The sequence below is a fragment of the Paracoccus sp. J55 genome (assembly GCF_000513975.1).
Lineage (GTDB): Bacteria > Pseudomonadota > Alphaproteobacteria > Rhodobacterales > Rhodobacteraceae > Paracoccus.
Map to the genome: position 1 here is coordinate 109,576 of NZ_AZVA01000009.1, position 40,990 is coordinate 150,565.

Below are 40,990 nucleotides of genomic sequence, written 5' to 3' on the forward strand. Positions count from 1 at the left end.
ACCTGATCGAGCTGCTGCCGACGCTGCAGGTCCCCGGCGGCCTGCGCACCGCAAAGCGCGTGGGCGACGACGTGATCCTGACCGGCAACAAGTAACGCGCCGCCCCGCCGGCATCCGAACAATCCGCACCGATGGAGATTGCCTTGAGCAACATCAAACTGGCCTCGCGCGTCACCAGCATCCGCGTCTCGCCCAGCACCGCCGCCGCGCAGAAGGTCCGCGACCTGCAGGCCGAGGGACGCAGGATCCTCAACCTCACCGTGGGCGAGCCCGATTTCGACACACCCGACCACATCAAGGCCGCCGCCATCCGGGCGATGGAAGGGGGCGAGACGAAATACACCTCGGTCAACGGCACGGTCGCGCTGCGCAAGGCCATCCAGCACGACTTCGCGACGCGGCTGAACATCGATTGCGAACTGAACGAGATCTGCGTCGGCGGCGGCGCCAAGCAGGTGCTGTTCGTGGCGCTGATGGCCACCGTCGAGCCCGGGGACGAGGTCATCGTCCCGGCGCCCTATTGGGTGTCCTATCCCGACATGGTCATCGCCAATGGCGGCACCCCGGTCGTCGTTCCCTGCGGCGAGGAGGTCGGCTTCAAGCTGACCCCCGACGCGCTGGAGGCCGCGATCACCGCCAACACCCGCTGGGTGATCCTGAACTCGCCCTCGAACCCCACCGGCGCCGCCTACAGCGCCGACGAGTTGCGGGCGCTGGGGCAGGTGCTGCTGCGCCATCCGCATGTGATGGTGCTCTGCGACGAGATCTACGACCGGATCTGGTTCGCCGATTTCGAACCCTGCAGCATCCTGACGGTCCTGCCCGAACTGAAGCCGCAGGCCCTGGTCGTCAACGGCGTCTCCAAGTCCTACGCCATGACCGGCTGGCGGATCGGCTACGGCGTCGGGCCGCTGGCGCTGATCGATGCGATCAACAAGCTGCAGTCGCAGATGTCGTCCTGCCCCTCCTCGATCAGCCAGGCAGCCGCCGCCGCGGCGCTGACCTCGGACCAGCATTCGGTCGACGAGGCCGTGGCGGTCTATCGCCAGCGGCGCGACCGCGCCCACGCGCTGATCAATGCCATCCCCGGCCTTTCCTGCCGCCTGCCGGACGGCGCCTTCTACCTCTATCCCAGCTGCGCGGGGCTGATCGGCAAGAAGACGCCGGACGGCAGGACGATCAGGAACGACCTGGATTTCAGCCTGTATCTTCTGGAAGCGGCAGGCGTCGCCTCGGTCCATGGCGGCGCATACGGGCTCGAACCCTATTTCCGCATCTCGACCGCGACCTCGATGGAGGTCATCGAAGAGGCCTGCGCCGCCATCGCCCGGGCCTGCGAAGCCCTGACCTGAGCGGCGGAAGGCAGCGGCCGGGCGCTTTCGGCGCCGGGAGCCATGGCCCGGCCCGCCGCCCCGCCCTGGACCCGCAAGCGCCGGAAGCCGGCCGGCCCGCGCTTTCAGCCTGCGGCCGGTGCGGGCGGGGCTTCGGCATGACACGCCATTCCGCGACCGGCCTGATTTCCTCCGATCCCTTGAAATTGTCTCATCGTCGCGGTGCCTGCACATCGCCGCGCCCACGCGGCAGGATCGGGCAAAGCAGACAGGAAGAGGAATCCGACGATGAAAGGCGATGACAAGCGCGGCGAGGCGCTCCGGGCATTCTTGATGGACTTGCTTCTGAGTTCGCCGCTGCTGCGGCCCGGACGCGAGCACGAGACGGCCCGGTCCTATCAGGACAAGGCCGCCGATTCTCATCCCGAGGTGGCGAGCGTGCTTCGCGAGGCCGCCAATCGCCTCCTTCACGGCTGATCCCCCCGGATCGCCCAATCCGAGGGGCGCATCGACGCCCGCAGCCAACCTGCCCAAGGCAGCGGATCGAGATCCGGGCTATCGGCGCGGCTCGATGACGAGCGCGCCCATTCCGGCCGCCCGGTCAAGGCTCATCCGGCTACGGGATGGCGCAAGCGGGGCCGTTCACCGGCCGCCGGACGGATGACCCGACCCGGCCGCCCTGCCCGCCCCGCCGCGCCTTCAGGGCACGGGCGCGTCCCAGCTTTCCCGCGCCACGGCAACCGCCAGCTCGCGGCGGAACCGGCCGATGGCATATTCGGCAAAGCTCGACAGCTGCCGGTCCTTTTTCGTCACCACCCAGGCGGTGATGCCGGCGCTTTCGGCCAGCGGGCGGCGCACCACCCCGGGCATATAGACCTCGGCCACCGAGAATTCGTCGATGATCGCCACCCCCAGCCGGTGGCGCACCAGGCTGACCACGGTCTGCGCGAAGCGGCCGCGCATGGAATAGCGCGGCTCGATCCCCGCGTCGCGGAACGGCTGGGCCAGGATCTCGCCATAGGGATCGGCGGGATCGACGCCGACAAAGGGCTCGCGCGCCAGATCATGCACCGAGATCACCGGCTTTTCCGCCAGCGGATGCCCCTCGGGGACGATGGCGACCAGCCGGCCATGCGCCAGCGGCGCGCTCGACAGCGCCGAATTGTCGATGGCCGAGCTCATCAGCACGAATTCGCCGCGTTCCAGCAGCAGGTAGTCCGAGGTCTCCTCGATCTTCAGGATGTTCAGGTCGATGAACAGGTCGGGAAAGCGCGTGCGGATGCCGCGGATCGCCCGCGCCGCGATGAATTGCGCGATCGAGGGCGCCGAGGCGAAGGACAGCCGCACGTCCTCGCCCTTGCGCAATGATGCGACGGCGGTGTTCAGGTTCTCCATCTGGCGATGGACCTGATGCACCATCTCGAAGATCGCCGCCGCCTCGGTCGAGGGCACGAACAGCCCCGCCTTGCGCTCGAACAGCCGGATGCCCAGCGATTCCTCGGTATGCTTGACCAGCCGGGAAATGCCGGGGGCCGAGACGTTCAACAGCTTGGCCGCGCCCTGGATGGTGCCGGCCATCATCACGGCGCGGATCACCTCGACCTGGCGGAGAGTCAGTTCCTTCATGCGCCGATCCTAGCCGGGAACGCGGCGGATTTCTTGCGGAAATTCGCTGCGCCGATGCGGTTCAGGCCCGGCCCGCCGCGCGCAGGATCGCCATGGTCGCGGCATGGGCCATGGCGGCGCGGCCAAGCGCATCGACCTTGCCGGCCAGGGCGCGATGCGGCACCTCGACGCTGACGGTGACGCCCTCCGGGATCGCCCGCGCCAAGCCGATCAGGTCGATGCCGCCCTGCCCCGGAAACAGCCGCTCGCCCCGCGCCACCCGGATCAGGCCCTCGTCGCTGGGGTCATAGGGCACGGCGCCGTCGCAGAGCTGGACATAGTTCACCCGATGGCGCGGCAGCGCCGCGATCTGCGCCGGGGTGGTGGCCGAGCGGTCGTAATGCAGCGCATCGACCAGCACGCCGCCGTTCGGCCGGCCGGCCGCCTCGACGATCCGCCACGCGGCGGTCAGGTCGGGCACGGCGGTCCAGGGCATGAATTCCAGGTCCGCCGTCAGCCCGTGCGGCGCGGCCAGCGCGCAGAAGCGCGCGAAGCTGTCGGTCAGCCGGCCAAGGTCCGCGTCATCGCCGGCGACAAGCACGTGGCGCGCCTCCAGCGCCTCGCAGCGGGCGCAGAACCGGGCGAAAAGATCCCAGTCGTTTTCCGGCTTCAGGCGCACGATCTCGACATCGCCGACCCGGATGCCGGTATCGGCCAGCGCCGCGCGCACCTCGGCCAGCAGCCGGTCGTCGGTCAGCAGCGGATAGTCCGGCTCGGCCCCCGGCGCGGCGGGCAGGATGCGCAACCCGACCATCTGGTAGCCGGTGGCGGCGGCGATGCGGACGGCCTCGGCGGGGCCGACCTCGAAAGTGGTCAGAAAGGCCAGCGAAAGCGGATGCGTCATCACAGCCTCACTTGAGCGGGGAGAAGCCGAGCGGCAGCGCGATCTGGCTGGTCATGTCGGGCGACAGCCAGTCCGGCCCGCCCTTGGGCGGCCATTTGCCGTCCGCGACCGATTTCGCCCGCGCCTCGCTGCGCGCAGCCAGGCTTTCATAGGGCCAGATCTGGGTCAGGCGCGGTTCGCCGTCCAGCCCGTACATGGCGACGGTCAGCTTCGAATAGACCTCGCGCTCCGGCACCGCCGCGCGCCATTTCTCCATGGTGGGCAGGATGCCGTTCACCCTGGTCCTGTAGGTCCGGAACTCGTAGACCGGGCCGAAGCTGCCGGGCTGGACCGGCGGCAGGAAGTCGAGCGCCCGATAGCTCTCCATCGACAGCCGCACCAGCTGCTCGGCGCAGCCGAAGGGGTTGTCCGAACGCAGGGCGCGCTCGCGCTCCTCATGAAGCTGCGCGAGGCTGTCGAAGGCACGCAGCACAAAGACCCGGTTTAGCGTGCCGATATCGGTGCCCCAGGCGCCGCACAGCCGGCCCTGCCCTTGCGCCGCCCAGGCCTCGATGCCCGGCGCGGCCTTGCCGGCGCCGAAGATCACCGTGTCGAGGGTGGCGAGTTCGTAATAGCTCATGACGTTTCCTCCTGTGAAAGCCCGGTCACGGGCAGGCCGGCCAGAACGCGGCCGGCGATATAGCCGAATGTCATGCCGGGCCCCAGCGTGATGCCGCCCGACGGGTAATGCCCGCCCATGACCGAGGCCATGTCGTTGCCCACGGCGTAAAGGCCGGGGATCGGCTGGCCGTCCCGGTCCAGCACCCGCGCCGCCGCATCGGTACTGACCCCGGCAAAGGTGCCGAGCGAGCCGGGCACGATCCTGACGGCGTAGAACGGCCCCCGCAGCAGCGGCCCCAGCGAGGGGTTCGGCCCCTGTTCCGCATCGCCCTGCACGCGGTTGTAGAGGCTTTCGCCGCGCTGGAAGTCGGGATCCTCGCCGCGTTGGGCATGGGCATTGAAGCGGGCCACGGTCTCGGCCAGCGCCACGCCGGGGATGGCGCAGGCGCGGGCCAGTTCCTCCAGCGTGCGGCCGCGCTTCAGATAGCCGCTGCGCAGCGCCGGCCCCAGCGGGAAGGGGAAGGGCTTGGACCAGCCCAGCCCCCAGCGGCGCTGCGCCTTGTGATCGGCGATCAGCCAGCAATGCGGCGGCTCGCCCGGCGGCGTGGCGGCGATCAGCGCCCGCATGAAATCGTGATAGCTGTCGGCCTCGCTGACGAAGCGCCGGCCCTGCGGCGTCACGGCGATGATGCCGGGCTTGGCGCGCTCGACCAGATGCGGGAAATGCGCGGGCGGGCCGTCCCGGCGCGGCACCAGCGACACCGGCGCCAGCGCGACGTTCGAGGCCAGCTCGCCATCGACGGCAGCCCCCACCCCCTCGGCCAGCCGCAGCCCGTCGCCGGTATTGGCGCGCGGCGCGGCCGAGAAATGCCCCGCCCCGCCGCCTGCCCGCGGGGCCAACGCCTCCAGCCGCGCCGGATCATGCGGGAAGCCGCCGGTCGCCAGCACCACGCCGCGCGCCGCCTCGACCAGCAATTCGCCCTGCGGCGTCGAAAGCCGCGCACCCGCGACGCGGCCGCCCTGCCGCTGCAGCGCCAAGACCGGCGCGCTGTCGAGCAGCACCACGCCCTTGTCCCGCGCCGAACGCAGCAGCCGCGCCACCAGCGCATTGCCGTTGACCAGCTGCATGCCGCGCCGGTGCAGCGCCAGGTCGCGCAGATGCCGCGCGATCCGCCCCGCCGCATATAGCGCCGAGCGCGGGCTGCGGCTGGCGCGGAAGAAATGCCGCATGTCGGCGCCGCTGGCGATGCCCATGCCCCAAAGGCTCGCCACGTCCAGCGGCGGGCGCAGCTTGCCGATCCAGCCGCCCAGCTCGCGCCCGTCATAGGGCATGGCCGTGACCGAACGCCCGCCTTTCGCGGCGCCCGGAGTCTCGTGGAAATCCGGGACCGCATTGCCGTCCACCCAGCGCATTGCCGTATGGTCCTGGAAGAAGGCCACCATCTCGGGGCCGTTCTCCAGAAACGCCTCCAGCCGCGGGTCGCTGGCGCGGTTGCCGAGTTCGCTGCGCAGGTATTCGCGGGGCGCTTCCGGCGGCTCGTCGATGCCGGCGGCCCGGGCCAAGGGATTGCGCGGGATCCACAGCCAGCCCCCCGACCAAGCCGAGGTGCCGCCAAAGACCGGCGCCTTCTCGGCCAGCACCACGCGCAGGCCGAAATGCGCCGCCGTGACCGCCGCCGCCAGCCCCGAGGCCCCCGAGCCAATGACCAGCACATCGCAGGCCAGCCTGCGTTCGGATGAAACGTCCATTCACTCCTGCCCGTCAGGGGCGCGAGCCGGGAAAAAGCCTATGCGCTTTTCCGCCCGTCCTCGGCATCGGCGTCGATTGCCCTGACATTTGCCTGAAAATACTTGGTTCCCGCGGCGGCGGCGCCCAGTTCCCCGGCCGCGGCCTGAAGGCGCGGCGCCAGTTCCGCCATCCGCTCGGGCGTCATGCGCACCGCCGGACCGGCGATGGACAGGCAGCCCAGCACCGGCCCGTCGCCGTGATAGCGCACCGGCACCGCCATGGCCGCCATGCCGGCGATATAGCTGTCCACCGCCGTGGCATAGCCGCGCGCCCGCGCCTCGGCCAGCTGCTGCAGCAGCAGGGAGATGCTGGTCGGCGCGTTCGGCCCCATGCCCTCGGCCTGGCGCAGCAGGCCCTGCGCGCCGACGCGCGCCAGCGCCTCGTCGTCGCTCATGCTGGCCAGCCAGGCCTTGCCGCCGGCCGAGCTGGCAAGGTGCACGACCACGCCCTGCTCCTGCCCCGGGTCATAGCGCAAGCCGCGCGTCGCGCCCTGCGCCACCGCCACCCAGATCAGCCGCTCGCCGTCGATCACCGACAGCCGGATCAGCTCGCCGCTGTCGGCGGCCAGCTGGTCCAGCACCGGCTGGGCGACATCGGTGATGCCGGCGCGGCCCATGAAGCCCAGGCCCAGGGCCGGCAGCTTGATGGTCAGCCCGTAGTCGCCGCCCGCCTGCAACTGCCGGACATAGCCCAGCCGCGCCAGTTCCTGCAGGGTGCGATGCACGCCGCTGGCCGGCTGTTCGGTCACCGCCGCGATGGTGGTGACCGGCAGGCCCATCGGGTGATCGACCAGAAGTTCGACGATGGCGAGGGCTTTTTCCAGAACGCTGCTCATGATCCGCTTCCGCTGTTGAAGGCGGTTTCAGGTTCGTGGTTCAGCGCCGAAAGGTCAACCGCGACGCGTTGCCCCGTCTCGGCCGCTGCGCGGATGGCGTCGAGCACGATCAGGTTGGCGGTGGCGTCGCGGGCCGAGACGCGCGGCGTCCCGCCATGACGCACCAGATCGGCGAAATGCGCCAGCTGCGCCTCATAGGGATCGCCGTGGCAGACGGGCAGCAGACGGGGTTGCAGCTCTTGCGTCCAGTCCGGCGCGCCGGGCGGCTGCCACAGCAGCAGGTCGGGCAGCGACAACCCCGCCCGGCTGCCGGCATAATGATGCGCCGGGACGCGATGCGCCGGAAACCGCGCCATGTTCTCTCCTGCCGTCAGGTCCCAGGCCCAGGGCCCGACCGCCGCGTCCGAGATGCACAGCGTCGCCAGCCCGCCCCCCGCAAAGCGCAGGCAGACCGCCGCCGTGTCCTCGACCGGGAAGCCGCGGCGGGCATGGCTGGCGATGGCCTGCACCTCGGCGATCTCGCCGAAGAAATGCCGCAGCAGGTCGATCTCGTGCACCAGGTTGATCAGCAGCGGCCCGCCCGCACCCTTGCTGCGCCGCCAGGGCGCCTGGAAATAATCGTCGGGCTTGGCCAGCGAACAGGTCACGGTCGCCATGACCAGATCGCCCAGCAGGCCGCCGCGGATAGCCTCATGCGCGGCGCGGATGATCGGATTGTGCCGGCGGTGATGGCCGACCAGCAGCGGCACGCCGGTCTCATCAGCCACCGCGATCAGCTGCCGCGCCGAATCGAGGCTTTCGGCCACCGGCTTTTCCAGCAGCACCGGGATGCCGGCGCGCAGCAACGCGGCCGAGACCGGCAGATGCGTTTCGTTCGGCGTCGCCACGATGGCGGCCTGCGCCAGACCCGAATCGATCAGCGCCGCCACGTCCGGCAGGCAGGGCACGCCCAGCGATTCGGCCAGCGCCCGGCCCGAGGGGGCGGGATCGACCAGCGCCGACAGCCGCAGCCCCGACAGGCGCGCCAGCGTGTCGATATGCGTGCGCCCGATGACTCCCGCACCAATGACGGCGACCGCGATCCGATCCATGGACATCCCTCCTTCCGACCTTCCCGGGCATCAAGCCAGAAGGAGTATCGGAAGTCAATTTTAATATTGAATGATATTCCACTTTCTGCGATCTTCCGCTTCGAACCGGAAGAGGCGCCGGAATCGCCCCCCGCGGCGCAGAGGCGCGAAAATCCAATGTTCCGCCCCTATCGTCCATTTCCTGACGGCGGGGCGCGTGATTGTTTCAAGGCGCGGCCAGGCCGGGGGCGCTGTCCGCAAGAGGGAAAGAGGAACCAGCATGGCCCAACCGCTGCGCATCGACGGAGAGACGGCATTCTTCCCGATCATCGGCCATCCGATCGGGCAGGTGAAATCGCCGGCATCGCTCAGCCAGATCATGGCGGATCGCGGCCATAACGGCATGGTGGTGCCGCTCCACGTCCTGCCCGAGGACGTGCCCGGCTGGCTGGCGCAGGCCGCGGCGGTCCAGAACTGTCCGGGCATCGTGGTGACGGTGCCGCACAAGGCGCCCTGCCTGGCCTTCTGCAGCCGCGTCACCGCGCGGGCGCGGGCCGCGGGCGCGGTGAACATCATGCTGCGCCGGGACGAGGGCTGGATCGGCGACGCGACCGACGGGCAGGGCTACATGGACGGCATCGCCGCGCAGGGCTTCGACGTCGCCGGCAAGCCGGCGCTGCTGGTCGGGACCGGCGGCGCCGGCTCGGCCATCGCCTACGAGATCCTGGCGCGCGGCGCCTCGGAACTGGCGCTGCACGACATCGACGCGGCGCGGCGCGACGCGCTGATCGCGCGGCTGGATGCTGCCTTTCCCGGCCGGATCCGCATCGGCGGCACCGATCCGCGCGGCTTTGCGCTGGTGGCGAATGCGACGCCGCTGGGCATGCGCGAAGGCGACCCGCTGCCGGTCGAGGCCGGGCTGCTGACCGCCGCGCAATTCGTCGCCGACGTGGTCACCCGCCCGGCCATCCCGCCGCTGATCGCCGCCGCGCGCGCCAGAGGCTGCGGCACGATGCCGGGCTCGGGCATGTTCGAGGCACAGGCGGTGCTGCTGGCCGAACTGCTGATGGGGGTCAGGCAGATCGCGCTGGACTGAACGGCACAGGGGCGCTGCATAACCGCCCGATTATGTATCTTTGCGCGTTTTGCAATGTTCGCGTGGAACGCGACATGGCAGATTATGGAGAGGAAGAGGAGATCCCATGCAAAACAGGATCCGAACCAGGGAGGAAGGAAACGCAATGATCAGGACACTGACCGCCGCCGCCGCGCTGGCGCTGGCCGCCGTGCCGGCGCTGGCCGAGCTGAAGATCGGCTCGATCGTCGAGCTCTCGGGCCCCGGCGCCGCCGCCGGCACCAATTTCCGCGACGGCGTGCGGATGGGCTTCGAGGAGATCAACGCGGCCGGGGGCGTGCTGGGCGAACCGGTCGCCATCACCGAATATGACAGCCAGACCGACCCGCAGGTCAGCCGTGCCATGGTGCAGAAGGCCATCGACGACGGGGTGGTGGCGATCACCGGCACGGTGTTCTCGTCCTCGACGGTGGTGAACATGCTGGTGGCGAAACAGGCCGGCATCCCGCAATTCACCGGCTCCGAGGCGCCCTCGATCACCGGGATGGGCAACCCCTACATCTTCCGCACCGCCTTCGGCTCGCAGAAGGGCGTGCCCAAGATGGCCAAATACATGGCCGAGGAAATGGGGGTGAAGAAGGTCGCCGTGGTCTGGGCCAACACCGAATTCGGCAAGGGCGGGCACGAATCCTTCCTCAAGGAGGCCGAGGCCCATGGCTTCGAGATCGTCGCCGACCTGCCCACCGAACAGGCGCAGACCGATTTCTCGGCCGATGTGGTCAAGCTGAAGGGCATCCAGGCCGACGCCGCCTTCGTCTACCTGACCGAGGAGGAAAGCGCCCGCTTCCTGCGCGAGGCCCGCAAACAGGGCGTGACCCTGCCGCTGGTGGGCGAGACGACGCTGATCGGCCACAAGGTCATCGAGCTGGCCGGCGACGCCGCCAACGGCGCCATGGGCCATGTCGGCCTGACCCCCGACGCCAATATCCCGGCGATGACCGAGATGGTCGAGAAGTTCAAGGCCAAGTTCAACTACACGCCCGACCACAACGCCATCAAGGGCTACACGGCCGCCTATACCCTCAAATGCGTGGCCGAGATGGTGGGCGAGGCGGACAGCCAGGCCATCGCCGACAAGATGCACGGCCTGACGCTGACTGTGGCCGAATGCCCCGGCGTGCTGATGGACGTCAGCTGGGACGAGACCGGCGAAATGTCGCGCGAAAGCTTCTTCGTCGAGGTCCAGGACGGCAAGCAGGTGGTCAAGGCCATCCTGCCGCCGAACTGATCGGCCCGCACAGCGCGCGAGGCAGGCTGGCACCGGCATTCCGCCGGCCTGCCCCCGTATCCGTCAACCTGACGTGAGGCTCTCATGGCCGAGTTAATCCAGATCCTGATCTCCGGCCTTGCCGCCGGTTCCATCTACGCCCTTGTCGCGGTGGGTTTCACCCTGCTGTGGCAGGCATCGCAGACCATCAACTTCGCGCAGGGCGAATTCGTCATGCTGCCGGCCTTCTTCGTGCTGGTCGGCATGGGGCTGGGCCTGCCGATGTGGCCCGCCATCGGCTTTTCGCTGCTGCTGTCGCTTCTCATCCTGGGCGTCGCCTTCAAGAAGCTGGTGGTCGAACCGATGCTGCCGCATGGCACCCTGCCGCTGGTCATCGCCACCATCGCGCTTGGCCTGCTGATGAAGGAAAGCGTCAAGGAATTCTATGGCGCCACCGCCCAGCCCTTCCCGGCGATCTTTCCGCAGAAGGTCTATCACTTCGCCGGCGCCAGCGTCTCGGCGCAGGATATCGGCAACCTGATCGTCTCGATGCTGGCCATCGGCGGGTTGCAGCTGTTCTTGAACCGCACCCGCACCGGGCGCTGCATGCAGGCCAGCGCCCAGAACCCCGCCGTGGCCGAGATCCTCGGCGTCGATGTGAAGCGGATGGTGATGTATACCTTCCTGATCAACGCGGCGCTGGCCACCATCGCCTCGGTGCTGATCTCGCCGATCTACCTGGCCAAGTTCTCGAATGGCGAGACGCTGGGCCTGGTGGCCTTCATCGCCGCCATCGTCGGCGGCTTCAACCAGATCCGCGGCGCGCTGGTCGGCGGGCTGCTGATCGGCGTCATCGACAACCTCTCGGCGGTCTATGTCTCGGCCGAATACCGCTCGGCCATGCCGCTGATCCTGCTCATCGCCATCATCCTGCTGCGCCCGCAGGGGCTGCTTGGCACCAAGGAGGGACGCGCCGTATGACCCGCACCCGCATCATCCTGATCGCCTTGGGCATCGCGGCGCTGGTCGCCGCGCCCATCGGCCAGGGCAATTACATCATCTATACGCTGACCTCCTGGCTGCTGTTCTCGATCTCGGCCATGGGGCTGAACCTGACGCTGGGCTATGCCGGGCAGGTCAGCCTGGCGCAGGCGGGCTTCATGGGCATCGGCGCCTATGTCACCGCGCTCTTGACCCTGGCCGGCGTGCCCTGGATCGCGGCGGCGCTGATCTCGATCACCTCCTGCTTCGCGGTCGGACTGCTGCTTGGCTGGCCGGCGCTGCGCGTGCAGCACCATTTCCTGGCCTTCGTGACGCTGGCCTTCAACACGCTGCTGTTCCTGGTGCTGCGCAACGAGGAAGAGATCACCGGCGGTTCCTTCGGGCTGGTCGGCATGCCGCGGCCCTCGGTCCTTGGCATCGCGACCGACAGCAACCTGAATTTCTACTATTTCGCGCTGGCCTGCTTCCTGGTCTCGGCCTTCGTGATGTGGTGGATCCTGCGCTCGCCCTGGGGCCGGGCCTTCAAGGCGCTGCGCGAGAACCCGATCCGCGCTGAGAGCCTGGGGCTGAAGATCCGCCGCCAGAAGCTTCTGGCCTTCGCCATCGGCTCGGCCTTCGGGGGGCTGGCCGGGGCGCTGCAATCGCCGCTGGTGCAGTTCATCGAGCCGGGCAGCTTCGCGCTGATCCATTCGCTGAAGCTGCTTCTGATGGTGGTGGTGGGCGGCGCCGGCTTCTTCTTCGGCCCGATGCTGGGCGCGGCGGTGGTGATCCTGCTGCCGGAACTCCTGCGCTTCACCGAGGGCTATTACCTCATCATCTATTCGGCGCTGGTGATCGTGCTGATGGTGTTCTCGCCCCAGGGGCTGATCGGGCTGGGCCAGAAGATCTGGAACCAGTTCCGCCCCCGGCACGAGACGCGCCGCGATATGAAGAAGGGATTCCAGCTATGACCGCCCCCGTCCTTTCCGTCCGCAACATCTCGAAGCAGTTCGGCGGCATCCGCGCCGTGAACGATGTCAGCTTCGACGTGCAAAAGGGCGAGATCCTGGGCCTGATCGGCCCGAACGGCTCGGGCAAGTCGACGCTGTTCAACTGCATCCTGGGCCAGTTGCGCCCCAGCGCCGGCCATTGCGAGATCAACGGCCGCTCGACCGACGGCGTGCGGCCGGCCGACCTGTCGCTGATGGGCGTCGGACGCACCTTCCAGCAGCTGTCGGTCTTTCCGCGCATGACGGTGCTCGACAATGTCATCCTGGCCGGACAGGAGCACGAGGGCTCGATGCTGAGCCGGCTTTTCGGCAAGTCCGACGCCGGCCTGACCGACAAGGCCGAGCAGCTGATCGAGTTCTTCAACCTGACTCCCTATCGCGACACCGAGGCGGGCTCGCTCTCCTACGGCCAGCAGAAGCTGGTCGATGCCGCGATGGCCTTCATGGCCGGGCCCGGCATCGTGCTGCTGGACGAGCCGGCGGGCGGGGTGAACCTGACCATGCTGGCGCATCTGAAAGAGCGGCTGATGACCTATAACCGCGAGCACGGCACCACCTTCGTGGTGATCGAGCACAACATGGAATTCGTCATGTCGCTTTGCACCCGCATCATCGTGCTGGCGCAGGGCGAGATCATCGCCGAAGGCTCGCCCGAGGAGATCCGGGCGAACCAGATGGTCATCGACGCCTATCTGGGGGGCTGACATGCTGGAACTCAAGGACGTCACCGGCGGCTATGGCCGCATCACCATCCTGAACGGCACCTCGTTCAGTATTCCCAAGGCCTCGATCACCACGGTGATCGGGCCGAACGGCGCCGGGAAATCCACCGTGTTCAAGGCGATCTTCGGGCTGCTGAACATCCATTCCGGCCAGATCCTGCTGGAGGGCGAGGACGTGACCCGCAAGCGCCCGGCCGAGATGATCGCCCGCGGCGTGACCTATGTGCCGCAGGGCCGCAACGTGGTGCCGCAGCTGTCGGTGTTCCACAATCTGGAGCTGGGCGGCATCACCGCCCGCGACCAGTCCCGGGTCCGGCAGCGGATGGAGCAGGTCATGGACCAGTTTCCCATGCTGCGCGAGCGACGCGACCAGAAGGCCATCGAGCTGTCGGGCGGCCAGCAGAAGCAGCTGGAGATCGCCCGCGCCCTGCTTCTGGACCCCAAGCTGATCCTGATCGACGAGCCCTCGATCGGGCTGTCGCCCAACCTGGTGCAGGAGGTGTTCCAGACCCTGATCCGGCTGCGCGACCAGGGGGTGACGGTGCTGATGGTGGAACAGAACGCCAAGGCGGCGCTAGCCATGTCGGATTACGGGCTGGTGCTGGAACTGGGCCAGACCCGGATGTTCGACAGGGCCGACGCGCTGCTTCGGGATCCGCGCGTCGGCCAGCTGTTCCTGGGCGGCCATATCGAGGACGCGGCCTAGGCGCCGCCCCGTCAGATGCTGCGCTCGCGGCGCAGCGTCTGGCAGGACCAGCGGGCGATGCGCCAGTCGGGATGCGTCTCGACCCATTGCGCCAGCGCAGGCTGCGCGCCATGCATGCAGACCAGGGGCGTGACCTCGGTATAGATCAGGCTGTGTTCCCGGCAATCGGCCGGGGCGCCGCCCATGCAGGCGATGAAGACCAGTTCGATCATGGCAAGCCCCGTCGAATCGGAGATGGCTCATGCCCGATTGTCGCGCCTTTCCGGGCCCAGGGCCACCGGAGGGGGCCGGAAACCCGGCTTGGGGCAAGGCGCCTGCCCGTTCCTTGTGCAGCCGGCGCGCAAACCGGCGGGGCCGCGCTCAATCGGGGCGGCTCGCCTCGCCGAAATCGCCGAAGGCGGTCCAGCCGCCATCGACCGGCAGCACCGCCCCGGTGATGCCCGAGGCCGCGTCCGAGGCCAGGAAGGCCACGGCCGCCGCCACCTCGCGCGCCTCGATCAGCCGGCCCAGCGGCGTGCGGCGGCGGATGGCCGACAGGTCGATCCGGCCCGCCCTGGCCAGCGTCCGGACCAGCGCGGTCTCGACGAAGGCCGGGGCGACGGCGTTCACGCGCAGCCCCTGCCCCGCCCATTCGCAGGCCATGGCCCGGGTCATCGCCACGATGCCGGCCTTGGCCGCGCCATAGGCATTGCGCCGCGGCAGGCCGGTCAGCCCGGCGATCGAGGACAGGTTCACCACCGCCCCGCGCCCGCGCGCCAGCATGCCGCGCGCCACCTGCCGCGTCATCAGGAAGGTCCCCGACAGATGCACGTCCAGCACCCGGCGAAAGGCGGTCAGATCCTGTTCCAGTGTCGGCAGGTGGCTGTCGCCGATGCCGGCATTGTTCACCAGGATGCCGAAAGGCGCGACGGCGGCCGCCGCCCGCGCCTGAACCTCGTCGGTGACGTCGCAGCGGATGCCGCGATGCCCCGCGCCCAGTTCCGCCGCCCGCAGCGCCGCCTTGTCGCCGTCGAGATCGGCGATCGTGACCCGGCAGCCCTGTGCCGCAAGCGCCTGCGCGATGGCCCAGCCGATGCCCTCGGCCCCGCCGGTGACCAGCGCCTCGCTAAGCATAGCCCGGCCTCGGCACCAGCCCCATCAGGCTTTGCGACAAGCCGCCATCGACCACGATGTCCTGCCCGGTGACATAGGCCGCCCGGTCCGAGGCGAGATACAGCGCCGCATCCGCGATGTCCTGCGGCGAGGCGATGCGGCGCAAGGGCACCATGGCCTCGCGCCGGGCCCTGACCTCGGGATCAGCATAGAAGGCGGCGGACATCGGCGTCAGCACCAGCCCGGGGCTGACGCAGTTCGAGCGCAGGCCGCGCGGACCCCATTCGGCGGCCAGCTGCCGCGACAGCATCGCCACCGCCGCCTTCGAGGCGGAATAGGCGCCGCTGGCCGGCTGCGGCTGGCTGGCGGCGATGCTGGCGACATGGACCAGCGCACCGCGCCCGCGTCGCAACATGCCGCGCCCGAAAGCCTGCGCCGCGGTCAGGTAGCCGGTCAGGTTCACCGCCAGCATGGCCGACCAATCCTCGGCGCTGACGCTGTCCAGCGCGCCGGGGCGCAGGATGGCGGCGCTGTTGACCAGCACCTCGGCGCCGCCCTCGGCCTCGACCCGCCCGGCGGCGGCAGCGACGCTGCCCGGATCGGCCAGATCGCAGGCCAGCGCCAAGGCGCCGCCGCCCAGCTGTTCGGCCAGCGGCCCGGAGCGGTCAAGGTCGCGGTCCAGCAGGATTGCCCGCGCCCCCTCGGCGGCAAAGTTCCGCGCCAGCGCCTGACCGATGCCGCCGCCGGCGCCGGTGATGACGACGGTCCTGCCTTCCAGTCCAAGCCAGCTCATGCTGCATCCTCCTTTGCGGCCGCGCGCCCGGCCAGATGGCGGCCGGTGATCCAGCCGAAGGTCATGGCCGGGCCCAGCGTGATGCCCGCGCCCGGATAGTTCCCGCCCATGATGCTGGCGCGGTCGTTGCCCACGGCATAGAGCCCCGCGATCGCCGCGCCCTGCCGGTCCAGCACCGCGCCCTCGACCGTGGTCCTGAGCCCGTCGAAGGTGCCCAGATCCCCCATTTCCATGCGCACGGCGTAGAACGGGCCGCGCTCGACCGGCGCCACGCAGGGGTTCGGCTGGTGGTCCGGATCGGCGAGATAGCGGTTGAAGCTGGTCTCGCCGCGGCGGAACTGCTCGTCCCGCCCCTCGCGCGCGCCGCGGTTATAGGCCGCGACCGTCGCCTCCAGCCCTGCCGGGTCGATGCCGCAAGCCCGGGCCAGATCGGCCAGCGTCCGGCCGCGCTTCAGATAGCCGCTGCGGGTCCAGAGCCATAGCGGCATCGGCGCCGGCTTGGCATGGCCAAGGCCGTATTTGCGGATCGCGCGATGGTCGCAGATCAGCCAGGCCGTCCCGTCGCCTGCGGCCATGGCCGCGCCGACATCGTGATAGCTGTCGCTTTCGTTGACAAAGCGCCGCCCGTCGGACCGCACCGCGATCATGCCGGGCTTGTAGCGGTCCAGCAGATGCGGAAACACGCCCTTGCCCGGCACCAGGCTGACCGGCATCCAGGCGGCGGGCTGCGGATATTCGGCGTCGAAAGCGCCGCCGACCGCCTCGCCCAGCCGGATGCCGTCGCCGGTATTGCCCGGGGGCACCGGCGAGTGATGCGCGCCCCCCGCCTTCAGATGGGCATAGATCCCGGCACGGCGGGCCAGATCCTGCGCATAGCCGCCGCAGGCCAGCACCACGCCGCGCGCGGCCATGATGCTGCGCGGCTGCGCGCCGCCGACCTGCGCGCCGGTGACGCGGCCGCCCTGCTTCAGCAGATGCAGCGCCGGGGTCTCGGTCAGGATGGCGATGCCGAGGTCGAAGCAGGTCTTGGCCAGCCGCGCCGCCAGGGCGTTGCCGCTGGTCACCTGCACGCCGCGGCCGTGGCGGGCGACCTCGGCCGCATGGGCGGCCAGCCGCTTCGCGACATAGGCAAACGAGGTCGGCGAGCGGGTGGCGTTGAAGAAATGCCGGATGTCCGCGTTCGAGGAATTGAACATCATCCCCATGAAGGTGATGGTCGCCAAGGGCGGCCGCAGGCGGCGCAGGTTTTCCCCCAGCGCGCTGCTGTCATAGGGCGCCGCCAGCACCGAGCGGCCGACATCCACCCCGCCCGGCACGGTCGGGTGATAATCGGGGTAAAGCGTGGGGATGAATTTCACCTCGGTCTCGGCCTCGAACCAGTCCAGCATCTTCGGTCCGGCCTCCAGGAAGGCCTCGACCGCCTCGGGCTGGTGGAAATTGCCGGTCTCGGCCCGCAGATAGGCCCGCGCCGCCGCGCGCGTGTCATCCGGGTTCAGCGCCCGGCCGTGGCGGTTGCCGGGGATCCACAGCACGCCGCCGGAAAAGGCGGTGGTGCCGCCGAAGACCGGCTCCTTCTCGATCACGATCACCGACAGCCCGTGCTTTCTGGCGGTGATCGCCGTGGCCAGCCCACCGGCGCCCGAGCCGATCACCAGCACGTCGCAATGCTCCTGCGCGCCCATTGGCTCCCTCCCTTTCTCGCTGCCTTCCTGCTACTGCGGGGGGCATGGCGAACCAATGGACGCTGGCGCGCAATTCTTGCACTATTCGCAACCGACCGGGGGACGGAGGAACGCATGGGCGACAAGGCGGCAGGCAGCATCCCGCATTACTATCTCTATGGAGATCAGGAGGCGGATGTCGAACTGGACCTGCTTCATATCGAGCCGATCCGCGAACGCAGCGGCCCGAACGATTGGAGGATTCGTCCCCATGCCCATCCCGATCACATGCAGGTGCTGCTGGTGAAATCGGGCGGCGGCGGCATCCGCATGGAGGACCGCCAGCTGCCGATCCCCGCCCCCGGCATCCTGGTGGTGCCGGCGGGCGTCGTGCACCAGATCGACTTCGATCCCGGCACCGACGGGTTCGCGGTGACGGCGGCGCTTGGCTGCCTGCGCACGGCATCGGCCGGCGATCCGCGGCTGGCGACGGCGGCGGGCCGGCCGGCCGTCTATCCGCTGGCCGGGACCGGCCTCGACATTCCGGCGGTGATCGACACCTTTCACTGGCTGCACCGCGAATTCATCTGGTCGGCCCCGGGCCGGCGCACGGCGATCCTGGCGCAATACATGCGCATCCTGGTGGTGGTGCTGCGGCTGTCGATCGCGCATCAGGACGCCGGCACCGCCACGCCGGACCGCGACTACGACCTGCTGGTGCGCTATCGCGCGCTGCTCGAAGAACATTTCCGCAGCCAGCGTTCGCTGGGCTTCTTTGCCGGCGAATTGGCCGTCACCCCGGCGCGGCTGAACGCGGCCTGCAAGGCGCGCAGCGGCAAGACCGCATCCGAGCTGCTTTACGAGCGCATCGTGATCGAGGCCAAGCGTTATCTGGTCTATACCGAAAGCACGGTGGCGCAGGTGGCGCATCTGACCGGCTTCGACGATCCGGCCTATTTCAACCGCTTCTTCACCCAGCGCGTCGGCATCTCGCCCGGCGCCTTCCGCAAGCAGGCCGCGCGATCCGAGGGCTGAGTCCAATCTTTCCGACGCGCGGTCCATTTCCGCGCGCCGCCGCCCGCGCCAATCTGCGCGGCAGGAGGGACCGGCATGATCCATGAATGGCGCAGCTATCGGCTGAAACCCGGCGCGGCGGGCGATTACCTGGCCCTGCTGGCCGAACGCGGCCTGCCGCTGGTGACCCGGCACCTGCCCCTGATGGGCTATTGGCTGGCCGAGACCGGGCCGCTGAACACCATCCATCACCTGTGGAGCTATGCCGACTGGGCCGAACGCGAATTCCGCCGCGCCGCGCTGGCGCAGGAGGAAGGCTGGACCAGGGGTTTCATCCCCGCCGCCTTCCCGCTGGTCGATGCGCAGCAGAACCGTTTCCTGCGGCTCGACCACGCCTCGCCGCGCTTCCATGCGGCGCTGGCGGGACGCTTGCGCGCCCATGCCGCGCCAGCCCCCGGCGCGGCGCTTTTCGCCCCCGATTGCGCCGCGCTGGTGATCGGCGCGGAGCCGGCCGGGGCAGAGGCGCTGTGGCAGCCGGTCTCGGGCGATGCGCGCGGTCCCGTCGCGCTGATGCCGCGCAGCGCCGGGCCGGTGCCGGCGGCGCCGCAGCCGGGACGGCATGTGATCCTGCGTCCGCTGGCCTTCTCGCCGCTGTGAATTAACGCAAGGTTAATCACGGCGAAGAATCGGCATTTGCCGTTACGCCCATTCTTTGCGACCCTTGGCGCATCAGGGAAAGGGGTGCGGGATGAAGACCTCGATTGCCACCGTGTCGATTTCGGGCAGCTTTACCGAGAAACTCGCCGCGATCCAGCAGGCCGGATTCGACGGGATCGAGATCTTCGAGCAGGATTTCCTCGCCTCGGACTTCACCCCGGCCGAGGTGGGCCGCATGGTCCGCGACCATGGGCTGGAGATCACCCTGTTCCAGCCCTTCCGCGATTTCGAGGGCCTGCCCGAGCCCCTGCGCAGCCGCGCCTTCGCCCGGGCGCAGCGCAAGTTCGACCTGATGGCCGAGCTGGGCACCGACCTGGTGCTCGTCTGCTCCTCGACCCATCCCGAGGCGCTTGGCGGCATCGACCGCGCCGCCGCCGATTTCCGCGAACTGGGCGAGATCGCGGCGCAGCGCGGCATCCGCCTCGGCTACGAGGCGCTGTGCTGGGGCCGGCACGTCAACGACCACCGCGACGCATGGGAGATCGTGCGCCGCGCCGATCACCCGAATGTCGGCCTGATCCTCGACAGCTTCCACACGCTGGGCCGCAAACTGGATCCGGACAGCATCCGCCGCATTCCCGGCGACCGCATCTTCTTCGTGCAGCTGGCCGACGCGCCGCTCATCGAGATGGACCTGCTCTACTGGTCGCGGCATTTCCGCAACATGCCGGGCGAGGGAGACCTGGACGTCGCCGGCTTCACCCGCGCGGTCATGGCCACCGGCTATGACGGACCGCTGAGCCTGGAAATCTTCAACGACCAGTTCCGCGCCGGGCTGCCGCGCCTGGTGGCCCGCGACGGCCATCGCAGCCTGGTGGCGCTGATGGACCGCGTGCGCCGGGCCGAGCCTTCGCTCTCCGTCGATCTGCCCGCCTTTCCCGCCCCCGCCCCGGTCGAGCGGGTCGAGTTCGTCGAATTCGCCACCTCGGCCGAAGATGCCGGGCCGCTGGAGAGCCTGCTCACCACGGCCGGCTTCGAAAAGGCCGGCCGGCATCTCAGCAAGCAGGTAACGCTGTGGCGGCAGGGCGGCGTCAACCTGCTGGTCAATGCCGAGCCCGAGGGCTACGCCCACAGCGCTTGGGTCACGCATGGCACCGGCGTGTCCGAAATCGGGCTGATGGTCCCCGACGCCCGCGCCGCCTTCGACCGCGCCCTGGCACTGGGGGCCGAGCCGCATGTCGCGCCCCATGCCGCGCAGGAGCTTGATATCCCCGGCATCCGCGGCGCCGGCAGCAACGTGATCCGCCTGCTGGACCGCCGGGGCGATCTGGGCCGGATCTGGGAGGTGGATTTCGCCCTTGACGCCCCCGCGCCGCCGGGCGCCGGGCTTGCCGGCGTCGATCACCTGGGCCAGACCATGGCCTATGACGAAATGCTCAGCTGGTCGCTGTTCTACACCACCCTGTTCACGGCCGAAAAGGCGCCGATGGTCGATGTGGTCGATCCCGACGGGCTGGTGCGCAGCCAGGCCATCCGGGCCGGCGGGCTGCGCATCACCCTGAACGGCGCCGAGACGCGGCGCACCCTGGCCGGGCAGTTCCTGCACGAGACCTTCGGCTCCTCGGTCCAGCACCTCGCCTTCGCCAGCGACGACATCTTCGCCACCGCGGCCGAGATGGCGGCGCGCGGCTTCCCCTTCCTGCGCATCGGGGCGAATTACTACGACGACGTCGAGGCGCGATTCGGGCTCGATCCGGATTTCACCGCCCGGCTGCGCGCCCATCACATCATGTATGACGAGGATGCCGGCGGGCAGTTCCTGCAGTTCTACTCGACCGCCCTGCCCGGCGGCTTCTTCCTGGAGATCGTGCAGCGCCGCGGCGATTACGCCGGCTATGGCGCGCCGAACGCCCCGTTCCGCATCGCCGCGCAAAAGCGCACCCTGCGGCCCAAGGGCATGCCGAAAGCCTAGCCGCCCAGTTCCGCCAGCGTGCGGCGGATGCCCTCCTCGATCGGCGTGACCGGCTGCGCGCCCAGCCAGTCCGGCACCGGGTCCGAGGCGAGATCCGTCGGAATGCGCAGCGGCGGGCCGTCGATGGTAATGCCGTCCCAGCCGCTCTGCCGGGCCAACTCGGCGGTGAAGTCCGCCATCTCGCGCGTATCGCCGGCCATGGTCAGCACCGTCGCGCCCTGCATCGGCCGCAGCATCGCCGCGGCCAGCAGCCGCGCCACGTCATCCACATGCACGAAGCCCACCCGGCCCGAGAAGCGGATCACCGCCGGCTCGCGCCGGACCGAGGCCGCCAGCGCGATGGACGGCCCGGCCGCGATGCCGCTGCTGATCCCCGGCCCGTAGACGATATAGGGCCGCAGCCCCAGGCTGGGCAGGCCGTGATCGGCGGCATGGACCCGCGCCAGCCCCTCGACCGCCAGCTTGGTCACGCCGTAGACGGTCATCGGCCGCGGCAGCGTGGCGCTGTCCGGCCCGAACACCCCGGCGGTGCTGAGCCAGGCGACCGGAACCCGCAGCCGGCGCGCCAGTTCGAAGACATGCGCCGAGCCCAGCACATTGACCCGCACCGCCCGCGCCGGGTCGGCGGCGCAATCCACCGTCATCAGCCCGGCCAGATGCACGATGCCGTCGCAGCCCTCGCCGGCCCGCGCCAGCGAATCGGCATCGGTCACATCCCCCGCCTCCGCCTCGCAGCCCTTTGGCAGCACGGTGCGGCGGATCGCGGCTTCGAGGTCGAAAAGGCGCGGGACGATGCCCTGCGTCGCCAGCGCGGCCGCCACCCGCAGGCCGATGAAACCGGTGCCGCCGGTCAGAAGAATGCGGCGCGGCCGCCTTGTGTCCTGTGTCATGCTGTCTCCTCCTTTCCTATTATATGGAATAATATTCAATTATAAAAGTATCTTCCATTTTTATGCCGCCTGTGGCAAGTTCCGCCACGCATCGGGGCAAGGAGGAGGGATCGCGCATGACGGCCACGGCTTTCGACGAAGAGGTCGATCTTCTGGTGATCGGCGCCGGCGCGGGCGGGATGACGGCGGCGCTGAGCGGCGCCATCGCCGGCCTGTCGGTGCTGCTTTGCGAAAAGACCGGCATGGTCGGCGGCACCACCGCCACCTCGGGCGGCACGACCTGGGTGCCGGGCACCGAGCTGAGCCACCGGGCCGGGGTGCCCGACAGCGCCGAGGACGCCGCCGCCTTCCTGCGCCATGTCGTCGGCCACCGTGGCGGCGATGCGCGGCGCGAGGCGTTTCTGGCCACGGGACCCGAGGCCATCGCCGAGCTTGAACGCCATTCCGAGGTCCGCTTCGTCGCCGCCGCCGCGCATCCCGACTATCTGGACGGTCCCGGTTCGGCCTATGGCGGGCGGGCGCTCGCGCCGGTGGAATTCGACGGCCGGCTGCTTAGGGCCGATTTCGACCGGGTGCGGCCGCCGCGCGACGTGTTCATGGGTCTGGGCGGCATGATGGTCGCGCGCGGCGAGCTGGGGGCGCTGCTCGCCCCCTTTGCCAGCGCCGGCAACCTGGCGACCGCGCTGAAGATCCTGCTGCGCTATGCCCGCGACCGGCTGGGCCATCGGCGCGGCACCCGGCTGCTGATGGGCAATGCGCTGGTGGCGCGGCTGTTTTTCAGCCTGCGCCGGCGCGCGGTGCCGATCTGGTTCGACAGCCCGCTGGCCGATCTCATCCGCGACGGGCAGGCGGTGATCGGCGCGGTGATCGAGACCCCGCAGGGCCGGCGCCGCATCCGGGCGCGGCGGGGCGTGGTGCTGGCGACCGGCGGCATCGGCTGGAACCGCGCCCTGCGCGAGCGGCTGTTTCCGCCGCAGATCGCCGCCTTCTCGCAGGCGCCCGAGGGCAATAGCGGCGACGGCATCGCCCTGGCGGTCGAGCGCGCCGGCGCGGCGCTGGACGATGGCGGCGACAGCGCCGGGCTGTGGATGCCCTGCTCGCTGCTCGGCCGTCCGGACGGGTCGCAGGCAATCTGGCCGCATATCATCCTGGACCGCGCCAAGCCGGGGCTGATCGCCGTCGGCCGCGACGGCCGCCGCTTCGTGAACGAGGCCGGCAGCTATCACGATTTCTGCATGGGCATGATCCGCGCCGGCCTGTCCGAGGCCTGGCTGGTGGTCGATTCCGGTTTCATCCGCCGCTACGGGCTGGGGCTGGTCCTGCCGGGCGGGCGCGGGCTGCGGCGGCTGCTGCGGCAGGGCTATCTGCAGCGCGCAGGCAACCTTGACGCGCTGGCCGCCGCCATCGGAGTCGATGCGCAGGGGCTGGCCGAAAGCGTCCGGGCCAACAACCGTTTCGCGGAAACCGGTTCCGACGCCGATTTCGGCCGCGGCTCGACGGTGGTGAACCGCTTCAACGGCGATCCCGAGGTCAAGCCCAATCCCTGCCTGGGCCCGATCCGGCAGGCGCCCTTCTATGCGCTGCGCGTGGTTCCGGTCGATCTGGCCGGCAGCGGCGGGCTCGACTGCAATGCCGAGGGGCAGGTTCTGGACCGCGAGGGCCGGCCGATCCCCGGGCTTTACGCCTGCGGCAACGACGCCGCCTCGATTTTCCGCGGCACCTATCCGGGGCCCGGCACGACCATCGGCCCGGCCATGGTCTTCGGCTGGAAAATCGCCCGGCAGCTGGCGGAGCAGGGCTGATTATCCGCCCTTGCGGGAAAACCGCCGGTCACCGGGCCATCGGGCCGATTCCGCAAGCGGCAGGCATGGAAATCAATCCCCTGCCCGGAATCGCCGCCCCATTCCGGCCCATCCCGGCGCTAATGAATTAACATCATGTTAATGCAAAGCGTCAAACGGTCTTTGACGTTATTCAACTGTTTTGCGACCTTTTGCCACAGACCGCGCAATCAGAGGAGCTGGCGTGGTCAGCTTCAGGGAGGTTACCCATGACCGCTTCACCGGCCATCGCGCCCAAGGGCAGGCATCAATCCGGCAAGGCTGCGGCCAGCGGCTGGATCGGCTCTGCGCTGGAATATTACGACTTCTTCATCTACGCCACCGCCGCCTCGCTGGTGTTTCCGCAGATCTTCTTCCCGTCGGAAAACCCGCGCGTCGCCATCGTCGCCTCGCTGGCGACCTATGGCGTGGGCTATGTCGCCCGGCCGATCGGCGCCTTCGTGCTGGGCCATTGGGGCGACACCCATGGCCGCAAGAACGTGCTGATCCTGTGCATGTTCCTGATGGGCATCTCGACCCTGCTGGTCGGAATCCTGCCGACCTATCAGCAGGTCGGCATCCTGGCCCCGATCCTTCTGGTGATCCTGCGGCTGGTGCAGGGCTTCGCCGTGGCGGGCGAGATCTCGGGCGCCAGCTCGATGATCATGGAACACGCGCCCTTCGGCCGGCGCGGCTTTTTCGCCAGCTTCACGCTGCAGGGCGTGCAGGCCGGCCAGATCCTGGCCGCCGCCGTCTTCCTGCCGCTGGCGCATTACATGCCCGACGAGACTTTCAACAGCTGGGGCTGGCGCATCCCGTTCCTGCTGAGCTTCGTCGTCATCATCGCCGGCTGGATCATCCGCCGCGAGGTCGAGGAAACCCCCGCCTTCCGCCAGGAAGAGGCCGAGCACGCCACCCCGCGCTCGCCCGTCGTCGAGGCGATCCGCACCACCTGGCCGGACATGATCCGGGTGATCTGCATGGCGCTGATGAACACCATCCCGGTCGTCGCCACCGTCTTCGGCGCCGCCTATGCCGTGCAGGCCGCCTATGGCATCGGCTTCCACAAGGACGTCTATCTGTGGATCCCGGTCCTGGGCAATATCGTCGCCTGCCTGGTGATCCCGCTGGTCGGCAACCTGTCGGACCGCATCGGCCGCCGCCCGCCGATCATCGTCGGCGCGCTGGGATCGGGCCTCTTGGCCTTCGGCTATCTCTACGCCATCTCGATCCATTCGGTGCCGCTGGCGATCCTGATGTCGCTTCTGATGTGGGGCGTGGTCTATCAGGGCTATAATGCGGTCTTTCCCAGCTTCTACCCCGAGCTGTTCCCGACCCGGACCCGCGTGTCCTCGATGGCGATCTCGCAGAATATCGGCACCACGATCACCGCGCTGCTGCCGGCGCTCTTCGCCACCGTCGCCCCTCCGGGCGCGACCAATGTGCCGCTGATGGTGGGTTCGATCACCTTCGCCATCTGCTGCATCGCCGCCGCCGCGGCCTGGTCGGCGCGCGAGACCTACCGGGTCCGCATCGAGGACCTGGGCAAGCCGAATGCCGCGCCGGTGCCCAAGGCGGAATACGACCACCTGCGGACCGAGGCCGCCGCCAGCCGCTGAACCCCACCGCAAGGCCCCGGTCCATCCGGGGCCTTTCCCCCCGAGCAGGAAAGGCAAGGCATCATGATCCGCGGAACCACCAGACTGATCGCGCATCTGGGCTATCCGACCACGACCTTCAAATCGCCGATGATCTACAACCCGTGGTTCCAGCGGCGCGGCATCGATGCCGTGGTGGTGCCGATGGGCTGCAAGCCCGAGGATTACCCCGATTTCCTGCGCCTGCTGTTCCGGCTGTCGAACATCCACGGCGCGCTGGTCACCATGCCGCACAAGGTCAGCACCCTGGCGCTGGCCGACCGCGTCTCGGTCACCGCCCGCATCGCCGGCGCGGCGAACGGGCTGCGGCTGGCCGGGGACGGCGCGCTCGAGGCCGACATGTTCGACGGCGAGGGCTTCGTGCGCGGCGTGCTGGCCAAGGGCCAGGAACTGCAGGGCCGCTCGGCCCTGGTCGTCGGCTGCGGCGGCGTCGGCTCGGCCATCGCCGCCTCGCTGGCCCGGGCGGGCGTGGCGCGGCTGGCGCTCTACGACCCGGCGGCCGCCAATGCCGAGGCGCTGGCCGGCCGCATCGCCGCCGCCTATCCCGGCATCGCGCTTGAGACCGGCGCGAACGACCCGGCGGGCTTCGACCTGGCGGTGAACGCCTCGCCCTTGGGCATGACCGAGGGCGACCCGCTGCCCATGGATCCCGAACGCCTCGACCCCGCCACCTTCGTCGGCGAGGTGGTGCTGAAATCCGAGATCACGCCCCTGCTTGCCGCCGCCCGCGCCCGCGGCTGCCGCTATCAGGTCGGCACCGACATGCTGTTCGAGCAGATCCCGGCCTATCTGGAATTCTTCGGCTTCCCCAAGCCCAGCGTCGCGGAACTGCGCGAAAGCGCCGCGATCAGCTATTGACCGGCGGCGGTGCGAGGCCGGGCATCGATGCCCGTGCCCCGCGCCACCATGGCCGGGTGGTTTCGTCCCGGCTGGGGGGGAGCGGCCTTGCCCGCCCGGTCTTGGTCGAGGCGGACGCGCTGCGCATCCGCGCGGATCGCCGAGGCCGCCGGGCTAGGCGCCGGCGGCCTCGGCAAAGGCCCGCGCCTCGGCCGGGGCGGTGCCGAGCCCGCCGGCGGCGGAAAGGTCCAGATCCGGGAATTCGCGGACGACCAGCGCCGGCAGCGGCTGGCCGCCGGATTGCGCCTCGGCGCAGAGCGCCTTGATCCTGGCCTGCGCCTCGGGGCGCGGCATGTGGCGGGCCAGGGCGAAGGTGAAGGCCTCGGCATGGATCAGCCCGCTGCCGTCGTCGAGCCCGCGCGCCATGGCCTGCGCATCGGGCGCGATCCGCCCCGACAGGTCCAGCGCCAGCGCCAGCGCCCGGCCGGTCGAGATGCAGAGCTGCGGCAGGGTCAGCCATTCCACGAACCAGGCCGCGCCGTCGCGCTGCTGGCGGTGGATGCCGGCGCCCTGCAGCGCCGAGGCCAGCGCCGCCGCCTGTCGCGCCAGCGCCACCAGCACCGAGGGGCCGACCGGATTCTGCTTTTGCGGCATGGTGGAGGAACCGCCGGCGCCGGAGATGCGGATTTCGCCGATGCCGCTTTGCGCCATCAGGATCAGGTCCTCGCCCATCTTGCCCAGGCTGGCGCAAAGCCCCGCCATCCAGGCGGCGAAATTGCCGATGCGGTCGCGTTCGGCATGCCAGCCGTGGCCGGGATCGTGCAGGCCGAGCGCCTTGGCCAGGCCGGCGCGCACGGCGGGGCCCTCGGCCCCCATGGCCGAGAGCGTGCCCGCCGCCCCGCCCAGCGAGACGGTGGCCAGGTCCGGCGCCAGCGCCTGAAGCCGCGCGCGGTGGCGCAGCAGCGGATGGCCCCAGCCGGCGATCACGGCGCCGAAGCCGGTCGGCGTCGCCGCCTGCCCGTAGGTCCGCGCCGCCATCGGCAGATCGGCATGCTCGCGGGCCAGCCGGCCGAGCGCGGCGACCAGCCGGCCGAGCCTGTCGTCCCAGATCCCCGTCAGCCGGCGCAGCCGCAGCGCCTGACCGGTTTCCATGATGTCCTGGCTGGTCGCCCCCCAATGCAGGTATTGCGCATGATCGGGCGCCTCCATGGCCTTGCGGAAGGCCGCGACCAGCGCCGGGACCGGCACGCCGTTGGTCGCCGTCTCGGGGCCGAGCGCGGCGGGGTCGATCTGCACCTCGCGCGCGGCGCGCTCGATGAAGGCGCTGGCGGTTTCGGGGATCAGGCCCAGCCGGGCCTGCACGCGGGCCAGCGCGCCCTCGACCAGCAGCATGGCGCGGATCTCGGCGCTGTCGGCGAAGAGCGCGGCGGTCTCGTCATCCGAGAAGAGGCTGCGATAAAGGGCGCTGTCGGCGGCTGCGGCGGGCATCGGTCGGTCCTTTTGCAATGACAGGACCGGGGGGCCGTCTGCCCCCCGGACCCCCCGAGGATATTTGGACAAGAAAGAAGATGCGAGAGGCAGGCGGCAGGGGTCAGGCGGCGGGGGAGCGCAGGCCGAGGATCTGCCGGGCCTGCCGCCAGGTCGCCACCGGGCGGCGGTATTTCTCGCAAAGCGCCACGGCGCGTTTCACCAGCGCGGCGTTCGAGGGGGCGAGCCTGTCGCGGTCGAGGCGGACATTGTCCTCGAGCCCGGTGCGGGCATGGCCGCCGGCAGAGATCGCCCAGTCGTTCAGCACGATCTGGTTCGGCCCGATGCCCGCCGCGCACCAGGGCGCATCGGCGCCGAAAAGGCGCTTCACCGTATGGACGTAATAGTCGAAGACCTCGCGGTCGGCGGGCATGGCGTTTTTCACCCCCATGACGAATTGCACATAGGGCCGGTCCTTGATCTGGCCCGCCTGCCACATCTGATGCGCCTTGAGGATATGGCTGAGGTCGAAAGCCTCGATTTCCGGTTTGATATCGTATTTCGCCATCTCGGCGGCCAGCCAGTCCACCAGGTCCGGCGGGTTCTCGTAGACCCGGGTCGGGAAATTGTTCGAGCCGACCGAGAGCGAGGCCATGTCGGGGGCCAGCGGCAGCATGCCGCCGCGTGCGCGACCCGCCCCCGAGCGGCCGCCGGTCGAGAGCTGGACGATCATGCCGGGGCAATGCGTCTCGATCCCTTCCTTGAGCCGGGCGAAGCGTTCGGGGTCGGAACTCGGCCGGCCCTCGTCGTCGCGGACGTGGCAATGGGCGATGGTCGCGCCGGCCTCGAAGGCTTCCTGCGTCGATTCGATCTGCTCCTCGATGGAGATCGGCACCGCCGGGTTGTTGTCCTTGGTCGGCAGCGAGCCGGTGATGGCGACGCAGATGATGCAGGGGGTTGCGGTCATGGCCTTACCCTCAGATGTCGAAGAAGACGGTTTCGTTCTCGCCCTGCAGCTTGAAGTCGAAGCCGTATTCGCCCGGTCCGGTCCGCTTCGCCATGAGCGTCTGGATGCGGGCCTTGTGCTCGATCCGGGCGAGGACCGGGCATTCGGCATTGGCCGCCTCCTCGTCCTCGAAGCAGATCCGCGTCTGGAGCCCGAGATTGATGCCCCGCGCCACCAGCCAGACATTGATATGCGGCGCCATCAGCCGGCCGTCCGGGAAGGGCACGCGGCCGGGCTTGACGGTTTCCAGCCGCCAGATGCCGGTGTCGAAATCCGCCGCGACCCGGGCCCAGCCGGTGACGTTCGGATCGGCGGCGCCGCGCGGGTCGTTGCCGGGATAGATGCCATCCGCATCGGCCTGCCAGGTTTCGAAAAGCGCATCGCGCAGGACCATGCCGGCGCCGTCGATGACGCGGCCGGTGATGGTGATGCGCTCGCCCCGCGCGCCCTCGCGGATCGGCGAGAGGCCCAGGTCCTGCGGATAGATGCCGGGATTGCCGAGCGCGTTCGGGGTCAGGCCGATATGGACATAGGGGCCGGCGGTCTGCGAGGGGGTTTCCTTGAGATAGTCCAGTCCCTGCATCACATCCCCTCCTTGCGGTTTTCGAAGAACGACTGGCGGCGGCCGCGCAGCACGATGTCGAACTTGTAGGCCAGGCAGTCCATCGGAATCGCCCGGTTCATGTCCAGGGGCGCCACCAGCGCCTGGATGGCGCGGTCCTGGCCGATGGTGTTGACGATCGGGCATTTCGCGATCAGCGGGTCGCCCTCGAAATACATCTGGGTGATCAGGCGCTGGCCGAAGCCGGTGCCGAAGACCGAGATGTGGATATGCATCGGCCGCCAGTTGTTGACATGGTTCGGCCAGGGATAGGCGCCCGGGCGGATGGTCAGGAATTCGTAGCTTCCGTCCGGCCCGGTCAGCGTGCGCCCGCAGCCGCCGAAATTCGGGTCGAGCGGCGCCAGGTAGCCGTCCTTCTTGTGGCGGTAGCGGCCGCCGGCATTGGCCTGCCAGATCTCGACCAGCACGTTCGGCACGCCGCGGCCGGTCTCGTCCAGCACCCGGCCGTGCATGATGATGCGCTCGCCGATGGCGGGCTGGCCGGTGAAGTTCATCACCAGATTGTTGTCCAGCTCGCCCAGCATGTCATGGCCGAAGGCGGGGCCGGTTTCCTCGGACAGGGTCGAGCCGAGCGCCACCAGCGCGCGATGCGGGGCGCGGGTCATCGAGGTCTTGTAGCCCGGCGTATAGGCCGGCGGGTGCCAGTCGCGGTCGCGGAAGAACAGCGGGCCGCGGTCGGTTGCATTGCTGAGGGTCATCGCTTGGCCGCCTCCATCTCGGCAAAGGTCTCCTTGGCGATCTTGATCGCGTGGTTGGCGCGCGGGACGCCGGCATAGATGGCGACATGCAGCAGCGCCTCGATCACGTCGCCGGGCGTGGCGCCGGTGTTGGCGGTGGCGCGGATATGCAGGGCCAGTTCGTGGTCGTTGCCCAGCCCCGCCAGCAGCGCGATGGTCAGCATCGAGCGCTCGCGCGGGCTGATCGTGTCGCGCGACCAGACCGCGCCCCAGGCGGATTCGGTGATCAGCCTCTGGAAGGGCTCGTCGAAATCGGTCTTGGCGGCCTCGGCGCGGGCGACATGGGCATCGCCCAGCACCCGGCGCCGGGTGGTCATGCCCTGGTCGTAGCGGTTGGTCATCGGAGATGGTCCTGAAGGAAGGGGGCCAGCAGCGCGGCCCATGCGGCGGGGGTTTCGACGCAGGGCAGATGGCCGGCGCCGGGAATGACGTGGAAATCCGCGCCGGGGATCAGATCGGCGGTGCCGCGCACCAGATCCGGCGGCGAGGAACCGTCCTGGTCCCCGGCGATCACCAGCACCGGCAGGCGCAGGCCGGCCGTGCCCTCGGTCAGGTCGGCGGCGGCGATGGCCTCGCAGGCGGCGATATAGCCCTGCGCGTCGCAGCGGGCCAGCATGTTGCGCCAGGGATGCAGCGCCGGCGTGGCGCGGAAGCGGGCGGCGAACCAGCGCTCCAGCACCGCATCGGCGATGCTGGCGACGCCGCCGGCGCGGATGGCGGCGATGCGGGCGGCCCAGATCTCGGGCGCGCCCATGCGGGGCGCGGTGTTCGACAGCACCAGCGCGCGCAGCAATTCGGGCCGGCGCGCGGCCAGCGCCTGGCCGATCATGCCGCCGATGGACAGGCCGACGAAGACCGCCGGTCCGCCGGTCGCCTCGATCAGCGCCGCGGCGTCCTCGGCCAGATCGGCGATCGAGACGGGGCCGCCGGAATCGGACAGGCCGTGGCCGCGCTTGTCGTAGCGAATGGCGCGGATGCCCGGCAGAAGCGGCAGCACCGCGTCCCAAAGCCGCAGGTCGGTGCCCAGGGAATTGGCGAAAACCACCGGCAACCCGTCCTCGGGCCCGTCGATCCGGTAATGCATCGCCCCCCAGGGTCGCATCAGAACTTGCATGGCAACTCCTCTCTCACCCATAATCTGCCACAGCCTGTTCCGGGCGAAAAATGCTAAATGAGCGATCATGTATAATCATTCAATTATGCATCCGGCGATCAAGCTGCGCCATATCCGCGCCTTTCTGGACATCGCGGCCGAGGGCGGGCTGTCCGCCGTCGCCCGCCGGCAAGGCATCACCCAGCCGGCGCTGTCGCGCACCCTGGCCGAGTTGGAGACGCTGCTGGGGCAGCGGCTGTTCCTGCGCCAGGGGCGGCGGCTGGTGCTGACCGAACAGGGCGCGCTGTTTCGCCACCACGCCGCCCATGCCCTGCAGGCGCTGGAGGCGGGCGCGGCGGCGCTGCAGCCGGGGACCAGCGGCACGATCCGGGTGGGCGTGCTGCCCACGGTAGCGACGCGGTTCTTTCCGCAGGTGGTGCTGCGACTGCGGCAGATCCTGCCCGACGTGATGCTGGCGGTCGAGACCGGGCCGCATCACTACCTGATCCGCATGCTGCGCGCCGGCAGCATCGACCTGATGATCGGCCGCCTGCCCAGCCCCTCGGAAATGGCGGGGCTGAGCTTCGATCACCTTTACGAGGAGGATGTCGTGCTGGTGGCGCGCGCCGGCCATCCCGCAGCCGGCCGGCCGGCCGCCGAGGCGCTGCGCGAGGCGCCGCTGATCCTGCCGCCGGCGACGGCGCTGATCCGCGCCTCGGTCGATGCCTATCTGGTCTCGCTGGGGCTGGCCAGCGTCCGGCCGCTGGTCGAGACGGTGTCGCTGGCGCTGGGGCGGGGGATCTGCCTGGCCTCAGACAGCCTGTGGTTCATCTCGCGCGGGGTGGTGCTGGACGAGGTCGAGCGCGGCCTGCTGGTCGAGTTCCCGACCGGGGCAAGGTTCCTGTCCGGCGCGGTCGGCATGACCCGCCGGCAGGCCGCCGCGACGCCGGGCCTTGCCACGCTGGAACAGGTGGCGCGCCAGATCGCCGGCCGGGTCGCGGGCGGCTGACGGCCCGATTGGTGCCAGCGGTCAGGCCACGGTCATGAAGGGCCGGCGATAGGCGCTTGGCGTCGTGCCGCGCAAAAGCCGGAACCGGCGCGAGAAATGCGCCGGGTCGTGAAAGCCCAGCCGATAGCCGATCTCGGCCACCGGCAGCTGGGTAAAGGCCAGCAGGCGGCAGGCCTCGGCCATCACCAGCCCCTCGATATGGCGCGAGGCGCTGACCCCCGCCGCCTCGCGGCACAGCCGGTTCAGATGGCCGGGCGTGATCGCCAGCGCGCGGGCATAGTCGCCGGGCCGCCAGCCCTCGGCCATATGCGCCGCGACCAGCGCCGCCAGCCGCTGCAGCCGCTGCGGGCTGCCGCCGACCGTCTCGGCCGAGGCCGCGCAGTCGAGCTCGCAAAGCGCGGTCAGCAGGGCATGCGACAGCACCGCCAGCAGCGGCCCGCGATAGGCACCGTGGCCGGCGAAGGCGTCGGAGAGCTGGCCGATCAGCGTCAGCAGCCCCTCGTCCAGCGCGCCGAAGAACGGGCGCGACAGGTGCCGGCCGATCTCGGCCGAGGCGGCCTGCAAGCCGGCGGCGACGCTCAGCGGAAAGGACAGCACCATGCCCTCGCTGCCCTTGCGGAAGCGGAAACCATGCACGACCAGCGCCGGCACGAACAGGAATTGCCCGTCATGCAGACGCGCGACATCGCCGTCCAGCATCACCTGCGCCTCGCCCTGCCGCATGGCGAAGACCTGCATCATCTCGCGATGGCGATGCGGCGAGATCGCCCAGTCGTGCAGACGCGCCCGGTCCCAGATCCGCTCGCAATGGATCACGTCCGGGAAGGCGGCAGTCTCGCCGAACAGGTTGAAGACCGGGATGGGGCCGGGCACGCTCATGCACGATTCATACAAGTCTTTGCCGTCCGCGTCCATTCATCGCCGCCCGCCCGCCGCCTATGCTGCAGGTCAGGGAAACAAGCGGACATCGTCATGGACACTCAGGTCGTCATCATCGGCGGCGGGCCTTCGGGGCTGCTGCTCTCGCAGCTTCTGAACCGCGCCGGCATCGCCACGGTCATCCTGGAACGCGCCAGCCGCGAGCATGTGCTGTCGCGCATCCGCGCCGGCATCCTGGAATGGGGCAGCGTTGAACTGCTGCGCGAGGCCGGGGTCGGCGCCCGCATGGATGCCGAGGGCATCGCGCATGACGGCGCCTGGTTCACCGATGCCGACCTGATGGTGCATGTCGATTTCAAGGCGCTGACCGGCAGGCAGGTCATGGTCTATGGCCAGACCGAGGTCACGCATGACCTTTACGACGCGCAGGACGCCATGGGCACGACCATCCTGCACGGCGTCGAGGATGTACGCATCCTCGACCTCGACGGGCCGCAGGCGGCGGTGGAATACACGCAGGGCGGCCGGCGCCACCGCCTAAGCTGCGCCTATGTCGCGGGCTGCGACGGCTTTCACGGCGTCTCGCGCAGGACCATCCCCGAGGATCGGCGCCGCGAATTCGAGCGGGTCTATCCCTTCGGCTGGCTGGGCATCCTGTCGCGCACGCCGCCGGTCGCCGACGAGCTGATCTATGCCAATTCGCCGCATGGCTTCGCGCTGGCCTCGATGCGCAACCACAATCTCGTGCGCTATTACGTGCAGGTGCCGCTGAGCGACCGGGTCGAGGACTGGCCCGACGACCGCTTCTGGGCCGCGTTCCGCCGCCGCATCCCCGCCCAGGCCGCGGCGCGGCTGGTCACCGGCCTCTCGATCGAGAAATCCGTCGCGCCGCTGCGCAGCTTCGTCTCGGAGCCGCTGCGCTGGGGCCGGCTGTTCCTGGTGGGCGATGCCGCGCATATCGTGCCGCCGACCGGGGCCAAGGGGCTGAACCTGGCGGTGTCGGACGTGTTCTACCTGCATCAGGCGCTGATTGCGGCGCTGAAGCAGGGCGAACAGGCGGGGCTCGACGCCTATTCCGACCGCGCGCTGGCGCGGATCTGGAAGGCCATGCGCTTCAGCTGGCAGATGACCATGATGCTGCACCGTTTCGACGGCGAGGACGGTTTCGCCGCGCAGATGCGCCGCGCCACCCTGGCGCATCTGGCGGAATCCGACACCGCGCGCCGCGAACTGGCCGAAAACTACGTCGGCCTGCCCTATTGAGCTGGCCGCCGGGCCGGGAAGGCGCAGCGCGATGAACAGCACCGCGAAGTCGCAATCCTCGCGGAAGGCGGGATAAAGGATCGCGCCCGACATGATGGCCGCGCGGCTCGAACATCAGCGCGGTGCGCATCCAGTCGTGGTCGCGCAGGAACAGGTTGCGGCGTTCGAAGATCGGCAGATGCGGCAGCAGCGGGGCGCCGCCCGCGACCACACGGACCGGGTTGCCGCAGGCATGGCTGTCGATGCAGAAGAAGCGGTGGCGCAGGGAACGTCCTCGTGAAGGGGTTGGCGGTGGCTCGATTCCGGCCCGCCGCTCCCGGATCGCCAGCGTGGCCTTGGCGGCGGCAGACTTTTCGGGTCGGGGAAGGCGCGATAGATGCGGGTCGGTCCAAAATCCACCGCGGGCCGGGCGGAGGGCGGAAGAGCCCGAATTCCTCGGCCGGTTCCTGCTCGTCGATCAAGGCTCCGGGCGCGATCTCCATGGCCAGGATGCGGCGGCGCAACGCATCCGCACGCCCTTGCGATCGGTCGTCGCGGCCGCAGGCTTCTGTGCCGTCATGGACGGATCTTCCCGATCATCTGCAGCCAAAGCGCCGCCCTTTCTGCAAATCTTTTGTAGATACAATGGCTATTCTTTGTAGCATATCAATATGCTCCGCCATGGCTGCGCAGCAGGCCGCGCCTGTGCGCGGCCTTGCTCGATTCTCGAACCCGGACGACACATCCGCCGCGGCCCTTCCTACCTCTCGGACGAGAAATTGGTCTTGAGATAGGTCAGGATCAGCGCTCTGGTCTCCTCGTCGGGCTCGACCATGCCCTGCTCCTCGACCATCCAGGTCCACAGCTCGTCCCAGCGATGGTCGGTGACGCGCTGCTGCTTGATGATCTCGGTCGAATGGCAGGCGACGCATTGGTAATAGGTCTCCTCGGCGCCCGCGCCCTCGGGCAGGCCGCCGAATTCCTCGTTCCCCGCCCGCGCCTCGCCCGCATCCGCCTTGGCACGGATCGCCGTCATCGGGTCGAGCGGGTTCGCGCCGGCGGGCCGGCCCGCCAGCGCCTGCATCGGATCGGGCCGCACCTCGGCCGCAGCCAGCCCGACCCCCAGCACCAGCGCGGCCAGAGCGGCGGCAAATGTCTTGATGATTCTGGACATCGCGCCCTCCCCTCACGCGACCGCGACCAGCGCGATGCGGTGTTGGATGTTGTTGGCATAGCCGCGCGGGTTCCAGGCCGGGGACAGTGGCGGCTGGCCGATGCCATCCTGGTCGGTGGCCCGCGCCCAGACCTCGTAATAGCCATGCTGCGGCAGGGTCAGCTGCGCGCGCCAGCGCTGCCAGGCAAAGCGGTTCGGCGGCGGCTCCAGCGCGGCCTCCTGCCAGGTCTGGCCGAAATCCAGCGAGACATGCACCGAGGCGACGTCGCCCTTGCCGCACCAGGCATGACCGCGCACCTCGACCGTCTCGCCCGCCTTCACCTCGGTCCCGGTCTCGGGGAAGGTGACGATGGACTTCACCGGCATCTCGGTCAGCACCACCATGTCCTCCTCGGGCACCTCGGTGCCGGGCGCGACCGGATAGGCCGGGATGCGATAGGAATCGCCGGTCATCTTGGCGCCGTCATGCTCCCTGTCGCGGACCCGGATGCGGTTGAGGTATTTCTGCGAGACCGAGGCCGGATAGCCCGGCACCACCAGCCGCAGCGGAAAGCCGTGCAGCGCCGGCAGCGGCTCGCCGTTCATCGCCCAGGCAATGATCGCATCCTCCTCCAGCGCCTTTTCGATGGGCACGCCGCGCGAGATGACCTCCTGCTCCTCGTCGCCGCTCAGATGCACGTCGTTGCCGTAATGCCCGGTATAGACGGCGCTGTCCTTCACGCCTGCCGCCTTCAGCACATCGGCCAGCCGCACGCCGGTCCATTCCGGGCAACCGACCGCGCCGACGGTCCATTGGTTGCCCGAGGTGCCGGGCTGGAAGAAGGCCCGGCCATTGCCGCCGCATTCGATCACCAGCCGCCGGGTGACGGTCTCGAAGCGCGCCTTCAGCGCGTCGATGGTCAGCTCCAGCGGCGTCTCGACCTCGCCGTCGACGCTCAGCGTCCAGCCCTCGGCGTCCTGGTCCAGCGCCGTCTGCGGGACAAGGCCGTTCATGCGGATGAACAGCCGTTCATAGGGCGTGACGTCGTCGTCCAGCAGATGCGCCGGGGTCTCTGCATTCAGCGGCCGGTCGCCCAGCACCACCAGCCCCTGCTTGCCCGCCATCAGGTCGAGGCCGGTGTCCTGGGCCAGCGCGGCGGGCACGAAACCTGCGGGCAGGTTGCGTTCGAACGGGACGGCCATGCCCAGGATGGTCCCCAGCGCCGTCAGGCCGGTCCTGCCGAGAAAGCGACGCCGCGCGGGGTCCCTCGCATCCGCGGCGCGGGGGGTTTCAGGGTTTCCAGGCTGTTCGGTCATGGCTTCTCCTCCTCTTGGCACGCCCTTTCGGACGCGGCCGGCTGCTTGCGATTGCGGGGCCGATCACCGATCGGTGGCCCGGGTTGAAACGTAACGCGCCAGGATCGAAAAACGTGCAATCATGGGGCAAAATCCGGTTCCAGCTCTGCGCGGCTCATATTTGAGTTTGCATGGCGGTTATTGCTGTTGCATTGACGATATCGTTGACGGAGCATCCTCTGGAGAGGTCGTTTGCGGGTTTGGCGAGGCCCTGGAGGATGGGTCCGATGGCGATGAGGCCGCCCAGGCGCTGGGCGATCTTGTAGCCGATATTGCCCGAGGCGAGGTCGGGAAAGACGAAGACGTTCGGCCGGCCGGTCAGGCGGCTTGCCGGGGCCTTCCTCGCCCGGATCGCCTCGTCCAGCGCCGCGTCGAACTGCAGCTCGCCGTCGACCTCCAGATCCGGGGCGGCGGCGCGGATCAGCGCCAAGGCCTCGCGCAGCCGCCCCAGGCTGGGATGATCGGCCGAGCCGGCGGTCGAAAAGGACAAGAGCGCCACCCGCGGCGCCTCGGCCAGGAGCCGCCGGCAGCTCTCGGCCGCCGACAGCGCGATGGCGGCGAGCTCGGCCGCGTCGGGCTGGATCACCAGCCCGCAATCGGCAAAGATCATGCCGCCCCGGACCGGCGCCCCGGGCCCGCAGGACAGCATCAGAAAGAAGCTCGACACGATCCCGGCCCCGGGGGCCCGGCCGATGATCTGCAGGGCCGCGCGCACCGTGTCGGCGGTGGTGGCGACCGCGCCGCCCACCGTGCCGTCGGCCTGGCCCAGCCGCACCCGCATCGCCGCCTGGCGGATCGGGTCGCGCATCTCGGAAAGCGCGCGTTCCGCGGTCATGCCCTTGGCGGCGCGCAGCCGGTGCCAGTGGTCGGCCAGCTCGGCCAGGTCGGGCGCGCCCGCCGGGTCGATGCGGCCCACGCCGGGGATCTCGGGCCCGCCCAGCAGGGTGACGCGGGCCAGCCCCTCGGCCACCAGCCGGCGGGCGGCCTCGGCGACGCGCGGGTCCCCGCCCTCGGGCAGGATGATGTGGCGGTCCAGGGCCTTCGCGGCCTCGTGGATGCGCTCGAGCGGTTTCATGGCACTACCCCCAGAAATGCAGGCCGGCGACGACGAAGACGCCCAGGAACACGGTCTCGGCCACGATCAGCGCGATGGCGCCGCCCCCGACCTCGAGCATCCTGCCGAGCGAGGTCTTGATGCCGACCGCGGCGATCGAGATCAGCAGCGCCCAGCGGGACAGCTGCCCGGCAAGCGCCGAGACCGGCTGCGGGATCAGCCCGGCGCTGTTCAGCGCCGCCAGCGCCAGGAAGCCCAGCACGAAGCCCGGCAAGAGCGGCGGCGCCTTGCCGCCCCTGGCATCGGCCAGCCCGCGCGCCCGGATCGCCAGCGAGAAGCACAGCACCACCGGCGCCAGCATCGAGACGCGGATCAGCTTGACCAGCGTCGCGGTCTCGCCGGCCTCGGGGCCGATGGAAAAGCCGGCGCCGACCACCTGGGCCACGTCGTGGATGGTGCCGCCCAAAAAGACGCCGCTGTCGCGCGCCGTGAAGCCGAAGGCGTTCGACAGCATCGGGTAGAGCACCATGGCCAGGGTCGAGAGCACGGTGACCGAGAGCACGGTGAAGACCAGGTCGCGCTCGGATTTCTCGTGCCGGGGCAGGACCGCGGCGATGGCCATGGCCGCCGAGGCGCCGCAGATCGCCACCGCGCCGCCGGTCAGCAGCGCGAAGCGCCAGCCGCGGCCGACGAGGCGGGTGGCGAGGAGCGCGAAGAGGATGGTCAGCACCACCCCCGCGACCACCAGCGCGATGGCGCGCGGCCCCAGCCCGCTCAGCATCTCGACCGAGATCCGCGCGCCCAGAAGCGCCACCCCGAGCCGCAGCACGGTGCGGGCGGTGAAGGCGATGCCGGGCGCGGTGCGGGTGCCCTCCTCGGCCAGGAAGTTCAGCGCCAGGCCCAGAAGCAGCGCCAGCAGCATGGCCGGGGCGCCGTAATGGTCCGACAGGAACTGCGCCGTGGCCGCGACCAGCGCCGAGACCGCGAAGCCCGGGAAGGCCTCGCCGAGCAGGCTGCGCGAAGGGATCAGGGTGGTCATCATCGTCGTCACCGGGATGCGGGGATGGGGCCGGGGCGGGGGCCGCGCCGGGTCGTCGTCGGAAGGGCGTCATGCGCCCCGGGAGAGGGCCTCATGGGCGGATGTGTCCGGCGGTCCTGCGGTCCTTCCCGGCCGCCGAGGGGGGCGCTGCCCCCTCGCGCTTGCCCGGCCCCTCGACGGGGCCCGGCAAGCGCCCCCCGGAGTATTTGGGAAACGGTGAAAGCCGGGGGGCGCCGGCGCCCTGCGCCGCCTTTCCGCGTCAGGCCGCGCCCTTTTGCGGGCGCATGTCGGCCGGGTCGATGCCGGCCACCACCACCGGCTTCTTCATCGCGTCGCGGCGGAAGGGCTCGCCCAGCTCCTGGTTCAAGAGCACCTCGATGAAGGTGGTCTCGCCGTCCCGCATCTGCCGCTCGACCGCCTCGTGCAGGGCCGCGGTCAGCTCCTCCTGCGACTTGACCTGCACGCCGGCGAGCCCGCAGGCCCGGGCGATGCCGGCATAGGAGGTGTCGCGGTCGAGCTCGGTGCCGACGAAGTTGTTGTCGTACCACAGCGTCGTGTTGCGCTTTTCCGCGCCCCATTGGTAGTTGCGGAAGATCACCATGGTGATCGCCGGCCAGTCCGCGCGCCCGCAGGCGGTCATCTCGTTCATCGAGATGCCGAAGGCGCCGTCGCCGGCAAAGCCGATCACCGGCACCTCGGGATTGCCGATCTTGGCGCCCAGGATCGCCGGGAAGCCGTAGCCGCAGGGACCGAAGAGGCCCGGCGCCAGGTATTTGCGCCCGGCCTCGAAGCTTGGATAGGCATTGCCGATGGCGCAGTTGTTGCCGATGTCCGAGCTGACGATCGCCTCCTTCGGCACCGCCTGCATGATCGCCCGCCAGGCCTGGCGCGGGCTCATCAGCCCGGCGTCGCGGACCCGCGCCTCGGCGTTCCATTCGGTGCCCGGATCATCCTCCTCGTGGTCGAGGCTCGAAAGCTCCTGCGCCCAGCGGGACTTGGTCTGCGCGATGAGATCCTTGCGTTCCTGCCGCCCGGCATCGCCCGCCGCGGGGGCAAGCTGCGCCAGGATGCCGCGCGCCACCTTGGCCGCATCGCCCTGGATGCCCACCGTGACCTTCTTGGTCAGCCCGATGCGGTCGGCATTGATGTCGACCTGGATGATCCTGGCCTGCTTCGGCCAGTAGTCGATGCCGTAGCCCGGCAGGGTCGAGAACGGGTTCAATCGCGTCCCCAGCGCCAGCACCACATCGGCCTTCTGGATGATCTCCATCCCGGCCTTCGAGCCGTTGTAGCCCAGCGGCCCCATGGCCAGCGGGTGGCTGCCCGGGAAGCTGTCATTGTGCTGGTAATTGCTGCAGACCGGCGCATCCAGCCGCTCGGCCAGCTTCACCAGGTCCGGGATCGCCCCCGACAGCACCACCCCGGCGCCCGACAGGATGACCGGGAATTTTGCCTCGCTGAGCAGCCTTGCCGCCTCGGCCACCGCCTGCTCGCCGCCCGCGGGCCGCTCGAAGGCCACCACCTGCGGCAGTTCCACGTCGATCACCTGGGTCCAGAAGTCGCGCGGGATGTTGATCTGCGCCGGGGCCGAGTTGCGCCAGGCTTGCATGATCACCCGGTTCAGCACCTCGGGGATGCGGCTCGCGTCGCGCACCTCCTCCTGGTAGCAGACGCAATCGGCAAAGAGCCGCATCTGCTCCATCTCCTGGAAGCCGCCCTGGCCGATGGTCCGGTTCGCCGCCTGAGGCGTCACCAGCAGAAGCGGCGTGTGGTTCCAGTAGGCGGTCTTCACCGGCGTCACGAAGCCCGTCACCCCCGGCCCGTTCTGCGCGATCGCCATCGACATCTTGCCGGTCGAGCGCGTGAACCCGTCCGCCATCAGACCCGCATTCGTCTCATGCGCGCAGTCCCAGAACCTGATCCCAGCCTTCGGAAACAGATCCGACACAGGCATCATCGCAGAGCCGATGATCCCGAAAGCATGCTCGATCCCGTGAAGCTGCAATACCTTAACAAAAGATTCCTCAGTCGTCATTCGCATGGC

Annotated in this window: 40 protein-coding genes and 1 pseudogene (1 of these 41 cut by a window edge); 17 read left to right on the top strand and 24 right to left on the bottom strand. The window is 69.7% G+C overall.

Going from position 1 to position 40,990, the window contains the following annotated elements; genetic code table 11:
- From PARJ55_RS0110785 to PARJ55_RS0110795, 3 genes are all read left to right on the top strand, one after another.
- Positions 1 to 95, top strand: the 3' end of a protein-coding gene (locus PARJ55_RS0110785; protein WP_028713054.1) for an SDR family oxidoreductase. It extends 679 nt beyond the left edge of the window; 95 of the gene's 774 nt are visible here — the last part of the coding sequence; its start codon lies beyond the left edge, outside the window; the stop codon is at positions 93 to 95.
- 48 nt (positions 96 to 143) lie between these two features.
- Complete coding sequence (locus tag PARJ55_RS0110790) at positions 144 to 1,352, top strand: aspartate transaminase (protein WP_028713055.1); 1,209 nt, start codon at positions 144 to 146, stop codon at positions 1,350 to 1,352.
- 267 nt (positions 1,353 to 1,619) lie between these two features.
- Positions 1,620 to 1,808 (top strand): hypothetical protein, encoded by a 189-nt coding sequence (locus tag PARJ55_RS0110795; RefSeq protein ID WP_028713056.1) that lies wholly within the window; start codon positions 1,620 to 1,622, stop codon positions 1,806 to 1,808.
- Positions 1,809 to 2,030: 222 nt separating this feature from the next.
- On the opposite strand, the gene PARJ55_RS0110800 is transcribed toward PARJ55_RS0110795, so the two are convergent.
- The 6 genes from PARJ55_RS0110800 to PARJ55_RS0110825 form a co-directional block, all read right to left on the bottom strand.
- On the bottom strand, positions 2,031 to 2,957 hold the full coding sequence (locus PARJ55_RS0110800; RefSeq protein ID WP_028713057.1) for a LysR family transcriptional regulator: 927 nt from the start codon (positions 2,955 to 2,957) through the stop codon (positions 2,031 to 2,033).
- A 61-nt stretch (positions 2,958 to 3,018) separates the two neighbouring features.
- The gene (locus PARJ55_RS0110805) at positions 3,019 to 3,840 is read right to left on the bottom strand and encodes a sugar phosphate isomerase/epimerase (protein WP_028713058.1); all 822 of its coding nucleotides are present in this window, start codon (positions 3,838 to 3,840) and stop codon (positions 3,019 to 3,021) included.
- Positions 3,841 to 3,847: 7 nt separating this feature from the next.
- Positions 3,848 to 4,459 (bottom strand): NIPSNAP family protein, encoded by a 612-nt coding sequence (locus PARJ55_RS0110810; protein WP_028713059.1) that lies wholly within the window; start codon positions 4,457 to 4,459, stop codon positions 3,848 to 3,850.
- Positions 4,456 to 6,189 carry an FAD-dependent oxidoreductase gene (locus PARJ55_RS0110815; protein WP_028713060.1) on the bottom strand — a complete coding sequence of 578 codons (1,734 nt, stop codon included), beginning with the start codon at positions 6,187 to 6,189 and terminating at the stop codon, positions 4,456 to 4,458. Before PARJ55_RS0110815 ends, PARJ55_RS0110810 begins: the two co-directional genes overlap by 4 nt.
- Before the next feature lie 38 nt (positions 6,190 to 6,227).
- Positions 6,228 to 7,064 (bottom strand): IclR family transcriptional regulator, encoded by an 837-nt coding sequence (locus tag PARJ55_RS0110820; protein WP_028713061.1) that lies wholly within the window; start codon positions 7,062 to 7,064, stop codon positions 6,228 to 6,230.
- Entirely contained in the window at positions 7,061 to 8,155 is a 1,095-nt protein-coding gene (locus tag PARJ55_RS0110825) for a Gfo/Idh/MocA family protein (protein WP_028713062.1), read from the bottom strand. The genes PARJ55_RS0110820 and PARJ55_RS0110825 overlap by 4 nt, the downstream gene beginning before the upstream one ends.
- A gap of 259 nt (positions 8,156 to 8,414) precedes the next feature.
- Here PARJ55_RS0110825 and PARJ55_RS0110830 point away from each other — a divergent pair, with 259 nt between their 5' ends.
- The 6 genes from PARJ55_RS0110830 (at position 8,415) to PARJ55_RS0110855 (ending at position 13,895) form a co-directional block, all read left to right on the top strand.
- A complete protein-coding gene (locus PARJ55_RS0110830) occupies positions 8,415 to 9,230 on the top strand; it encodes a shikimate dehydrogenase (protein ID WP_028713063.1) in 816 nt (271 codons plus the stop codon).
- 145 nt (positions 9,231 to 9,375) lie between these two features.
- Positions 9,376 to 10,497, top strand: a complete 1,122-nt coding sequence (locus PARJ55_RS0110835) for an ABC transporter substrate-binding protein (RefSeq protein ID WP_028713064.1) — start codon at positions 9,376 to 9,378, stop codon at positions 10,495 to 10,497.
- Positions 10,498 to 10,581: 84 nt separating this feature from the next.
- Positions 10,582 to 11,457: a branched-chain amino acid ABC transporter permease gene (locus PARJ55_RS0110840; protein WP_028713065.1), complete on the top strand. Its 876-nt coding sequence runs from the start codon at positions 10,582 to 10,584 to the stop codon at positions 11,455 to 11,457.
- Entirely contained in the window at positions 11,454 to 12,428 is a 975-nt protein-coding gene (locus PARJ55_RS0110845; RefSeq protein WP_028713066.1) for a branched-chain amino acid ABC transporter permease, read from the top strand. The genes PARJ55_RS0110840 and PARJ55_RS0110845 overlap by 4 nt, the downstream gene beginning before the upstream one ends.
- Positions 12,425 to 13,171: an ABC transporter ATP-binding protein gene (locus tag PARJ55_RS0110850; protein ID WP_028713067.1), complete on the top strand. Its 747-nt coding sequence runs from the start codon at positions 12,425 to 12,427 to the stop codon at positions 13,169 to 13,171. The genes PARJ55_RS0110845 and PARJ55_RS0110850 overlap by 4 nt, the downstream gene beginning before the upstream one ends.
- Position 13,172: 1 nt before the next feature.
- Positions 13,173 to 13,895: an ABC transporter ATP-binding protein gene (locus PARJ55_RS0110855; RefSeq protein WP_024845238.1), complete on the top strand. Its 723-nt coding sequence runs from the start codon at positions 13,173 to 13,175 to the stop codon at positions 13,893 to 13,895.
- An 11-nt stretch (positions 13,896 to 13,906) separates the two neighbouring features.
- Here PARJ55_RS0110855 and PARJ55_RS0110860 read toward each other — a convergent pair whose 3' ends face one another.
- The 4 genes from PARJ55_RS0110860 to PARJ55_RS0110875 all read right to left on the bottom strand — a co-directional run bounded on the left by PARJ55_RS0110860 (position 13,907) and on the right by PARJ55_RS0110875 (position 17,462).
- On the bottom strand, positions 13,907 to 14,107 hold the full coding sequence (locus PARJ55_RS0110860) for a hypothetical protein (RefSeq protein ID WP_024845239.1): 201 nt from the start codon (positions 14,105 to 14,107) through the stop codon (positions 13,907 to 13,909).
- Between the two features lie 148 nt (positions 14,108 to 14,255).
- Positions 14,256 to 15,008, bottom strand: coding sequence for an SDR family NAD(P)-dependent oxidoreductase (locus PARJ55_RS0110865; RefSeq protein WP_028713068.1), 753 nt, complete (start codon positions 15,006 to 15,008; stop codon positions 14,256 to 14,258).
- Positions 15,001 to 15,780: an SDR family NAD(P)-dependent oxidoreductase gene (locus tag PARJ55_RS0110870; RefSeq protein WP_028713069.1), complete on the bottom strand. Its 780-nt coding sequence runs from the start codon at positions 15,778 to 15,780 to the stop codon at positions 15,001 to 15,003. The genes PARJ55_RS0110865 and PARJ55_RS0110870 overlap by 8 nt, the downstream gene beginning before the upstream one ends.
- A complete protein-coding gene (locus PARJ55_RS0110875; protein WP_028713070.1) occupies positions 15,777 to 17,462 on the bottom strand; it encodes an FAD-dependent oxidoreductase in 1,686 nt (561 codons plus the stop codon). Before PARJ55_RS0110875 ends, PARJ55_RS0110870 begins: the two co-directional genes overlap by 4 nt.
- 114 nt (positions 17,463 to 17,576) lie before the next feature.
- Here PARJ55_RS0110875 and PARJ55_RS0110880 point away from each other — a divergent pair, with 114 nt between their 5' ends.
- The 3 genes from PARJ55_RS0110880 (at position 17,577) to PARJ55_RS0110890 (ending at position 21,084) form a co-directional block, all read left to right on the top strand.
- Entirely contained in the window at positions 17,577 to 18,476 is a 900-nt protein-coding gene (locus PARJ55_RS0110880) for a helix-turn-helix domain-containing protein (protein WP_028713071.1), read from the top strand.
- Positions 18,477 to 18,551: 75 nt separating this feature from the next.
- The gene (locus PARJ55_RS23000) at positions 18,552 to 19,112 is read left to right on the top strand and encodes an NIPSNAP family protein (RefSeq protein WP_051416236.1); all 561 of its coding nucleotides are present in this window, start codon (positions 18,552 to 18,554) and stop codon (positions 19,110 to 19,112) included.
- Positions 19,113 to 19,203: 91 nt separating this feature from the next.
- The gene (locus PARJ55_RS0110890) at positions 19,204 to 21,084 is read left to right on the top strand and encodes a bifunctional sugar phosphate isomerase/epimerase/4-hydroxyphenylpyruvate dioxygenase family protein (RefSeq protein WP_028713072.1); all 1,881 of its coding nucleotides are present in this window, start codon (positions 19,204 to 19,206) and stop codon (positions 21,082 to 21,084) included.
- Here PARJ55_RS0110890 and PARJ55_RS0110895 read toward each other — a convergent pair.
- Positions 21,081 to 21,974, bottom strand: coding sequence for an NAD(P)-dependent oxidoreductase (locus PARJ55_RS0110895; protein ID WP_036697594.1), 894 nt, complete (start codon positions 21,972 to 21,974; stop codon positions 21,081 to 21,083). The two genes, PARJ55_RS0110890 and PARJ55_RS0110895, sit on opposite strands and share 4 nt — an antisense overlap.
- Before the next feature lie 116 nt (positions 21,975 to 22,090).
- Between PARJ55_RS0110895 and PARJ55_RS21900 the strand changes: the two genes are divergently transcribed.
- The 3 genes from PARJ55_RS21900 (at position 22,091) to PARJ55_RS0110910 (ending at position 26,310) form a co-directional block, all read left to right on the top strand.
- Complete coding sequence (locus tag PARJ55_RS21900; protein WP_036714033.1) at positions 22,091 to 23,776, top strand: FAD-binding protein; 1,686 nt, start codon at positions 22,091 to 22,093, stop codon at positions 23,774 to 23,776.
- Between the two features lie 248 nt (positions 23,777 to 24,024).
- Positions 24,025 to 25,413 carry an MFS transporter gene (locus PARJ55_RS0110905; RefSeq protein ID WP_028713074.1) on the top strand — a complete coding sequence of 463 codons (1,389 nt, stop codon included), beginning with the start codon at positions 24,025 to 24,027 and terminating at the stop codon, positions 25,411 to 25,413.
- Positions 25,414 to 25,476: 63 nt separating this feature from the next.
- Positions 25,477 to 26,310 (top strand): shikimate dehydrogenase, encoded by an 834-nt coding sequence (locus PARJ55_RS0110910; RefSeq protein ID WP_028713075.1) that lies wholly within the window; start codon positions 25,477 to 25,479, stop codon positions 26,308 to 26,310.
- 153 nt (positions 26,311 to 26,463) lie between these two features.
- On the opposite strand, the gene PARJ55_RS0110915 is transcribed toward PARJ55_RS0110910, so the two are convergent.
- From PARJ55_RS0110915 to pcaD, 6 genes are all read right to left on the bottom strand, one after another.
- Entirely contained in the window at positions 26,464 to 27,777 is a 1,314-nt protein-coding gene (locus tag PARJ55_RS0110915) for a lyase family protein (RefSeq protein WP_028713076.1), read from the bottom strand.
- A 103-nt stretch (positions 27,778 to 27,880) separates the two neighbouring features.
- Positions 27,881 to 28,723, bottom strand: coding sequence for a 3-keto-5-aminohexanoate cleavage protein (locus tag PARJ55_RS0110920; RefSeq protein WP_028713077.1), 843 nt, complete (start codon positions 28,721 to 28,723; stop codon positions 27,881 to 27,883).
- 10 nt (positions 28,724 to 28,733) lie between these two features.
- Complete coding sequence (gene pcaG, locus PARJ55_RS0110925; RefSeq protein WP_036697590.1) at positions 28,734 to 29,345, bottom strand: protocatechuate 3,4-dioxygenase subunit alpha; 612 nt, start codon at positions 29,343 to 29,345, stop codon at positions 28,734 to 28,736.
- The gene (pcaH, locus tag PARJ55_RS0110930) at positions 29,345 to 30,082 is read right to left on the bottom strand and encodes a protocatechuate 3,4-dioxygenase subunit beta (RefSeq protein WP_028713079.1); all 738 of its coding nucleotides are present in this window, start codon (positions 30,080 to 30,082) and stop codon (positions 29,345 to 29,347) included. The genes pcaG and pcaH overlap by 1 nt, the downstream gene beginning before the upstream one ends.
- On the bottom strand, positions 30,079 to 30,462 hold the full coding sequence (gene pcaC / locus PARJ55_RS0110935) for a 4-carboxymuconolactone decarboxylase (RefSeq protein ID WP_028713080.1): 384 nt from the start codon (positions 30,460 to 30,462) through the stop codon (positions 30,079 to 30,081). The genes pcaH and pcaC overlap by 4 nt, the downstream gene beginning before the upstream one ends.
- Positions 30,459 to 31,235 (bottom strand): 3-oxoadipate enol-lactonase, encoded by a 777-nt coding sequence (pcaD, locus tag PARJ55_RS0110940; protein ID WP_028713081.1) that lies wholly within the window; start codon positions 31,233 to 31,235, stop codon positions 30,459 to 30,461. Before pcaD ends, pcaC begins: the two co-directional genes overlap by 4 nt.
- 67 nt (positions 31,236 to 31,302) lie before the next feature.
- On the opposite strand from pcaD, the gene PARJ55_RS0110945 reads away from it, so the two are divergent.
- A complete protein-coding gene (locus PARJ55_RS0110945; protein ID WP_084637829.1) occupies positions 31,303 to 32,223 on the top strand; it encodes a LysR substrate-binding domain-containing protein in 921 nt (306 codons plus the stop codon).
- 21 nt (positions 32,224 to 32,244) lie between these two features.
- Here PARJ55_RS0110945 and PARJ55_RS0110950 read toward each other — a convergent pair whose 3' ends face one another.
- The gene (locus PARJ55_RS0110950; protein WP_028713083.1) at positions 32,245 to 33,102 is read right to left on the bottom strand and encodes a helix-turn-helix domain-containing protein; all 858 of its coding nucleotides are present in this window, start codon (positions 33,100 to 33,102) and stop codon (positions 32,245 to 32,247) included.
- Positions 33,103 to 33,195: 93 nt separating this feature from the next.
- Here PARJ55_RS0110950 and pobA point away from each other — a divergent pair, with 93 nt between their 5' ends.
- Positions 33,196 to 34,365, top strand: a complete 1,170-nt coding sequence (pobA, locus tag PARJ55_RS0110955; RefSeq protein ID WP_028713084.1) for a 4-hydroxybenzoate 3-monooxygenase — start codon at positions 33,196 to 33,198, stop codon at positions 34,363 to 34,365.
- A gap of 148 nt (positions 34,366 to 34,513) precedes the next feature.
- On the opposite strand, the pseudogene PARJ55_RS24545 reads toward pobA, so the two are convergent.
- The 6 genes and pseudogenes from PARJ55_RS24545 to xsc form a co-directional block, all read right to left on the bottom strand.
- Positions 34,514 to 34,576: pseudogene (locus PARJ55_RS24545) on the bottom strand (hypothetical protein); the annotation flags it as partial.
- A gap of 528 nt (positions 34,577 to 35,104) precedes the next feature.
- A complete protein-coding gene (locus tag PARJ55_RS0110965) occupies positions 35,105 to 35,518 on the bottom strand; it encodes a hypothetical protein (RefSeq protein WP_028713086.1) in 414 nt (137 codons plus the stop codon).
- 12 nt (positions 35,519 to 35,530) lie between these two features.
- Positions 35,531 to 36,814: a sulfite oxidase gene (locus PARJ55_RS0110970; RefSeq protein ID WP_028713087.1), complete on the bottom strand. Its 1,284-nt coding sequence runs from the start codon at positions 36,812 to 36,814 to the stop codon at positions 35,531 to 35,533.
- Between the two features lie 154 nt (positions 36,815 to 36,968).
- On the bottom strand, positions 36,969 to 37,928 hold the full coding sequence (pta, locus tag PARJ55_RS0110975; RefSeq protein WP_028712790.1) for a phosphate acetyltransferase: 960 nt from the start codon (positions 37,926 to 37,928) through the stop codon (positions 36,969 to 36,971).
- Positions 37,929 to 37,932: 4 nt separating this feature from the next.
- Complete coding sequence (locus PARJ55_RS0110980; protein ID WP_028712789.1) at positions 37,933 to 38,949, bottom strand: YeiH family protein; 1,017 nt, start codon at positions 38,947 to 38,949, stop codon at positions 37,933 to 37,935.
- A gap of 256 nt (positions 38,950 to 39,205) precedes the next feature.
- On the bottom strand, positions 39,206 to 40,987 hold the full coding sequence (gene xsc, locus PARJ55_RS0110985) for a sulfoacetaldehyde acetyltransferase (RefSeq protein ID WP_028712788.1): 1,782 nt from the start codon (positions 40,985 to 40,987) through the stop codon (positions 39,206 to 39,208).
- Positions 40,988 to 40,990 lie beyond the last annotated feature (3 nt).

Excerpts from the sequence above, each read along its gene's own strand:
- PARJ55_RS0110795 (WP_028713056.1), top strand. The coding sequence starts at position 1,620 with ATGAAAGGCGATGACAAGCGCGGCGAGGCGCTCCGGGCATTCTTGATG.
- PARJ55_RS0110800 (WP_028713057.1), bottom strand. The coding sequence starts at position 2,957 with ATGAAGGAACTGACTCTCCGCCAGGTCGAGGTGATCCGCGCCGTGATG.
- PARJ55_RS0110805 (WP_028713058.1), bottom strand. The coding sequence starts at position 3,840 with ATGACGCATCCGCTTTCGCTGGCCTTTCTGACCACTTTCGAGGTCGGC.
- PARJ55_RS0110810 (WP_028713059.1), bottom strand. The coding sequence starts at position 4,459 with ATGAGCTATTACGAACTCGCCACCCTCGACACGGTGATCTTCGGCGCC.
- PARJ55_RS0110815 (WP_028713060.1), bottom strand. The coding sequence starts at position 6,189 with ATGGACGTTTCATCCGAACGCAGGCTGGCCTGCGATGTGCTGGTCATT.
- PARJ55_RS0110820 (WP_028713061.1), bottom strand. The coding sequence starts at position 7,064 with ATGAGCAGCGTTCTGGAAAAAGCCCTCGCCATCGTCGAACTTCTGGTC.
- PARJ55_RS0110825 (WP_028713062.1), bottom strand. The coding sequence starts at position 8,155 with ATGGATCGGATCGCGGTCGCCGTCATTGGTGCGGGAGTCATCGGGCGC.
- PARJ55_RS0110830 (WP_028713063.1), top strand. The coding sequence starts at position 8,415 with ATGGCCCAACCGCTGCGCATCGACGGAGAGACGGCATTCTTCCCGATC.
- PARJ55_RS0110835 (WP_028713064.1), top strand. The coding sequence starts at position 9,376 with ATGATCAGGACACTGACCGCCGCCGCCGCGCTGGCGCTGGCCGCCGTG.
- PARJ55_RS0110840 (WP_028713065.1), top strand. The coding sequence starts at position 10,582 with ATGGCCGAGTTAATCCAGATCCTGATCTCCGGCCTTGCCGCCGGTTCC.
- PARJ55_RS0110845 (WP_028713066.1), top strand. The coding sequence starts at position 11,454 with ATGACCCGCACCCGCATCATCCTGATCGCCTTGGGCATCGCGGCGCTG.
- PARJ55_RS0110850 (WP_028713067.1), top strand. The coding sequence starts at position 12,425 with ATGACCGCCCCCGTCCTTTCCGTCCGCAACATCTCGAAGCAGTTCGGC.
- PARJ55_RS0110855 (WP_024845238.1), top strand. The coding sequence starts at position 13,173 with ATGCTGGAACTCAAGGACGTCACCGGCGGCTATGGCCGCATCACCATC.
- PARJ55_RS0110860 (WP_024845239.1), bottom strand. The coding sequence starts at position 14,107 with ATGATCGAACTGGTCTTCATCGCCTGCATGGGCGGCGCCCCGGCCGAT.
- PARJ55_RS0110865 (WP_028713068.1), bottom strand. The coding sequence starts at position 15,008 with ATGCTTAGCGAGGCGCTGGTCACCGGCGGGGCCGAGGGCATCGGCTGG.
- PARJ55_RS0110870 (WP_028713069.1), bottom strand. The coding sequence starts at position 15,780 with ATGAGCTGGCTTGGACTGGAAGGCAGGACCGTCGTCATCACCGGCGCC.
- PARJ55_RS0110875 (WP_028713070.1), bottom strand. The coding sequence starts at position 17,462 with ATGGGCGCGCAGGAGCATTGCGACGTGCTGGTGATCGGCTCGGGCGCC.
- PARJ55_RS0110880 (WP_028713071.1), top strand. The coding sequence starts at position 17,577 with ATGGGCGACAAGGCGGCAGGCAGCATCCCGCATTACTATCTCTATGGA.
- PARJ55_RS23000 (WP_051416236.1), top strand. The coding sequence starts at position 18,552 with ATGATCCATGAATGGCGCAGCTATCGGCTGAAACCCGGCGCGGCGGGC.
- PARJ55_RS0110890 (WP_028713072.1), top strand. The coding sequence starts at position 19,204 with ATGAAGACCTCGATTGCCACCGTGTCGATTTCGGGCAGCTTTACCGAG.
- PARJ55_RS0110895 (WP_036697594.1), bottom strand. The coding sequence starts at position 21,974 with ATGACACAGGACACAAGGCGGCCGCGCCGCATTCTTCTGACCGGCGGC.
- PARJ55_RS21900 (WP_036714033.1), top strand. The coding sequence starts at position 22,091 with ATGACGGCCACGGCTTTCGACGAAGAGGTCGATCTTCTGGTGATCGGC.
- PARJ55_RS0110905 (WP_028713074.1), top strand. The coding sequence starts at position 24,025 with ATGACCGCTTCACCGGCCATCGCGCCCAAGGGCAGGCATCAATCCGGC.
- PARJ55_RS0110910 (WP_028713075.1), top strand. The coding sequence starts at position 25,477 with ATGATCCGCGGAACCACCAGACTGATCGCGCATCTGGGCTATCCGACC.
- PARJ55_RS0110915 (WP_028713076.1), bottom strand. The coding sequence starts at position 27,777 with ATGCCCGCCGCAGCCGCCGACAGCGCCCTTTATCGCAGCCTCTTCTCG.
- PARJ55_RS0110920 (WP_028713077.1), bottom strand. The coding sequence starts at position 28,723 with ATGACCGCAACCCCCTGCATCATCTGCGTCGCCATCACCGGCTCGCTG.
- pcaG (WP_036697590.1), bottom strand. The coding sequence starts at position 29,345 with ATGCAGGGACTGGACTATCTCAAGGAAACCCCCTCGCAGACCGCCGGC.
- pcaH (WP_028713079.1), bottom strand. The coding sequence starts at position 30,082 with ATGACCCTCAGCAATGCAACCGACCGCGGCCCGCTGTTCTTCCGCGAC.
- pcaC (WP_028713080.1), bottom strand. The coding sequence starts at position 30,462 with ATGACCAACCGCTACGACCAGGGCATGACCACCCGGCGCCGGGTGCTG.
- pcaD (WP_028713081.1), bottom strand. The coding sequence starts at position 31,235 with ATGCAAGTTCTGATGCGACCCTGGGGGGCGATGCATTACCGGATCGAC.
- PARJ55_RS0110945 (WP_084637829.1), top strand. The coding sequence starts at position 31,303 with ATGTATAATCATTCAATTATGCATCCGGCGATCAAGCTGCGCCATATC.
- PARJ55_RS0110950 (WP_028713083.1), bottom strand. The coding sequence starts at position 33,102 with ATGAGCGTGCCCGGCCCCATCCCGGTCTTCAACCTGTTCGGCGAGACT.
- pobA (WP_028713084.1), top strand. The coding sequence starts at position 33,196 with ATGGACACTCAGGTCGTCATCATCGGCGGCGGGCCTTCGGGGCTGCTG.
- PARJ55_RS0110965 (WP_028713086.1), bottom strand. The coding sequence starts at position 35,518 with ATGTCCAGAATCATCAAGACATTTGCCGCCGCTCTGGCCGCGCTGGTG.
- PARJ55_RS0110970 (WP_028713087.1), bottom strand. The coding sequence starts at position 36,814 with ATGACCGAACAGCCTGGAAACCCTGAAACCCCCCGCGCCGCGGATGCG.
- pta (WP_028712790.1), bottom strand. The coding sequence starts at position 37,928 with ATGAAACCGCTCGAGCGCATCCACGAGGCCGCGAAGGCCCTGGACCGC.
- PARJ55_RS0110980 (WP_028712789.1), bottom strand. The coding sequence starts at position 38,949 with ATGATGACCACCCTGATCCCTTCGCGCAGCCTGCTCGGCGAGGCCTTC.
- xsc (WP_028712788.1), bottom strand. The coding sequence starts at position 40,987 with ATGCGAATGACGACTGAGGAATCTTTTGTTAAGGTATTGCAGCTTCAC.